This is a genomic window from Streptomyces sp. NPDC005574 (genome assembly GCF_040605435.1).
Classification (GTDB): domain Bacteria; phylum Actinomycetota; class Actinomycetes; order Streptomycetales; family Streptomycetaceae; genus Streptomyces.
In genome coordinates this window covers 1-55,123 of record NZ_JBEXCW010000055.1, presented here as the reverse complement: position 1 = coordinate 55,123, position 55,123 = coordinate 1, and the positions used below count along the sequence as shown (strand labels likewise).

The window sequence follows — 55,123 nt, the reverse complement described above, 5'->3', positions numbered from 1 at the left end:
TGTCATGGCGGCGATCGTATCCCTGCGGCACCTCTTGACGAACCCTCTCCACGCCGCGCCGCACACCGCCGCGCCGCACACCGCCGCGCCGCACACCGCCGTGGCGCAGACCGGCCGCCTCTACCAGCTCGTCCACCTGGCGGCCGCCCTCGCCGAATCGGTGACCGTGCGTGACCTCGTGGAGCTGGTCGCCGACCAGATACTGCCCGCCTACGGCGCCCAGGGTCTGGTCCTGTCCGCCGCCGACGCGGGACGCCTGAAGATCATCGGTCACCACGGCTACCCGCCCGACGTCGTGGAGCGCCTCGACGCCCTGCCGCTGGACACCCGTCTCACGCCCGCCGGCCAAGTACTGTCCGACGGCACCCCCGCCTTCTTCGGCGACCCGGCCGACCTGGCCCGCAGCTACCCGGACGCCCCGCAGATCAGCGGCAAGCGGGCCTGGGCCTTCCTCCCCCTGATCATCACCGGACGCCCGGTGGGCTGCTGCATCATGTCGTACGACCATGCTCACACCTTCACCGCCGACGAGCGTGCCGTCCTGACCTCCCTGGCCGGTCTCATGGCCCAGGCCCTCGACCGCGCCCGCCTCTACGACACCAAGCACCGCCTCGTCCACGAGCTCCAGCGGGCGCTGCTGCCGCGCACCCTGCCCACCCTGACCGGTCTCGACGTCGCCGCCCGCTACCTGCCCGCCGGCCACGGCCTGGAGGTCGGCGGCGACTTCTACGACCTGCTCCGCCTCGACGACACCACGGCCGCCGCGGTCATCGGCGACGTGGAGGGCCACTCCGTCGCCGCGGCCGCCCTCATGGGACAGGTCCGTACCGCCATCCACGCCCACGCCACCGCCGGCGCGAGCCCCGACGAGGTCCTCGCCCGCACCAACCGTCTCCTCGCCGACCTGGACTCCGACCTGCTCGTCGCCTGTCTCTACGCCCAGCTCGACCTCGCCCGCCACCGGCTCAGCCTCGCCAGCGCCGGACACATGCCGCCCCTGCTGCGGCAGGCCCCGCACCGCGCCGGCGTCCTGGACATCGACCCCGGCCCCCTCCTCGGCGTCGACACGCGGGCCCGTTACCCGGTCGTCTCCGCCTCCCTCCCGCCGGGCGCCGTGCTCGCCCTGCACACGGACGGGCTGGTCGAGCTGCCCGGCCGTGACGTCGCGCGGACCACCGCCGACCTCGTCCGGCACCTCGCGGAGGCCGACGACGAGGACACCGGACACCTCATCGACGGCCTCCTCCACCGTGCGTGGCCGGCGGGTGGGTACACCGACGACGTCACCGTGCTCATGCTGAGGGCCCATCCGCTCGGGTGACGGGTCAGTGCCTGCTCCACGGGCCCACCGGCCGGGTCACTGCCCGGTCTGCGGGCCCCACTCCTCCGGTCCCACCCCGCGCCAGTCGATCCAGACGGCCTCCGTCACCTCCGACGGGTCGATCTCCAGCCCCGCCCGGCGCAGGAACTCCGCCACGTCGACCACGTTGTGCGCCAGACCGAGGATCTCGCCGTCCACACGCACCCGCCGGCCACCCGTGGGCGACGGCGGGTGCACGATCACGCGAATCGCCGACATGCCTCAATGATCGTCCGGACCGTCCTGGCCCGCATCCGGACCGAACGGCGGCACCCGGCGCCCCGCCTGCGGTGACGCGTCAGCTGTGGGAGACGTTCAGACCGTAGAAGGCGACCCGCGCTCCCTTGGTGGTGCTGTCGGAGGACGACTGGTTGTAGGAGCCGGCCTTGAAGTACTGCTTGTAGGGGAAGAACGACGACGGGATCGGGTAGTGCGTGGTGCTGCCGTTGACGGTGAGGTCGATGGTGTCGCCCCCGGAGACGGCGATGGTGTAGCTCCACGTCTTGCCGACCGACACGTGTCCCACGGTGTGCGTGGTCTGGCCGCCGGAGGGGGAGTTCTCGGTGCCGATGACGATGTCGCCGCTGGAACGGTAGTAGAGCTCCATGAGCGGCTTCGTCGACGAGCCGCCGGAGCCCAGGTGTATCTGTCCGACGCACACGTTGGAGGTGACCGACACGACGCGCAGTGTCGCGCTCAGCTTGTGGCTGCCGCCCAGGGACCAGTCCGCCGCGCTCCCGCTGCGGTTCATCTCCCTCAACTCGGATCGGGCGTAGTTGGAGTTGGGGGTGGTGACGCCCTTCTCGGGCGCCCAGAAGGTCATCGCGCCGTCCCGGGTGTCGGTGTAGAAGTACGCGTCCTGGAAGCCGCCCGCTCCCTGGAGGCGGGCCGAGGAGATGGTCGTGGGGGAGCCGGGGGAGCCCACCGGTTCCTGCAACTGCCAGGTCGACAGGTCGAAGTTGCCGCCGGGTGCGACCTTCGGATCGGCCGCGCCCGCGCTGCCGGTGCCCAGGAGGGTGACCACGGTGACGACGCCCGCGACGGTGGTCGCGGCCAGAGCTCTGGAACGGATCATGTTCACGTCCTCGGTGATGTGGGGGAAGGGAGAGGAGCGCCGTGGATTCGCCGTCCGGGAGTTCATGAACGTGAACGATGAGCGCACCCGTGAACCCTGTTGTGGGCGGTGACGCTAAAGGTCCGGACCAATCCCGTCAAGAGGTCGCGCGCCGAAAGCGTGCTGACCCTGCTCGCGGTGCCGTCGCTGCGGACCGGCCGTGAACGAACGGGAAATCATGGACGCCTCCGGCCGGCTTGCGCACACTTCGACGAGCCGTCCGCCCTCGACCGAACGGCGTGCGCGTCCTGTGAGGATTTCGTCGCCGACTGCCGGACAGGGGTGGAGTTTAAGCATGTAGATGGTGATCTGGAAGTGTCCTTCTCGTGACGCGGTATTGCGCGGAATTCCGCCGTGCAGTAACTAGGTGAAGCGTGAATCTTTTCAGTCGTGGCACGTCAACCCGTCACCAGGCGCCCTTCGCCGCGCCGAGGACCGCTGTCGCCGACGCGCGGGACCGGGCCCGTTCCGCCGTACTCGATCCGGACCTGGCGGCACTCACCGGGGAATGGGCGATCGATCCGGCGCACAGCCGAATCGGCTTCTCCGTACGGCACGCCATGGTGACGACGGTGCGCGGAGCGTTCACGGAGTACCAGAGCCGCCTTTACTTCGACGGGCGCGACCCGGCCCGTTCCCGGGCCGAGATCGTGCTGTCCACGGCGAGCGTCGACACCGGCGTCGAGCAGCGCGACGCCCACCTGGTGGGCCGGGACTTCCTGGACGCCGCGACCTATCCGCGGATGCGGTTCGCCAGCACCGCCGTCCAGATGGCGGGAAGCGACGTCTACCGGATGACCGGGGACCTCACCATCAAGGACGTCGCCCGGCCCGTCGTCCTGGAACTCACCTACATAGGCCACGTCGACGACCCCTTCGGCTACCAGCGGGTCGGCTTCGACGGTACGACGACCATCAACCGCTCCGACTGGGGCCTGACGTACAACAGCCGGCTGGCCGAAGGCGGTGCCATGGTGAGCGAGAAGGTACGGCTCCAGTTCGACATCGCCGCCATCCGTACGGCGCCCGTGAGCTGACCGCGCCGGCCGGCCGAAGGCGGTCCGGCGCCGCGCCAGGGACCGTCAGGAGGTGCGGGCGCGGAGGCGACGCAGCATGCGCGGGTCCTCGAAGCCGACCGAGCGGGCGGCGGCGGCGACCGTCGTGCCGTGCCCGATGAGGTATTCGGCACGCTCCACCCGCAGGGTCTGCTGGTAGCGCAGCGGGGTGAGTCCGGTGGCGCCGGCGAAGAGACGGGTGAGGGTGCGCTCGCTCACGCCGACGGCCGAGGCCAGCGCGGGCAACGGCAGCGGCCGGTCGAAGCGGGCGTCGATCAGGTCCTGGGCGCGGTGCACCGTGTCGTCGAGGTGGGAACGGTGCCGGAGCATCGCGCTGGACTGCGGCTCGTCGCCGTTGCGCCGGGCGTAGACCACCATGTTGCGCGCCACCTGGGCCGCGACGGCCGGGCCGTGCCGGGCCGCGACCAGGTGCAGGGCCAGATCGATGCCGCTGGCGATGCCGGCCGAGGTGATCACCCGGTCGTCGCAGGTGAAGAGGACGTCGCGGACGACGGTCGCCGCGGGATGGCGCCGGGCCAGGGTGTCCTGCACCTCGTGATGGGTGGTGCAGCGGCGGCCGTCGAGCAGGCCGGCCTGGCCGAGCGCCTCGGCTCCGGCGCACACGCTGGCCACCGTGCCGCCCCTGCCGTGATGGTCCCGCAGGACGTCGAGGGGAGCGGCGCCGATGACCGGTACGTCGGTGCGGCCGCCCGTGCGCCAGCCCGGCACCACGATCAGGTCGTCGGCGGTGAGCTCGGGCCAGTCGGGTGCGGCGACCAACGGCAGACCCTGCGCGGTGGGGACCACCGGTCGCTCGGCGACGTAGGAGAGCGTGTAGCGGTGCCCGAAGTCGGCGGCCGTGGAGAAGACCTGCGCGGGGCCGGCCAGGTCCAGCAGATGGACTCCGGGCACCAGGAAGAAGACGACGTGGCTCACGATCCGGTCATCATGCCCGACGGTCGGCCGCGGCTTCCAGTTCGCCGACCGTGGCGATGGTCGCGAAGCGTCCGGCGAGGGCGTACTCGGTGCGCCTGATGATCTCCTCGGCGGACAGCGTGCGCGGGTCGGCCAGCAGTTCGGCGACGCTCAGTCCGGCGGGCGCGTCACGGTGCGCGACGGGGTTGGTCGCGGTGGCGTCGACGACGAACGTGACCTCGTAGCCGAGGTCCGAGGCGACGCGGGTGGTGGTCTCCACGCACTGCTCGGTGCGGATGCCGCAGACGGTGAGTTCGCGGATGCCGCGGGCGGTCAGCAGTTGCTGGAGGTTGGTGGTGGTGAAGGCGTTGTGGGAGGTCTTGTGGAGCAGGGGTTCCCCCTCCGCCCGGTGCAGCTCCTCCAGCAGCCGGACGTGTCCCAGGGCGGGGTCGAAGACGTCGCCGCTGCCGGGCTCGGAGTGCAGCACCCACACCACCAGGTCCCCGGCCTCCCGGGCGAGCCGGACGAGGCGGTCCACACGGTCGGCGATCTTCGGGTCGGAGATGGTCGCCCACAGGGGGCGGGCGCGGAAGGACTCCTGGACATCGATGACGATCAGTGCTCGGGTCATGCCTCCCAGCCTGCTGCCCGGCGGCGGCCGGCGACAGGCAGCATCGGGTCCGGCAGCGGACCGATCCGGTCAGCCGGAGGCCCCTCCGTGCGGTGCGTGGCCCGACGGTACCTCGTCCGGCAGGCTCCCGCGCAGCGCCCGCGCGGTGGTCGAGGGGTCGTAGCCCTCTGGGACACCCGCGACCAGGATGATGTCGCCCTCGATGTGCCGGGAACGCAGGGGGGCGATCTCCCGGTAGGCGGGCGAGTCCCACCACTCCCGCGCCTGCGCGAGGGCCGGGAACCCGATGACGACGACATGCCCGGGCCAGGCGCCCTCCTTCACCTCGTGCCCGGCGCCGTGCACCAGGAAGCGGCCGCCGTACGGCGCGAAGGTCGCGGTGATGCGGTCGATGTAGTCGGCGATCTCCCGGTGCGGGGTGGCTTCTCGCAGGTGGGCTATCGCGTAGGCGGTCATGGCGGTCCTTCCGGTCGGTCGGTCTCCCTGTGCCGACGACTGTGCCGCTCGCACCCACGGCCGGTCGATGACCCCGGAGGTAATGCCCCCGGCCGGCTCAGGCCAGCTTGCGGCAGTAGAGCGCGTCCGGGGTCTTCGCCGAACCGATCCGGCCGGTGTAGGCGATCCCGGCCGCGTACTCGTCGCTCGCGCACTGCCCCTTGTACCGGCCGTCGGCGAACTCGCCGCCCCTGGGTGCCGGGCCCCGGTTGTCGCCCCGGTCGAACCACACCGTACGGCTGCTCGTGCCCAGCTTCCCGGCCGGCGCCGCCGTGCACAGGGCGGTGGAGACGGCCGAGCCGCGCACGCTGTAGCCACTCAGGAACTGGCCGTCGGCGCACTGGAGTTTCGTGTACCCCGAGGCCCAGTCCTGGCCCGCGGCGACGTGCCGCTCGTCGACGACGACCTCGTGTGCGGCGGACGCGGCCCCCAGCGCGCCGGTGGTCACGTCGGAGCACAGGCCCCGGTTGCCGGTGTGGCTGAGGCCGAGCAGCCGCTGCCCGTCGGGGCAGGCGGCCTTGCGGGCACCCGGGTCCCAGTCGGGAAGGGCCCGCATGCGCCGCGACGCGACGAAGTCACCGTGGTCGGGGCTCAGCATGGACCAGTCCGGCACGGGATCGATGTGGCCGGTCCGGCTGTCGGCCTCGATGAGCCGGGTCCAGGCGGCGGCCCGCCAGTCGTCGCCGTCGTACAGGCCCATCCGGTGGCCGGCGGCGTCCCAGTGCAGCAGCGCCCAGCCGTTGCCCTTGCGGTTCTCGTGCCAGCCGACCAGCGGCCAGTACGCGAAGTCGGCGTCGGTGCGGATCAGTTGGTCGACGAAGTGCTCGAACCACGCGCGCTGCGCCACCCCGGTCTCGTCGCGGCCCCCGACACCGAACTCGCTGATCCAGACGGGGGCGGTGAAGTGCTGGTCGGGTTCCGACGCCACGAAGAACGCCTGCCGGTCGAGCACCCGGACGAGTTCGGCCGGGCTCAGGTCGCGGTAGCGGGGGTCGCTGGTCTCGCCCGTGCCGGTGGCACCGCTGTGGTTCGGTCCGGTGTAGTCGTAGAAGTGCGCGGAGTACACGAGTTTGCCGGAGTCCACCAGGGTGTGGGAGAGGCGGCGCACGGGTTCCAGTGTGGGGCGTTCGTGGGGGAGTCCGTCGACCGGGATGCCGGTCCAGTTGATGCCCTCGACGATGATCAGCAGATCGGGGTTGGCCTCGGTCAGGATGCGGTCGCCGACGTGCTGGGAGGCGGCGAACCAGTCGTGGTCGTCGCCGAGTCCCCAGTTGGGGTCGTCGAGGACGGAGCGGCGCACCTCGTTGTAGAGGTCGGCGCCGACGACCCGCTTGTTGTCGCGGTAGCGGCGGGCCATGAACAGCCAGTCGCTCTCCCAGGCCTCGGTGGTCCGGCTCGCGTTCCAGCGCTCGTTGCCGTCGACGCCGCAGCACCAACGCGTCGTGTTGGTGTGGTTGTTGAGGATGACGGCGAGACCCGCGGCGGTGAGTTCGCGTACCACGACGTCGTAGACCTGCAAGGGGGTCTTTCCGCGCAGCGCGGGGTTGGCGGCGACGGCGGCGTCCGTGACGGGGCCGCCGTCGTGGATCATCTCGTTGGAGAACGGCAGCCGGATGCTGTTGACGCCGATCTCCCGGAAGCCGGCGATGATCTCGGCCATGGGGGCGCGGTCGAGGCCCAGCGGCATGCGGTGGGAGTTCTCCCCGGCGTGGTGGTCGGCGTCGTCGTCCACGCTGCCGGAACCGTTCCAGGTGCCGCTGGCGCCGTGCCAGTTGCCGGAGCGGAGCTTGAAGCGGTTGCCGTTCGCGTCCACGATCCAGCGGCCCCGCGTGCTGAGCGGGGCGGTCCAGTCCGCCGCCGCGACCTGGGGCGGGGCGGCCGACCCGGTCGCCGGCTGTGGCCCGGCCGCCGCCTCGGGGACGGACACCGTGGGCGCCACGAGAAGGACGACGGCGGCCAGAGTGGCCCTGGCGAAGGATCCACGCACGGTCGGCCTCCCGGAACGGCTTTGTCATGACGCCGTCATCATGGGGGGTGGCGGGGTATTGGTCCAGTCCTTCGGGCGCCGGATGTCCGTAGGCGGGTGAGGTTGCCGGGTGTCCGGCATGAGCAGCTGTTACTCAGGGTAACCAGTGGACGGAATGGGTGGGGTCGCGCAGGCGTTGTACGAAGCATGAGTGACGTGCCCGACGAGAAGCCCGCGCCCGCGCGTGAGCCCTCGTCGGCCCGGGAGCGACTCGTGGCCGAGCGGGCGTCGACGTGCGAGCGGATCGCGGCCCTCCAGCGCGACTTCGACGGCATCGTCGAGGCGAACGCGCTGGTCGCCGTCGACGACGAGCACGATCCGGAGGGCTCCAGCACGGCCTTCGAGCGCGCCCATGTCGCCGCCCTGCTGTCGCGGTCCCGCGAGCAGCTCGCCGAACTGGACCGCGCGCTGGACCGGCTGACGCGGGGCGACTACGGGCGGTGCGAGGAGTGCGGCGAGGCGATTCCCGAGGCTCGGCTGGAGGCGCGGCCGGGGGCGACGAAGTGTGTGCGCTGTGCGGGGGGTCGTCGTTTGTGAAACGGCGCGCTGTCCTGGGGTGGTTCTTCGGGTGCGGGGCGTGTGGGGGTTGAGGTCGTTGCGCAGTTCCCCGCGCCCCTGATGGTTCGTTGGGTGCGGGTGGGTGGGGGTTGGGGTTGTTGCGCAGTTCCCCGCACCCCTAGGAGTTCGTGGGGGCGGGCGTCTTGCGCAGTTCCCCCCTGAAAGGTCGTTGGGGAGGGGTGGGCCTCGTTCTCCGCGTGCTCCAGGACGGCCCGCTCGAACTCCGCCAGCCGCGCGTCGAACTGCGCGCTGTCGACGTCCGTCTTCTCCAGGCCGGCGAGCACCTTGTTGGCCTCCGCCTCCTCCTCGTTGCGGGCGTCGGCCTCCCGCTTGCCCGCGGTCTCCGCGGCCACGGGACGCACGATCATCTCCTCCGTGGTCTCGTGCACCGCCAGCAGCGCCCGCAGTTCGTCGAACGCCTCCCGCTTCTCCGCCCCCCGGGAGCTCTTGACCTTGGTGAACAGCTGCCGGATACGGGCGTGCTGCTCCACCCCACCCGAAGGACACGCGCCACCACAACCGACCTGACCAGGCCCTACTAGTCACCAGCACGGGCAGGGAGAAACCCCACGGATCCCGCCGTACGGCCGGAAACAGCGGGTTCCCGGGACCGCGGGGCCGGGCATGATCGCAGCCGCGCCGGGGAACCAGGAACCGCGATCGGCACCACGGCCGCGTGCGGGGCCGGGAACCGCCGTCCCGGCAGGGCGGGCGGTGTCCGCTCCCGTCGTGGTCCGCCCCCGTCCGGCCGCCGGCAGCAGCGTCCGGGCCTTCGACGAACGCCTCCGAGGAACGGATCCGTATGGAGAGTCCGCCCAGCTTCACCCTCACCGCCACCGTCCTCGACGCCCCGGACGCGCGCGCCCTGGCCGGCTTCTACGCCGAGCTGCTCAACTGGCCGGTGCGTACGGACGAAGCGGACTGGGTGACGCTCGCGCCGCCCGGCGGCGGCGCCGGCCTGTCCTTCCAGACCGAGTCCCGGTTCGTGCCTCCGACCTGGCCGGCGGAGGGCGGGGCGCAGCAGATGATGACGCACCTGGACATCGAGGTGACCGACCTGGCCTCGGCCGTCGGGCGCGCGACCGCGCTGGGCGCGTCGGTGGCCGGCTTCCAGCCGCAGGACGACGTACGGGTCATGCTCGATCCCGTCGGCCACCCGTTCTGCCTCTGGATCCGCGACGCCACCGTGTAGCCCCGACCGGACCGGAGGGCCCGGGCGCGCGGGTGCAGGGGTGCGGCCGGGCGCCGCGCGGGGGACGGGCCGACGTCGGCCACCGGGCGCCTCACCGGGTCCCAACGCGGGCGGGCTCGCGCCGGAAGCCGCCCGCGGGACTTGTGGGGCCGAAGGACGGGCTCAGGCGCGCCGGCCGCCCTTGCCCCGGACCGGCCGGACCGGGTTTGTCAGTCCCGGTGCTCGGTGGGACCCGGGGGAGCGGGCGGTTCGCCGCCGCGCGCGATGACCTCCGCGCACAGGTCCCGCAGTCTCATGTCGCGGCTCTGCGCGGTGTGACGCAGGGTCGCGAGCGCCTCCTCGCCGGTGCAGCGCTCCCGGGCCATCACGAAGCCGATCGCCTGGTTGACGACTGCGCGGTGGTGCAGCGCCTGCTGGATGTCGCGGACGACCTGCGGCGAGGCGGGCGTGCGCCGGGCGAGCAGGATGGCTCCCGTCGCCTGGGAGGCCAGGTCGCGCAGGGCCCGGCGGTCGCAGGTGTCGAAACCGTGGGGCAGCGGGGAGTAGAGGTTGAGCGCGCCGGCGACATCGGTGCGCGGCGCGATGGGCAGCGACAGTGAGGAGCGCGCCCCGCAGGCCGCGGCGAGCGAGGGGTAGTCGCCCCAGCGCTTCTCCTCCCGCAGGTCGGTGACGTCGACCTCCAGGTTGTCGCGCAGCGCCTGCAGACAGGGGCCGTCACCGAGCCCGTACTGCTTCTCGTCGAGCGCCGACGCGCTGACGCCCGCGCTGGTCACGGTCATCGGCTGACCCTCGAACTGGAGGGTGAGGCCGCATCCGTCGGCGTTCGGGGCGTAGTTCATCGCGGCCAGGGCCAGGGAGTGCAGGAAGTCGTCGAGGGTCTCGGTGTCCAGCAGGAGATCGATGATGTGCGGAAGATGCGGCTCGTCGCCTTCGTCCATCACGGCCGTCCGTTCCGCGGGCGGGTGCCCGCCGACCAGGAGGGGTGTGCGGTCGCCGAGGCGTGCGCGTTCCTGACCGCAGGCTCCCCTCGCGGTACACGGCCGCCGAGGACGGCGTCCGCACCACCCACCCTCCACCAACCCGTCACCGCATGCAACGAGCGGCCGCGATCACCCCGCCCAGCGGCAGGTGGGGCCCTCGCGCCGTGCGCGCGCGGGGCGCCGACGTGGCCGCAGGGCCGGACAGTTGCTCATCGGGCCGCCACGGCGGATCCTCGGGCACGGATGATCCTCGTACCGGGCAAGGAGCAGGCATGACGACCGACGCCACCGAGACCAGCGTCACCGACGAGGTGGTGCGGAGCCTGCGCGGGACGGCGGACCCCCGCCTGCGCGAACTGCTCACCGGCCTGGTCCGCCACCTGCACGCCTTCGCCCGCGAGACCCGTCTGACGCCGAAGGAGTGGGAGCGGGCCGTCGCGTTCCTGACGGCGACCGGACAGACGTGCACCGGCACCCGGCAGGAGTTCATCCTGCTGTCGGACGTCCTCGGCCTGTCGATGCTGGTCGAGACGGTCCACGGCGACCGCGCGGCCGGCGCCACCGAGTCGACGGTCCTCGGCCCCTTCCACATGACCCAGTCCCCGGTCCGCGCCCTCGGCGACAGCATCGACCTGGTGGGTGGCGGCGAGCCCTGCGTCGTCAGCGGCCGGGTGCGGTCCGAGGACGGCGCCCCGCTGCCGGGCGCCGTCCTCGACGTCTGGCAGGCCGACGGCGAAGGCTTCTACGACGTGCAGCGACCGGACACCCAGCCGCCGGGCAACGGCCGCGGCCTGTTCACGGCGGACGCCGAGGGCCGCTTCCGGTTCCGCACCTGTGTGCCGAGCCCCTACCCGATCCCCACGGACGGCCCGGTCGGCACGCTGCTGCGGGCCACCGGCCGGCACCCCTACCGCCCCGCGCACATCCACTTCATCGCCACCGCCGACGGCCACACGCCGGTCACCACGCACATCTTCGTGGCGGGCAGCGACCACCTCGACTCCGACGCGGTGTTCGCGGTGAAGAAGAACCTGGTCCAGGACTTCGACGTGACCGACGACCCCGCCCTGGCACGGGAGTTCGGGGTCCCGAACCCGTTCCGCCTCGCCCGCTTCGACCTCGTGCTGGAGCGTACGGCGTGAACGACCCCGGCTTCTCCTACGAGACCCGCCCGGTGCGGGTCGTCTTCCGGCCCGGCGCCGCCCGGACCGCGCCGCCGGAGGAGGCCGACCGCCTCGGCCTGCGGCGGCTCCTCGTGGTCTGCGGCAGCCGCGGCGAGAGCACCGCCCGGACCGTCGCGCGGGCCCTCGGCGACGCCTGCGCGGGCCTGCACACCGGGGCCCGTATGCATGTGCCCGCCGACACCGCCGAACGGGCCGTGGAGGAAGCCAGGGCGGCCGGCGCCGACGGGATCGTGGCGGTCGGCGGCGGCTCCGCCATCGGCCTCGGCAAGGTGATCGCCCTGCGCACCCGACTGCCGCTGATGGCCGTGCCGTCGACCTACTCCGGCTCCGAGATGACCCCCGTCTGGGGCCTGACCGAGCACGGCGTCAAACGCACCGGCCGCGACCCGGTGGTCCAGCCCCGAAGCGTCGTCTACGACCCCGAACTCACCCTGTCCCTGCCCGTACCGCTCACCGTGACCAGCGCGGTCAACGCGCTCGCCCACGCCGTCGAGTCCCTCTACGCCCCGGACACCTCGCCCCTGGTGTCGCTGATGGCGGAGGACGGCGCCCGGGCGCTGACCGAGGCCCTGCCGGTCCTGGCGAAGCGCCCCGGCGACCTCGACGCACGAGGCCGGGCCCTGTACGGGGCCTGGTTGTGCGGGACGTGCCTGGGCTCCACCACCATGGGCCTGCACCACAAGATCTGCCATGTGCTGGGCGGCACCTTCGGGTTGCCGCACGCCGAGACGCACACCGTGGTGCTCCCGTACGTCCTCGCCCACAACGCCCCCGCCGCCCCGGGAGCGGTGGCCGCGCTGCGCCGGGCGCTGGGTGCCCGGGACGTCCCGGGCGCCCTGTGGGAGCTGGCCGGAAGCCTGGGCGCGCCGCGCTCCCTGGCCGAACTCGGCCTGCGCCCGAGCGATGTGGGGGCGGCGGCCGACCAGGTGGCGGCCCAGCCGTACGCCAATCCGCGTCCGGTGACGGCGGACGAGGTCCGGGCAGTCCTCGGGGCGGCCTACGAGGGTCGGCCGCCGTCGACGCCCGAGGTGTGAGGGCCGGCGAAAGGAGCGCGGGCGGACGCGCGAAGGCCCCGACTGGACGGGGGGACCAGCCGGGGCCGTGTGCGGTGGCGTGCGGAGGGCGGTCGCCTCGCGGCGAAAGGCTCCACAGGGCTTCAGCCGAACGATCGTCCCTGTGGGCTGTGGGTAGGCCCGGGGACACTGTCCCCTCCGCGGCCACATACAGATGAACGGTCAACCAACTCTGGTTGTTCCGGCCTTGCCCCGTACCGCGTGTGAAGTGGAGCACCCCTCCCGGACACCACGACCACCGCGGACGGCCGGGGGTGAAGTCCCCGGCCGTCAGGAGCAGTCGTAGGTGAAGCGGGTGGCTGCCGTGCCGGCGGAGGGGGTCAGGACGCGCAGCGTCGCCCGGGCGCGGTAGCGACCCTCGCCCTGGAACGTCCACAGCAGGTGCACCCGTGCCTGCTTGCGGCCCGAGGGCAGCACCTCGCGCAGGACACCGGAGGTCGTGCCGTCGCTGCGCACCCAGCGGTAGGTCACGGTGCCCGGCCGGCCGTCGGTGGTGATCACGCCCGTGACGTCCACGGTGTCGTCGCAGGCCGCGGCCGACGTGCGGGAGGTGACGGACACGCTCTCCACGGTGAGACCGGTGCCCGCGCGGTACCAGGCCAGAAGCAGGACGACCACGACCAGCACCAGCAGCGGCAGGGCGTGCCGGCGCGGGTCACGACGTGGACGCGGGGCGGGCACAGCGAGGACCGGCAGGGTCGGGTGGGAACGCTGGGCGAGGGCGGCGGTCACGCCGGGCCCGAAGCGCAGCAGCGTGCCCTCGACGCGATCGGGCGGCGTGGCCTGCCTTCCGGTGGGCTCCGCGACCAGGGTGCGGTCCGGCTCAGGGCGCTGGAACCAGTGACTGCCCAGCACCGTGGCGCTGTAGTCGTCCCCGGCGGCGGCGGCGGCGGCGGGGACGGTGACGGCGGACGGCGGTTCGCCGCCGAGCCGCCGTGTGGAGTCGTCGGGCGCGGTCATCGGAGGTCGCACCGCCTCGTCAGGAGTTGCTGCGACGCGCCGCCGTCGGCGGACGCGGGGGTCGTGGTGGCCTGTACGGCCCAGTAGCAGCCCGTGCCCTGGAAGGTGTGGTCGACGGGGAGCGTGTACTGCGTGGCGCCGCTGCGGTCGAAGGTCTGCGGTGAGCCGTCCGGTGTGCCGAGCTGCCCGCTGGTGTCGCCCGTGTACCAGGAGACGGTGACGGTGACGGGGCCGGTGCCGTCCACGGTGAGGGTGACGGTCGTCGTGCCGGTGCTCGGGCCGGTCTGCCGGAAGCCGGTGACGGTGACGGACTTGACCGCGGGCGCGGCCGGCGGGGCGGACGTCGTGGGAGGCGCGGTCGTCGGCGGGGGCGTGGTCGTGGCGCCGCCGGACGGGGTCACGTCCGCGGTGGTGTCCGGGGCGGACGCCGACGCGCTGGCGGAGGCCGCCGGGTCGGAGCCGGACGCTGAGGGGCTCAGCGACCCGGTGGGGTCGGGGGACGCGGACGGACCGGCCGTCGCGGTCGCCGTGGCGGAGGCGGTGGGACCCGAGGTCACTCCGGGCCGCGCGCTGGTCGTGGCGAGCGCCTGCGCCGCCTGCGCCGTGTCCGGGTTCCCGCCGCGGGGCAGGCCGTGGGCGAGGAGGACCAGCAGGAGCGCGGCGACGACGGCCACCAGCACCCCGGGAAGGGTGGGCCGCCACGCGCGCGCCCGTCCGGCGCCCCGGACCGGTGCCGGACGCAGGACGGTCCGCGCCAAATCCGTGGTGGACTCCGTCCTGCTGCGGGCCGACGGCAGCAGCAGCGCCAGCAGCACCATGAGGGCGGCGAGCCCGGCCCGGCCGCGTTCCTCCCAGTCGGGGCCGTAGCCGCCGACCGCGGCCGCCTCCAGTTCCGCGACGAACGCCTCGGCGTGCTCGGGCCGCTCCGCCGGGGACTTGGCCAGACCACGCAGGACCAGCGGCCGTACGGCCTCGGGCACCTCCTCGAAGGGCACCGGGGAGTCGACGTGGTGCAGGGCGAGTTCGGCGAGGTTGTCGCCCGCGTACGGTTTGTGGCCCGTCAGGCACTCGAAGAAGGTCGCCGTGGCCGCGTACACGTCGCCGGCCGGTGAGGCGGGCGCTCCCGTCCACTGCTCCGGCGCCATGTAGGAGGGTGTTCCGGCGACACCGGCGCTCTCGCCGGTGCTCACCGCGATGCCGAAGTCGACGAGCTTCGACGCGCCGTCCGGCATGACCAGGACGTTCTCCGGCTTGTAGTCGCGGTGGACCACGCCGAGGCGGTGCGCGTCGGCCAGGCCGAGCAGCGAGCCCTTGAGCAGCACGAGCGCCGCCTCGGGCTCGATCGGGGCCTGCCGGGTCAGCACGGACCGCAGGGAGGCGCCGTCCACGAGCTCCATCACGATGGCGGCGCCGTCGGGGCTCTCCACGTACTCGTACAGTCCGGCGACGTAGGGGCTGTCCAGGCCGGCGAGCAGCCGTGCCTCCGCGCGGAAGTCGTGCACGAAGCCCGGGCGGGTGTGCAGCGACTCACTGAGGTACTTCACCGCGACCGGGGTGCCGGTGTCCTCGTGCACGGCGAGCACGACCCGCCCGCTCGCACCGGAGCCCAGTTCCAGCGACTCGGTGTATCCGGGAACTGCCCATGTGCTCATCCGCATTCCCCTCGGGGCCGACGTGGTTCCGGTGCGTTCCAGGCCTCAGAAGCTTCCGGCCACGGGATGACAGACACCATTTCGGCCACTTCGGTTGCGGTCAAGCGGCCGGACGGCCCCCGGTGCGCGCGGAGCGGCCCACGGCACGGCCGAAAACGGGCCACGGCCCACCCCCCGGCAGGGGGATGGACCGTGGCGACCCTCTCCCGGAGGGTCAGACCCGGGCCGGCACGGGAACGCGGGGAAGCGCCCGCCCGGGACGTGCCGCCGTCAGGAGCAGCCCGCCGGCGTCGGCTGCGACGCGTCGCGGATGAGCGCCTCGTGGGCCGCCTTCAGCCGTGCCACGTCGGGCTTCACCACCCTGCGGTCGTAGGTGACCAGTCCGTTCAGCTCGCCCTCCACGTCGGAGATCTGGGTGTAGACGGCGCCGTTGCCGCCCGCGCAGGCGAGCCGGTGCACCTCGGCCAGCCGGGCCAGGTAGTCGTCGGTGTACGTCGCCGGGTCGACGTCCACGTAGGACTGCTGCACCGACCAGGCGTGACCGGGCACCGCGAGGCCGAGACCGCCGTACTCGCCGCTGACCAGGGCCCGTTTCCCGTCGGGGGCGGGCGGCAGCGCCGGGCTCGGGTAGCCGTGCTCGTCCATGATGTCGCCGGTGCCGCCGTCGACGCCCAGGTTGAGGCCCGACATGCTGTTGACCAGCCGTGTCGGGTCCCAGGACTTGGCCTGGTCGGCGATGCGGGCCTCGTCGTACTGGCCCCAGCCCTCGTTGAAGGTCACCCACATGACGATCGACGGGCTGCTGTAGTGCTCGTCGATCATTTGCTTCATCTCGCGCTCGTACTCGGCGCGGGACGCGGCGTCCGGATCGACCCCGGCGGTCATCGCGGGCATGTCCTGCCACACCATCAGGCCCAGCCGGTCCGCCCAGTAGAACCAGCGGTCGGGCTCCACCTTGATGTGCTTGCGCACCGCGTTGTAGCCCAGCCGCTTGTGCAGCCTCAGGTCGTACGCGAGGGCCTCGTCGGTCGGCGCGGTGTGCAGGCCGTCCGGCCAGAACCCCTGGTCGAGGGTGGCCATCATGAAGACCGGCTTGCCGTTGAGGACGGTGCGCGGGACGCCGTCGACCTTCTCCACGGCGACGGACCGCATCCCGAAGTAGCTGCCGACGCGGTCGGCGCCGACCTTGACCCGCAGGTCGTACAGGAACGGGTCGTCGGGCGACCACAGGCGCGGGTGGGCGATCCTCAGCACCAGCGGCTTCCCGGTGCGTCCCGTGACCGTGCCCACCACGCGCTTCCCGGCGTACGCGGTGGCGGTGACCGCCACTCCGTCCCGCACGCCCTGAGGTTCGACGACGAGCCGGCCGCCTGCGACGTCGGGCGTCAGCTTCAGCGAGTCGACGTGGTCGGCGGCGACCGGTTCCATCCAGACGGTCTGCCAGATGCCGGAGGACGGCGTGTACCAGATGCCGCTGGGGTCCAGGCGCTGCTTGCCCAGCGGCGGGTTCTCGCCGTCCTGCGCGTCCGTCGGGTCGTAGACGCCGACGATCAGTTCCTGGGTGCGGCCGGGCTTCAGCGCGTCGGTGACGTCGGCACCGAACTTGTCGTAGCCGCCCTTGTGCCGGGCCACCCTGGTGCCGTTGACGTACACCTCGGACTGCCAGTCGACGGCGCCGAAGTTGAGCCGCAGCCGTTTGCCGGAGCCGATCCTCCAGTCCTTAGGAACGGTGAAGGTCCGGCGGTACCACATGCGGTCCTCGTGCCGTTCGATGCCGGAGAGCTGGGACTCCACGGGGTAGGGCACGAGGATCCTCTCGCGGAGGTTCCTGCCGACCGGGGGCTGCTCCCCGGCCTCGGCGGCCGCGAACTGCCACTGCCCGTTGAGGTTGCGCCAGTCGGCGCGGGTCAGCTGGGGGCGCGGGTACTCGGGGTGGGCGTTGCCCGGGGTGACGTCGTCCGCCCACTTCGTGCGGAGTTGGTGGGTGGAGTGGTTGGGGCCGCTGCTCCAGAAGGGGTTGACAACGTTGCCATCGCTTCCGGAGAGACCGCCCCGTCCGTCGTAGCGCAGGTCGGCGGTGCCGCGGGCCGTGCCGGTCTTGTTGCCGACGACCGGTTCCGCCAGGCCGATGAGCAGGGTCCTCGGGTCGGCGGGGTCCAGCCGGGCGTCGCTCAGCGGCCACTTGGCGCCGCCGATCACGGCCTCCGTGTGGTCGGTGAAGCCGTCCGGGGGCGCGGTCAGTGCCTGGGCGAAGTCCAGGCGCAGGGTGCGTCCGTCGGCCAGGACCGTCGTCGCGACGGCTCCGTCGTAGTCGTACCCGTCGGGCAGCCGCAACGCCGACTGGGGGACGGCCGTCTTGTCTCCGCCGGGCGGGGTCCAGCGCAGGTGCAGGTTGGAGCCGCCGAAGTGCTCGAAGTACTCGACCTTGATGTCGTAGGCCCGTCCGGCGGTCAGGTCGACGGGCTGCGAGGTCTGTTCCCGGTCCCAGTCGTCGACCCAGTGGTCGATGGTGAGCCGGCCGTCGATCCACAGCCGGAAGCCGTTGTCGCCGGTGATCGAGAAGGTGTGGGCGCCGGTCCGCTCCGGCACGATCCGGCCGGTCCAGCGGACGCTGACGTCGTCGGACTGTCCGGTGGCGAAGTTCAGGCGCGGCTCCAGGTTGTCGAAGTCGAGACGGGGGTCGAAGCCGGTCGCCTTCAACTCGTGGAAGTCGAAGGCCCCGGGGGCTGACTGGGTGTAGTACTCGGCTTTCAGGCCGTGGACCTCGACGGGGTCGTCTGCCGCGGTCGCGGCCGGTACGGCGGTGACACCCGCCATGCCGAGCATCGCCGCGAGCAGGAGAGCCAGTCGAATTCTGAGGTGCCTGATGCGCACGAATCCTCCTTGCTGAGGAAGGGTGGCGGCTCGTTGCTTCAGTCTGTACAACGTTGGAAAGGACGGCGGTTGGCATCACAACACGGCTCCTGCCCTCTGTCCAGGGTCATGACAAACGCGCCGGTGGTGGCGGTGCGCGGGGATGAGGAGGAGACGCCGTGCGGGTCGGTCTGAAGGACGTCGCGGAGCGCGCCGGTGTCTCGATCAAGACGGTGTCGAACGTCGTCAACGACCGTCCGCACGTCACCCCGGCCCTCCGGGCACGGGTCCGGGTCGCGATCGAAGAGCTGGGCTACCGCCCCAATCTGGCGGCGCGTCACCTCCGCAAGGGCCGCACCGGCATCATCGCCCTGGCCGTCCCGGAACTCGGCAACCCCTACTTCGCGGAGCTGGCCGGAGCCGTCGTCGACGCCGCGGCCGCGCACGATCTCACCGTGCTCCTCGACCACACCCGGGGCGACCGCGAACAGGAGATCCTGGTCAGCCAGGGGTTCCGGGCCGACCTGATCGACGGACTGATCCTCAGCCCGCTGGAGCTGGAGACCGAGGACCTGCGCGCCCGCACCGACGACGTCCCGCTCGTCCTGCTCGGCGAGCGGGTCTTCGACCTGCCCTACGACCACATCGCGATCGACAACGTGGCGGCGGCGCGCACGGCGGTACGCCACCTCCTGGACCGGGGCCGGTCGCGGATCGCCTGCCTCGGGGCCCGCACGGATTCGGCCAACCGCCCCGCCCAACTGCGACTGGTCGGCTGGCGCGAGGAGTTGACGGCCGCCGGGGTTCCCGCGCCCGACGACCTGGTGGTGCCGGTCGGCGGCTGGGACCGGGACGAGGGAGCGCGGGCGATGGCCCGGCTGCTGGACTCGGGGGCATGCCCGGACGCGGTGTTCGCCTACAACGACCTCGTCGCCATCGGCGCGATGCGGGTGCTGCACGAGCGCGGTCTGCGGGTGCCGGACGACGTGGCGGTGGTCGGGTTCGACGATCTTCAGGAGGGCCGGTTCGGGGCGGTCACCCTGACCACCGTCTCGCCGGACAAGCAGGCCATCGCCCGCCTGGCGGTGGCCTCCCTGCTGCGCAGTCTCACGGGCGGGGCGGAGTCCGGCGGGCAGCAACTGACGCCCGGATTCCGGCTGGTGGAGCGCGAGAGCACGCTGGGCCGGGGCGACGGCGTCCGTCCCGGCTGAGCTTCGCCCACCCTGTGCCGTTGCAGGGGACGCTGTGCCGCGCCTGCGGGACAGTGGTGCCGCCCACCCGCCCGGCGACGGGGCCGCGCGGACGAGTGTGCGCGAGGTCCGCGTCGAGGACCCCGGGGCCGCCCGGCGGCCCCACGACACGATCGCCTCCGGACGGTCGGTCCAGCGCGGCGTCTTCCGCTTCAGTCGCCTTGAGTCGCTTTCAGTCGCTCTTGCGGGCCACGCCGCCGTAGAAGCCGATCTCGCCGGAGCGGGCCGGCGGCGGGGTGTCCGGGCGCCAGAACGGGACCTGGGCCAGGCCGGGTTCGATCAGGTCGAAGCCGTCGAAGAACCGCTCGATCTCCGCGTGGGGGCGCAGGTTGAGGGTGGCGGTGGCCTGCTGGTAGACGGCCTGCGCGGCGCTGCGGTCGGCGAAGTCGCCGGTGGCGTGGGAGAGCACGAGGAAGCTGCCGGCGGGGAGCGCGTCCCGGAGGGTGGCGATGATCTGCCCGGGCTTGTCCGCCTCGGTGAGGAAGTGGATGACGGCCACCAGGAGCAGGGCGACCGGCTCGTCGAAGTCGATCACGCGGCGGACGTCGGGGTGGTCCAGGACGGACCGCGGGTCGCGCAGGTCGGCGAGGACGGTGCTGGTGGCGCCGGAGCCGCTGAGCAGCGCGTTGGCGTGCGTGTTGACGATCGGGTCGTTGTCGACGTAGGCGATGCGTACGTCGGGTGCGATCTCCCGGGCGGTCTCGTGCACGTTAGGAGAGGTGGGGAGCCCGGTGCCGATGTCGAGGATCTGCCGGACCCCGCTTGCGACGACGTGGCGGACGGCGCGCTGGAGGAAGGCGCGGTTGGCGCGCACGCCGATCCGCACCTCGGGTGCGGCGGCGGCCAGTTGGTCGGCGGCCCGCTGGTCGACCTCGTAGTTGTCCTTGCCGCCGAGCAGGTAGTCGTAGATGCGCGCGGGGTGCGGCCTGCTGGTGTCGATCTCCTCGGCACGGAAGCCGTTCTCTCTCACGCTGCGCTCCTCTCGACAAAACCGCTCCGGCTCCCCGCCGTGCACGGCTGCGGACAGTTTCCCATATCAACCCCGTTGCTCTGGAACGTAGTTCATGGTGCGCGGATGCCTGTGGCGCGGGAGCTCCGGTGGGGCGAGGGGCGGTCTGCCGCGGCTTCGGTGGGCGATGTCGACCGGCACCCGGCCGCGGGTGCCGGCGTCGACGTGGTCGTGTGCCCGGGCGATCCAGCGGGAAGCGTGCGCCGAGGTCCGCGGTGAGCGCGCCGACGGCCGCCGCGGCGGTGAGATCCCGTGCGGCCTGCCTCTTCGCCGCGGCGGGGAGCCGTCGCTGCCGAGCAGGCGGACCGTGACGTTGCTGAACAGCATGGGCCAGAGGGGGAGTTCGGCGCGGGTGCCGTGGGCGGCCGCGACGGCGTCGGGCGCGGTGACCGCGTTGTCGAGGTCGGCGTTGTCGGACCGGGACACCTCGACGACACGGTGCACACGGCCGGGCGAGGACGGCCGGCCGTCCCGCGCGGCGCGCGTGACGTGCCCGTCCGCAGGTGGGCGCGCGGAGCCGTGCCGGGAGAGCGGGGCATGATCCGGGCGTTGCGGGAAACCCGGAGCGGGTCAGCGGGCCACCGACCGCCCGAACCGGAGCCGCCGGTTCGAGGTCGTCTTTCACCAGGGAATCGGTGCTCATGGACCACTCGAAGGCGCCCGTGCTGGAAGCGCTGGCCGCTTACCACGCAGAGGGACAGACACCGTTCACCCCGCCCGGACACAAGCAGGGACGCGGTGCGGACCCCCGCGTCCGCGCGGTCCTCGGCGACAGCGTGTTCCGCTCGGACGTGCTGGCCACCAGCGGCCTGGACGACCGGACCTCCTCGCACGGCGTCGTCCAGCAGGCCCAGGAACTGATGGCGGACGCCGTCGGCGCCGACCACGCCTTCTTCTCCACCTGCGGCAGCTCCCTGTCGGTGAAGGCCGCCATGCTGTCCGTGGCGGGCCCGCACGAGAAGCTGATCGTCGGCCGGGACGCCCACAAGGCCCTGGTCTCCGGCCTGGTCCTCGCCGGCATCCGGCCCGTCTGGGTGGACCCCCAGTGGGACGCCGAACGGCATCTGGCGCATCCGCCGTCGGTCGAGGCGTTCCGCGCGGCCCTCGCCGAGCACCCGGACGCCCGCGGTGTCCTGGTGACCACGCCCACGCCCTACGGAACCTGCTCGGACCTGGCCGGTATCGCCCGCATGTGTCACGAGCGCGGCGTCCCCCTGGTCGTCGACGAGGCGTGGGGCGCGCACCTGCCCTTCCACCCGGATCTGCCGGCCTGGGCGATGGACGCGGGCGCCGACGTCTGCGTCACCTCCGTGCACAAGATGGGGTCCGGACTGGAGCAGAGCTCCGTCTTCCACCTCCAGGGCGACCTGGTCCGTTCGGAGGTCCTGCAGAGCCGCGAGGACCTCCTCGGCACGACCAGCCCCTCCGTCCTGCTGTACGCGGCACTCGACGGGTGGCGCCGCCAGATGGTGCAGCACGGCCGGGGGCTGTACGACGAGACACTGGGCCTGGCCCGCCGGACCCGTGAGCGGATCGCGGCGATCGACGGACTGCACGTGCACGACCGGGAGGACTTCTGCGGCCCCGACGCCGCCTTCGACCTCGACCCGCTGCAGATCATCATCGACATCACCGCTCTCGGCACCACCGGATACCAGCTCGCCGACTGGCTGCGCGCGCACCACGCGATCAACCTGCACCTGGCGGACCACCGCCGTATCAGCGCCCAGCTCACCCACGCCGACGACGAGCGGAGCGTCGGCCTCCTGCTGCGGGCGTTGTACGACATGGTCGGGCACGCACCCCGGCTGCGGCCCGCTCCCCGCGTGGAGGTGCCCGATCCGGCGGAACTGTGCCTGGAGCAGGTCCTGCTGCCGCGCGACGCGTACTTCGGGCGCGTGGAACAGGTGCCCTGGGACAAGGCCGTCGGCCGGATCACCGCCGAGATGCTGACCCCGTACCCGCCGGGCATCCCGGCCGCGCTGCCCGGCCAACGGCTCAACGCCGCCGTCGTGCGCTACCTGCGCACCGGGGTGGAGGCGGGCATGGTCGTCCCGGACGCGGCGGACCCGGAGGTCGACTCCATCCGGGTGGCCATCGAGGACTGACCCCGACTGCCGCGCCACGGCTACCGGGTCCGCTCCCCGACGCCGCGCGCAGCACGCGTTCAGGCGACGCGGCCCGCTTCGGCCTTCCCGCTCTCCCGCAGCCGTGACCACGCCTCCTCACGCACCTCGGACGTGAGGAGGACGTCTGCCGCCGTGCAGGCCAGGGCCTGGGCCGAGGCGAGCATCACCCGGCGGGCGCGTTCCCCGGCCGCCGCCCGCGCGAACTCGGGCGTGTGGTCCGAGCCTTCGGACCCCATGATCGCGACGAACGGGTGCAGGGCGGGCACCCGGGTGCTGACGTTGCCGATGTCGGACGAGCCGAGCCACACCCCGGCGGCCGGTTCGGTCAGCTCGATGCCGGCCCGGCCGATGTGCCGGGTGAACCGTCCGGACAGGACGTCGTTGCGCCGGAAGTGCTCGTAGATCTCGCCCACTTGGGCCACCTCGGCCCGGCTGCCGGTGGCCAGCGCGATCCCCTCGGCGCACGAACGCAGCTCGGCGATCAGCTCGTGCAGCGCGCCGGTGGTGGCGCCGCGCAGCCCGAACAGGCCCTCGGCGTGGTCGGGCACGATGTTGGTGGCCTCGCCGCCGTGCGACACGATGCCCTGGACGTGGGAGCCGGACGGCAGGCGCCGGCCCAGGACGGCGAGGGTGTTGAAGAACTGGATGAGCGCGGCGAGGGCGTCGACGCCCTCGGTGGGGTTGCCCGTGGGGTGGGCGGCGCGTCCGTGGAAGGCGACCCGCAGCTGCGCCGACGCCGTCAGCGGCGCCCACGACCAGTCGTGGACACCGGGGTGGAACATCAGCGCGGCGTCCACGCCGTCGAAGACCCCGGCCGCCACCTCGTCCACCTTGCCGCCACCGCCCTCCTCCGCCGGGGTGCCCACCGCCAGCAGGGTTCCCGGCAGGTCGTCGAAGGTGTCGCGCAGTGCGAGGGCGGCGCCCAGACCGGCCGCGGCGATGAGGTTGTGGCCGCAGGCGTGCCCGAGGCCGGGGAGGGCGTCGTACTCCAGGAGAAGCGCGACGCTCGGCCCGCCACCGTGGCCCGCTCGGGCGACGAACGCGGTCGGCAGTCCCGCCACACCGTGCTCCACCTGGAATCCGGCGCCCTCCAGTTCCCCGCTCAGCAGGGCCGCCGCCCGGTGTTCGGTGTAGGAGATCTCCGGGTCACGGTGCAGGGCAGTGCTCACGTCCCACAGCCGGTCGGCCCGGACGGCGACGCTGCTCGCGACAGCGGCGTACACGGATTCCGGAGATTCCAGAGATTCCGAAGTGCCTGACACCACGATGCCTCCCGATGGCTCACCCGCCTGGCTGCCGGTCCGTCCGACCGGGTTCCACGCATGGCAGGCTCGATGCCACGGGAAGAACGAACGGAGTACCGGACGTGGCACTCATCCTGGTGACCGGCGCCTCCGCCGGACTCGGTCTGCTGACCGCGACCACTCTCGCGGACGAGGGGCACGAGGTCGTGCTCCACGTCCGCAACCCCGGGCGGGCCCCCGACCGGGCCGTCCTCGACCGTATGCGCGCGGTCGTGCACGGCGATCTGTCCGACCGCGAGGAGACCCTCCGGGTCGCCCGACAGGCGGACAGGACCGGGTCGTTCGACGCGGTCATCCACAACGCGGGGGTTCTGCGGGGCAGCGGTCCGGAGGTGTTCGCGGTGAACATCCTCGCGCCGTTCATCCTCACCGCGGCGATGGCACCGCCCGGCCGGTCGATCTTCCTCACCAGTTCCCTGCACCTGTCCGGCTCCACCGACCTCGGCGCGCTCGACTCCACCGGCCGCGGCGACGCGTACGCGGACAGCAAGCTCCACGTGACAGCGCTGGCCATGGCCCTGGCCGTACGGCGTCCTGACGTCCTGGCGCACGCCGTCGATCCCGGCTGGGTGCCGACCCGGATGGGCGGACCCGGCGCGAGCGACGATCTCGACGAGGGGCACCGCACCCAGGAGTGGCTCGCCACCGCCGACGCGTCCGGAATCGACCCGCGCTCGGGCGGTTACTGGTACCACCGGACGGCCCGCCGCCCGCACCCGGCCGCCCTCGACCCCCGCTTCCAGGAGGAACTCCTGCACGCCCTCACGGCGCGGACCGGACTCACCCTCGAACCCTGAGGACACGCGTACGGGAGGCGGCGGGCGCACGGAACGCGGCGCGCCCGCGGGCGCGGAACCGCGCAGGTCGCGGCGAGAACGTGTGCCGACCGCGCCCGTGACGGGAACCGGCGCCCGTGGATACTCCGCTCCCATGGGCGACAACAGGCCGCTGGCCCTCGTCACCGGGGCCTCCAGCGGAATCGGGTTCGAACTGGCCGGACAGTTCGCGGAACACGGATACGACCTGCTGATCAACGCGGAGGACGAGCGTCTCGACGCGGCGGCCGAACTGCTGCGCGCGGCGGGGGCCGACGTCCGTGCCGTACGCGCGGATCTGCGGGATCCCACCGGCGTCGACCGGCTGTACGAGGCGACGAGAGGCGTCACCGTCGACGTGGCCGCCCTCAGCGCGGGCGTCGGACAGGGCGGTGCCTTCGTGGACAGCGACCTCGCCGACGACCAGGCGGTGATCGATCTCAACGTCACCTCGACGGTCCGGCTCGCGAAACCGCTCCTGCGGGGCATGGTGGCGCGCGGCGACGGGCGGCTGCTGTTCACCTCCTCCATCGCCTCGACGGCGCCCGGCTCCTTCCAGCCGGTCTACAACGCCTCGAAGTCGTTCGTGCAGTCCTTCGCGCAGGCGTTGCAGGAGGAGGTCAGGGACACCGACGTCACCGTGACCTCGTTCATGCCGGGTCCGACGGACACCGGCTTCTTCCGCAGGGCCGACATGCAGGACACCAAGATCGGCGCGGGGGACAAGGACGACCCCGCGCAGGTCGCCGAGCAGGCGTTCGAAGCGGTGATGAAGGGCCGCAGGAAGCTCGTCACGGGCTCGCTGAGGACGAAGGCGCAGGGCGTCGCCAACAGGGTGCTGCCGGACAGCGTCAAGGCGTCCGCGCACCGCAGGATGGCGGAGCCGGGCACCGCGGACGACGGCGGCGGCACGGCGTAGCGCGACACGGCGTGGCAAAGCGCGCCGGGGGCCGGTCCCGTACTCGCGGGGACCGGCCCTCGGGCGCGCTGGGCTCGCGGACTGCCGGCAGGGGTGCCGGTCAGTGGGCGGCGAGGAGTTCGAGCGTGTCGATCACGCGGTTCGAGAAGCCCCACTCGTTGTCGTACCAGGCGACCACCTTGACGTGGCGGCCGTCGACGCGGGTGAGCGCCGAGTCGAAGATCGAGGACGCCGGGTTGCCGGTGATGTCGGACGACACGAGTTCGTCCTCGGAGTACTCCAGGACGCCGGCGAGCGGCCCCTCGGCGGCCGTGCGGTAGGCGGCCAGGACCTCGTCGCGGGTCACGTCGCGGGCGACGGTGGTGTTGAGTTCGACGATCGACCCCACCGGGACCGGCACGCGGATCGAGTCGCCCGACAGCTTGCCGTCGAGGCTCGGCAGCACCAGGCCGATCGCCTTGGCGGCGCCCGTCGTGGTCGGCACGATGTTGACGGCGGCGGCGCGGGCGCGCCGGGCGTCGCGGTGCGGGCCGTCCTGCAGGTTCTGCTCCTGCGTGTAGGCGTGCACCGTCGTCATGAAGCCGTGTTCGATGCCCGCGAGTTCGTGGAGCACCGCCGCGAGGGGCGCCAGCGCGTTGGTCGTGCACGAGGCGTTCGAGACGACCGTGTGCAGGGCCGGGTCGTAGGCGTCGGTGTTGACCCCGAACGCGAGGGTGACATCGGCGCCGTCGGAGGGTGCGCTGACCAGGACCTTCCGCGCGCCCGCGTCGAGGTGGGCGCGGGCGTCCTTGGCCGACGTGAAGCGGCCGGTCGCCTCCAGCACGATGTCGACGCCGAGTTCGCCCCACGGCAGCCGCGCCGGTTCGCGCTCGGCGAGCACGGCGATACGGCGGCCGTCCACGACGAGGGCGTCCTCCTCGGCGGTCACGGGGCGGCCGAGCCGGCCGGCCGTCGAGTCGTAGGCGAGCAGTCGGGCCAACGTGGCGGGCTTCGTGAGGTCGTTGACGGCGACGACCTCCAGGTCGCTGTCGCGTTCGAGCAGCGCGCGCAGCACGTTGCGTCCGATGCGGCCGAATCCGTTGATGGCGATGCGAGTCATGTGACGTGTCCCTTCGGTTCGCCTCCAGGCTCGCGCGCCGCGTCCGCGCGGGACAGCGGCCGGATCGCCATGGTTCGCAAGGATCGCGCCAGGACGCCGGCGGGCTACTCGCCCTTGGTGAAGGTGCGCCGGTACTCGCTCGGCGTGGTGCCCAGGATGCGCTGGAAGTGCAGCCGCAGGTTGGCACCGGTGCCCAGGCCGACGTCCGCGGCGATCTGCTCGACGCCGCGCTCCGACCGCTCCAGCAGTTCACGGGCCAGGTCGACGCGGGCACGCATCACCCACTGCATCGGCGTGTAGCCGGTGTCCTCGACGAAGCGCCGGGAGAACGTGCGCGGCGCCACCGCCGCGTGCCGGGCGAGGACCTCCAGGGTGAGCGGCTCGGCGAGCCGGTGCAGCGCCCACTCGCGGGTGACGGCGAACCGCTCACCGAGCGGCTCCGGCACACTGCGCGGCACGTACTGCGCCTGACCGCCGCTGCGGTACGGCGCGGCGACCAGCCGCCGGGCGGCGTGGTTCGACGCGGCCACCCCGAGCTCGCCGCGCAGGACGTGCAGGCACAGGTCGATGCCCGAGGCGGCGCCCGCCGACGTCAGGACGCTGCCCTCGTCGACGAACAGCACGTTCTCGTCGACCCGGACCAGCGGATGCTTCGCCGCGAGAGCCCGCGTGTAGTGCCAGTGCGTCGTGGCCCGCCGGCCGTCGAGCAGTCCGGTGGCGGCCAGCGCGAAGGCGCCCGTCGAGATGGCGGCGAGGCGCGCGCCCCGGTCGTGGGCGGTGACCAGGGCGTCGACGACGGCCCGCGGCGGGTCGTCGCGGTCGGGGAACCGGTAGCCGGGGATGAACACGATGTCGGCCCAGGCCAGCGCGTCGAGACCGTCGGCGACGTGGTACGACAGGCCGTCGCCGCCGGTCACCAGACCCGGTTCGGCGCCGCACACCCGTACCTCGTACGGCATGCTCGCCCGGGTCGTGAACACCTGCGCGGGGATGCCCACGTCGAGCGGCTTCGCGCCTTCGAGCACGAGGACGGCGACACGGTGCAGGGGGGAGGCTGACACGGGGACCAGGGTATGCGGGGCGCGACGCGGCGGCGGGGGCGACCTCCCGCCACCTCGCACTTCGTGGCGCGAGGTGACCGTGGCGGCCACCTCGCCAAAGCGGCGGTGCGGCCGCCGGTCGGAGGGGCGCGGCGGTCAGGCGTTCGTGGGCACCGGCCGCCGCAGCAGGTAGACGCCCGCCGCCGAGACCAGGACGGCCATGCAGGCGATGAACACCAGGCCGGCGCCCTCCAGGCCGATCGGGTCCACCAGAAGGCCCACCCCGATCACCGGCACGGAGATGCCCGTGTAGGCCACCACGAACAGGGCCGAGATGACCGCGGCGCGCCGGTCCGGGGGAGACGCCCCGGCCACCGCCGACAACGCCCCGCGGAAGGCCAGCCCCTGCCCGCCGCCGCCGACGACCGCGGCGAGCACCACCAGCACCAGCAGGTCCCAGCGCAGCGCGCCGGCGAGCAGGGCCAGCCCGGCGAGGAGCGCCGCGCAGCCCAGGGGCAGCGAGCGGCCCACCCCGACCCGGCCGACGGCCAGTTGGCCCGCGGTCGAGGCGAAGAAGGCGAGCGCGACGACCAGTCCGCTCACGGCGTGGTCGGTCACGTCCAGGGACTGTGCGAGGAAGGCGGGGCTGACCGAGGTGAACACCCCGAACAGGGCGAACCCCACGAAGGAGGCGATCGCCGCCGGCCCGAACACCGGCCGTACCCGCGAGGGGAGTTGAGGCCGCTGCGGCCGCACGGCGCGCAGTGGCCGCCGCTCGTCCACGGTCTCCGGCAGTCGCAGCAGGACGGCGGCCGAGCAGGCCACCAGGGCGAGGTGCACGGCGAACGGCAGGTACAGCGGCCAGGGGGCGTACTGCGCGAGAACTCCGGCGAGCAGCGGTCCGCAGCCCAGCCCGCCCATGTTGGCGGCCGTCGCCACGAACGTGGCCCGGGCGGCGCCGCCGGAGGGTGCCAGGTCCATCACGTACGCGGTCGCGGCCCCGGTGAACAGACCGGCGGACAGCCCCGACAGCAGCCGCCCCGCGTAGAGCCAGCCGAGCCCGGTGGCGCACAGGAAGCAGACGGCGCTGGCCGCCGCGAACCCCAGGCCCCACAGCAGCACCGGACGCCTTCCCACGGTGTCGGAGGCGTTGCCCGCCAGCAGCAGGACGCCGATGACCCCGAACGCGTACACGGCGTAGACGACGGTGACCATCAGCTCGGAGAAGCCGAACTTCTCCTGGTATAGGCCGTAGAGGGGGGTCGGCAGGGTGGTGCCGGCCATGCACACGGCGAACACCGCCCCGCTGAGCAAACACTGCTGCCATCCTCGGCGATCACCGTCCACGTCCATGCCGCAGACGGTATCCCCGCACCCCGCCCACCCCGCCCACCCCGCCCACGCCACCCGGCGAGCCGCCGCGGCAAGGGGGGCGGACCGGGTCCGGTCGTGGGCTCGGCGTCCCCGGCGAACGGGGTGCTCCGAGTGCCGGATGCCCGCGGGGAAGCGCCCGCCGTCGCACCCCCGTTGTCGGGGAGTTGGCGCGGCTGAACCACTCCTGGCGTGCGGGACCTCGGGTGCAGCGATCTTCGGGCCGCCGAAATCCTGGGCGAGCCGAAATGCTCAGGGGTGCGCTAGACGTCGCTGGCGCGGGTCCAGTGGGAGCGGGTGGCGCCGAAGCCGGTCTCGTGCGTCCAGATGTGGGTGCAGGACGGGCACTGCAGGTGGAGCAGGCTGCCGGTGTGGGACAGCAGGTAGCGCCAGTGCTCGGGGCAGGTGCGCCGCTCGGTGCAGACCGTGCAGCCGCGCGCGTCGTCGCAGCCGGGGCACGCCACCCAGGCGCGGCGCCCGATCTCCGCCTGCGGGTCAAGTGGCAGCACGGCCGCTCCCGCCGCCGGGCAGCACGCCGGCCGCCACCAGGTCGTCGTAGACGCGCTGCTGCTGCTCGTCCAGGCCCGAGTACAGCAGGCCGTACGCGGCGCTCTCGTCGCGCAGGGCGTCGAGCGGGTCCCAGTCGGGGCCGAGGGCGTCCAGGACGTGGGCGCGGCGCAGCAGCTCGTGTGCGGTGAGGTCGACGGCGAAGTCGGCCGGCCCGGCGGGGTCCGGCGGGCTCGCCGCCGGTCGGTTCGCGGCCGGTTCGTCCCGTTCGCCGGGGGTGGGGTCTTCAGGGCGCATGTGGCCGAACTTAGGTATCCCTTCCTGACCGGGGCAAGGGAACGTTAGGCACGTCACAGCAGGTCGGCGGGGCCTCGGCCCCTCCGCTCGGGCTCGTGCGCGGCGGCCGGAACCGGTGGGACCTCAGCCCGCTCCGGGGAACGGCCGTACAGCCGGGGCAGGTTGACCACGACGGCCTCGCCGGCGGGGTCGGGATCCTCCTCGCGGTGCGGCACGTACGGCGGTACGAAGACGGACTCGCCCTGGGAGGCGCACCGAGGGGCCCGCGAGCGCGCCGACCGCCACGGGGTGAGCGGGAGCGGCGGGAGGGTGGCGTGGGGTCCGGCACGCGCGCGTGGCGGGGCCCGGCTCGCACGCGTGGCGGGGGAGCCGAGGGCGACTCGCCGCCGTAGGGCTCCCGTGTCCAGGTGACGGCGAGCGGGCCAACCGGCCTGCCGGGTTTACGTGTTGCATACTGTCCGGACTCTTTCCCCGGAAGCGTGCGTTCCTGTAGCCCTGTGTGCGGAGGTGTTCGCCTCCCTCGCCTCGGCAGGTCGGGAGAGCACATGCTCCACTCCGTCCGGCACCGCGCCGCCCTGCCCCGGGCGGGCGCGGTGGTCACCGCACTCGTGCTCTCACTGTCCGCCGGGGGACCGGCCCAAGCCGCCACGGCGCTCCCGGCGCCCGCCGGCACGACGGCGACGCAACTGAGGGCCACGCACTCGACGGCCGCCGGCTCGACCGCACCCGACTCGCCGGCCGCCGACCCGACGCCGGCGACCGTCACCGTGGACGACTCCGTGCGGGGGAGCGGCCGCGACCAGTTCGACTACCGGGGCTCCGGCTGGGGGCACGCGACCGGCGAGGGCGGGCCCGCCCAGCCGTACCAGGGCACCAACAGCTGGACCGACCACAACGGCGACTCGGTCGACTTCGTCTTCACCGGCACGCGGCTCACCCTGCGCGGCATCACCGACCCGGGGCACGGCATCGGTGCCGTCTCCGTGGACGGCGCGGCCCCCGCCGACATCGACTTCTACAGCGCCACCCGCACCGGCGACGTCCCGCTGTGGACCAGCCCCACCCTGCCGGACGGCCACCACACCTTCACCCTGAGCTGGACCGGACGCAAGAACGGGGCCGCGACCGGCACCGCGGTGACCCTCGACCGCGTCGACTTCACCGGCGAGGCGCCCGTGCCCGGCACGACCGACATCACCGTGGACGGCACCGGCACCGGACGCACCTTCGACGGCATCGGCGCCATCAGCGGCGGCGGAGGCAACTCCCGCCTGCTCATCGACTACCCCGAGCCGCAGCGCAGCCGGATCCTGGACTACCTCTTCAAGCCCGGCTACGGCGCCTCCCTGCACCTGCTCAAGGTGGAGATCGGCGGCGACACCAACTCCACCGACGGGGCCGAACCCAGCATCGAACACATTCGGGGCACCGTGAGCTGCGACAGCGGCTACGAGTGGTGGCTCATGGAGCAGGCCAGGAAACGCAACCCCGACATCAAGCTCTACGGCCTCGCCTGGGGCGCCCCCGGCTGGATCGGCAACACGGACAACTCCCCGGGCGGCGGCCACTTCTGGTCCCAGGACATGCTCGACTACCTGACGGCCTGGCTGGGCTGCGCCCGCCAACACGGCCTGTCCATCGACTACCTGGGCGGCTGGAACGAACGCGGCTACGACACCGGGTGGTACGAGAAGCTGCACGCGGCGCTCGCCGCCCGGCACCTTCCGACCCAGGTCGTCGCCGCCGACTCGGGGCTCGACGTCGCCGACGCGATGGTCTCCGACCCGAAGTTCGCCGACGCCGCCGACGTCATCGGGGTGCACTACCCCTGTGAGGGCGGGGACGGCGGCAGCGCGAACACCTGCTACAGCTCCGACAACGCGCAGGCCACCGGCAAGCCGCTGTGGGCCAGCGAGAACGGCTCCCTGGACGAGAACGCCGGTGCCGGCGCGCTGATCCGCTCGATCACCCGCGGCTACCTCGACGGCAGGTACACCGCCTACCTCAACTGGCCGCTGCTGGCGGCGGTGTACCCCAACCTGCCGTACGACACGGTGGGTCTCGCGGTGGCGAACCAGCCGTGGTCCGGGGCGTACGACATCGGCACCAGCCTCTGGACCACCGCGCAGGTCACCCAAGTCACCCGACCCGGATGGAAGTTCGTCGACAAGGCCAGCGGCTACCTGGGCGGGGACCGCGCGAACGGCAGCTACGTCACGCTGAAACCGGCCGACGACTCGGCGTACAGCACCATCGTGGAGACCTCCACCGCGAACAGCGCGCAGAGGGCGGACTTCACCGTCTCCGGCGGCCTGCCGACCGGCGCCGTGCACATCTGGGCCACCGATCTCGCCCCGGGCGGCAGCGGCTTCGTGCACACCGGGGACGAGGTCCCCGTGGACGGGCACTTCTCCGTCACCCTCCAGCCCGGCCACGTCTACTCGCTGACCACCACCACCGGCCAGGGGCACGGCGCGGCCGTCAGCCCGCCCGAAAGCCACCTGGCGCTTCCCTACCGCGACTCCTTCGAGCGGCACACGTTGGGGCGGGAGGCGGCGTACCTCTCCGACATGCAGGGCTCGTTCGAGACCGCGCGCTGCGGCGGAGGCCGCGCGGGCCGCTGCGTCCGCCAGATGGCCGCGCAGCAGCCGATCGAGTGGCAGGACGACAGCGACGCGTTCGCCCTCATCGGCGACACGAACTGGCGCGACTACACGGTCAGTTCGGATGTCTACATGGAGCAGTCCGGCACCGTCGAACTTCTCGGGAGGGCGGGCGAGCAGCAGCGGCCCCAGTCCCATCAGGCGGGTTACTTCCTGCGGGTCGGCGACACCGGCAGGTGGTCCGTGGTCAGGAGCGACACCCGCGGCCGGCTGACCACCCTCGCCGACGGCACCACCCACACCCTGGGCACCCACCGCTGGCACACGCTGGAGCTGGGCTTCAGCGGCACCACGATCACGGCGAGCGTCGACGGCGGACGGGTCGGCGCGGTGGACGACTCCGCGTACCGGACCGGACAGGCCGGCGTCGGCGTGGTCGGCTACCGGACCGACGAGTTCGACAACCTGCGCATCCGCCCCGTACGGCATCCCGCCGTCTCGCCGGCCGTGCTGGGCGCCTACCTGCCCCCGACGGTCCGCCGAGGCGAGTCGGCCACCCTGGCGGCCACCTTCTCCGTGCCCGCGTCGGGCCGCGCGGCGAACGGCCTCACCCTCGGGCCCGGCGCCCCGGCCGGCTGGAAGGCCACCCCCGTCACGCCGGTCACTTTCCGGAGGGTCGCCCCCGGCCACTCGGTCACCGCGCGCTGGACCGTGACCGCTCCGACCGCGGCCGACACCCCGGTCGCCACCACCTTCACACCGCTCGGCACGTACACCCGCGACGGCGTACGGCACTGGACGTACGGCACCGCGAGCACCGAGGTGCCGATCCCGCCGCCCACCGGAAACCCGTACCTGAGCGACCTGTCCTTCGTGGCCGACAGCAATGGCTGGGGCCCGGTGGAACGGGACCGCGCCAACGGCGAGCAGGCGGCGGGCGACGGGAAACCCCTCACGATCCGCGGCACGGCTCACACGAAGGGCCTCGGCGTCCACGCCGACAGTGACGTCGCGTTCTTCCTCGGCGGCGCCTGCACCCGGTTCACCGCCACCGTCGGCGTCGACGACGAGGTCGCCCCGTACGGCTCGGTCACCTTCGCGCTCGTCGCCGACGGCCGGACACTGACCACGACCCCCGTATTGACCGGCAGCTCACCACCCCTGCCCCTGGACGCGGACGTGACCGACGTCCAGCGACTGCGCCTGGTCGCCCTAGACGCCGGCGACGGCAACGCCCACGACCACGCCGACTGGACGGACGCCCGACTCGACTGCACGCGATAGCCACCCCACCCCGACGAACGAGGGCCACCGGGACCCGCGTGGTGCCCCCGCCCGATTCGCCCCCTCGCGGCACAGTGGGGGCATGGACGACCACGGCATGAATCTGTTGGCTCAGGGGCGGGTCGCGGCGCGGTTGCCGGCACGGGATCTGGGGCGGGCTCGGCGGTTCTACGCCGAGAAGCTCGGTCTGGAGCCCGTCGACGAACGGCCCGGTGGGCTGCTGTACCGGTGTGGCGGGGTGGACTTCGCCCTGTTCCTGTCGGCGGGGGCCTCGCCCGGCACCTTCACCCAGATGGGCTGGGAGGTCGCCGACCTCGCGGCGGTCGTGAGCGAGCTCCGACGGCGTGGCGTGACCTTCGAGGAGGTCGACGCGCCCGGCCTCCGTACCCACGACGGCATCGCGGACATCGAGGGCAACTACCCGAGCAAGGGCGCGCGGGGCGAACGCGCAGTCTGGTTCCGGGACAGTGAGGGCAACCTGCTGGGGATCGGCCAGCCGGTCGTCTGAGCCGTAGCGGCGCAGGGGCCGGCCCTCGGCGACCGGACCGGTCACGAATGGAGAAGCGCGGGTCACCGGGTCGCGGATACCGTGACCCGACCGAGCCGTGACCGGTCGGAGCGCGCGGATCGAGTCGGGCGACACCGGAAAGAGGGAGACACGATGGGCATGGCCTCGAGGACGGACACGCGGTCGCCTGCGCCGCACGACGCCGACAGCCACGATCTGATCCGGGTGCACGGCGCACGGGTGAACAACCTCAAGGACGTCAGCGTCGAGATCCCCAAGCGGCGGCTGACGGTGTTCACCGGCGTGTCCGGCTCGGGCAAGAGCTCGCTCGTGTTCGGGACCATCGCCGCCGAGTCGCAGCGGATGATCAACGAGACCTACAGCGCCTTCGTGCAGGGCTTCATGCCGACGCTGGCGCGGCCCGAGGTCGACGTCCTCGATGGGCTGACGACCGCGATCATCGTCGACCAGCAGCGGCTGGGCGCCGACCCCCGCTCCACGGTCGGCACCGCCACCGACGCCAACGCGATGCTGCGCATCCTCTTCAGCCGGCTGGGCGATCCGCACATCGGCTCGCCGCAGGCGTTCTCCTTCAACGTCGCCTCCGTCCAGGCGAGCGGCGCGTACAAGGTGGACCGCGGCGCCGACAGGACCAGGACCGTCAAGCGGACCTTCACCCGCACCGGCGGCATGTGCACGCGCTGCGAGGGCCGGGGCACCGTCTCCGACATCGACCTCACACAGCTCTACGACGACTCCAAGTCGATCGCCGAGGGCGCCTTCACCATCCCCGGCTGGAAGTCGGACAGCTTCTGGACCGTCCGCGTCTACGCCGAGTCGGGCCTCCTCGACCCGGACAAGCCGATCCGCACGTTCACCAAGAAGGAGATGCACGACTTCCTCTACCGGGAGCCCACCAAGGTGAAGGTCGAGGGCGTGAACCTCACCTACGAGGGGCTGATCCCGAAGATCCAGAAGTCGTTCCTCTCCAAGGACCGGGAGGCGATGCAGCCGCACATCCGTGAGTTCGTGGACCGTGCGGTCACCTTCACCACCTGCCCCGAGTGCGACGGCACCCGGCTCAGCGAGGCCGCCCGTACGTCACGGATCGGCAAGATCAGCATCGCCGACGCGTGCGCGATGCAGATCAGCGACCTGGCCGACTGGGTCCGCGGCCTGGACGAGCCCACGGTCGCGCCGCTGCTCACCGCGCTGCGGCAGGCCCTCGACTCGTTCGTGGAGATCGGCCTCGGCTACCTCTCCCTCGACCGTCCGTCGGGCACCCTGTCGGGCGGCGAGGCGCAGCGCGTCAAGATGGTCCGCCACCTCGGTTCCTCGCTCACCGACGTCACCTACGTCTTCGACGAGCCCACCATCGGTCTGCACCCCCATGACATCGAGCGGATGAACGGCCTGCTGCTGCGCCTGCGGGACAAGGGCAACACGGTGCTCGTGGTGGAGCACAAGCCGGAGACGATCCGGATCGCCGACCACGTCGTGGACCTCGGCCCCGGCGCCGGTACGGCGGGCGGCACCGTCTGCTTCGAGGGCACCGTCGAGGCGCTGCGGACCGCGGGCACCGTCACCGGCCGCCACTTCGACGACCGGGCCTCCCTGAAGCAGACGGTGCGCACTCCCACCGGCACCCTGGAGGTCCGTGGCGCGAGGAAGCACAACCTGCGCGACGTCGACGTCGACATCCCGCTCGGGGTGATGGTCGTCGTCACCGGGGTCGCCGGTTCCGGCAAGAGCTCCCTCGTGCACGGGTCCGTCCCGGCCGGCGCGGGGGTGGTGTCGGTCGACCAGGGCGCGATCCGTGGCTCCAGGCGCAGCAACCCGGCGACGTACACCGGGCTGCTCGACCCGATCCGCAAGGCGTTCGCGAAGGCCAACGGCGTCAAGCCGGCCCTGTTCAGCGCCAACTCGGAGGGAGCCTGCCCCACCTGCAACGGCGCCGGGGTCGTCTACACCGACCTGGCGATGATGGCGGGCGTCGCCACCACCTGCGAGGAGTGCGAGGGCAAGCGGTTCGAGGCGTCGGTCCTCGACCACCACCTCGGTGGCCGTGACATCAGCGAGGTCCTCGCGATGTCCGTGACCGAGGCCAGGGACTTCTTCGCGGCCGGCGAGGCGAGCACGCCCGCCGCGCACCGCGTCCTGGACCGCCTCGCCGACGTCGGCCTCGGCTATCTCAGCCTCGGCCAGCCGCTCACCACGCTGTCCGGCGGCGAGCGGCAGCGGCTCAAGCTGGCCGGCCACATGGGCGAGAAGGGCGGCGTCTACGTCCTGGACGAGCCGACGGCGGGGCTGCACCTCGCCGACGTCGAGCAACTGCTCGGCCTGCTCGACCGGCTCGTGGATTCCGGCAAGTCGGTCATCGTGGTCGAGCACCACCAGGCGGTGATGGCGCACGCCGACTGGATCATCGACCTCGGGCCGGGCGCCGGTCACGACGGCGGCCGTGTCGTCTTCGAGGGCACCCCCGCCGACCTCGTCGCCGCCCGCTCCACCGTCACCGGCGAACACCTCGCCGCCTACGTCGGCGCCTGACGCGGCACGCTCCGGACGGCGGCGCCTTCCCGTACGACGACCCCACCTGAGCGGCCGGCTCAGGGCTCGGCGAGCGGCTCAGTGACCGCCCCAGCGTTCTGCCCGGCGCTTCGACGCAGCGCCGGGTCAGGACGCACAGGGGCAACAGGGCGGCGAGGAAGGCCACTTCGAGTACGAGGTTGTCCCGCCGCCACCGGCCGATCGTGCCGTCGGTCACCGCCAGCAGCACCGGATGCACGAGGTAGAGCGAGTAGCTGATCGCGCCGAGTCCCGTCAGCCCCCGCCAGACGCGGCGGCGGCGTGCCGCCCACCCGGCACCGAAGGTGAGCACGGCCAGCAGGAACGCGACGATCCAGCCGAGCCGGGTGGCGGAGGTCCCGTCGCCGTACCCGTACGCGCTGCCCACCGCGCAGGAGACCACCACGGCAGCCGTGGCGGCCGTCCGCCGCCGGCTGCTCTGCCCGTGGTCCGCCCGGTACACGGCGGTCCCGAGGAACATCACGGCGAGGATCACCAGGCCCTCCCAGAGCGGAACCGTGCCGTCGCACGCGACCAGGACGAGCGCGAGGGCCCCGCCGAGGAGGCCGCCGGCGACCCGCGGCACGGGCGACCCGGCGCTCGCGCCGCAGACGGCGATCACGAGCACGACCGAGACGCAGACGGTCAACGGGCCGGCACCCACCGCCGCGGCGAGAGCCGATGGCGCCACCCCGCCTTCCGTCCTCCCGCTCGCGGCGGCGAGCGCGGCTACCGCGGCGAACCCGGCCAGCGTGACGGCGGCCGTCGTCGAACGCCGGTGCAGACGGACCGTGAACAGTGCCACGACCAGCAGATAGAAGGCCATCTCGTAGGACAGCGTCCACAGGACGAGCAGGACGCCGGGCGTCCCCAACAGCTCCTGGAGCATAGTGAGATGGGCGAGCGCGACGGTGAGGGGGCGCTGCCCGGCGACGTCGGTGCGGACGGCCGCGACGCCCAGCAGGCGCAGGGCCAGGACCGAGGCGACGGCCACCGCCCACATCGGGTAGATGCGGAACACCCGGCTGATCCAGAACGTCCGGACACAGCCCCCGCGTTCGAGCGACGCCGGAATGATGTAGCCGCTCACCAGGAAGAACACCATGATGCCGTAGCGGCTGGTGCTGAAGTACGGCGTCAGCGCCTGCCGCGTCTGCGCCAGGAAGGCGTACGAGGAGTGGTCGAACACCACGACGAGTGCCGCGACGCCCCGCAGGGCGTCCAGCCAGCCGAGCCGTCCCGCAGCGGCCCGCGTGACGGACACGGGCCGCCGCGACGGCGAGTGGGCCGGCGACGGCTCCGACAACGGGGCTGCGGGCAGCGGGAGTTCCCCGCCAGTGGCGGACAACGGCGGCACGGGGAGCGGAGGTTCCACGAATTTGACAGCTCCTAGTCCGTCGGCCCGGTGTCCGTCGGCCTGCCGGCCGTCGGCCCGGTGTGCGTCGGCCTGCCGGCCGTCGGCCCGGTGTGCGTCGGCCTGCCGGCCGTCGGCCCGGTGTGCGTCGCGCCGGTGTCAGGCGTGACCGGTGTACCGTGCGCGCAGGACCCGTCCTCCCGCGACCTGACCTCGGCCAGTCTCACCGGCTCGGGGCGTTCCAGGTTCTCGAAGACGAGCACACTGCCCCGGCGCAAGGTGACCGACCAGGCGCGCAGCGGAACGGAACGCCCCTGCTTCGTCACCTCCAGGACCTTCACGGGCGGGCCGCTCCACGAGGTCCGCGGGATCCGCGAGCCGCACGGGGCCGCGGGCAGGCGCACGTGCACCCGGATGCCCCAGGGGCGCACCCGCCGGGCCAGTTCGTGCTGGGACGCGATGCCCATCCCCGGGTCCTTGATGGTGAGTGTGACGGTGCCGTCGCCGTGGCGCTCCACCGCGTACGCCGTCGAGCCGGCCGGTGAACCGGGCACGACCACGGCGGCGAGCCCGGCCAGCAGACACGCCGCCGCGCCGACCGCGATCCGGCGCCCGGTGAGTAGCCGGCGCGGCGAACGGCGCGGGTCGCCGCCCCCCGCCGTGTCCTCGGCGAGCCCCGCCTCGGGCGCCCGGGCCTCCCGGTGCTCGATCTCCCGCTTCAGCTCCGCCAGCAGCCGGTCCTCGAACGTGGTCCTGCTCATGCCTCTCCCCCCAGGACGTACAGAAGGGCCGCGTCCGGTGTCGCGGCCTGTGGGCAGCCCGGCGGCGCGGTCGCCGCGCCGGCCTCCTCCCGCAGGGCCTTGCGGGCCCGGTGCAGCCGGACCCGGGCGGTGACCTGGCGGATGCCCAGCGCGGCGGCCGCCTCCGTGACGGTCAGCTGGTCCACCGCGATCAGTTCCATGACGGCCCGTTCACCTTCGGGAAGCCTCGCCAGTGCCGCCCACACCCGCCGTCCCGGGCTCTCCGCGTCGACCTTGTCCTCGAGCCGGGAGATGTCGTCGGGCTCCAGCAACCGCCGCCCGCGGAACCGGAGATCGCGTTCCGCCTCGCGGGCGATCCGGCGCCGCTCCGACGACACGACGTTGCGTGCGATGCCGTAGAGCCAGGCGGTCTCGCTGCCGAGGCCGGGACGGTAGGAGTCGGCCGAGTCGAGGACGGCGAGGAAGATCTCGGCCGTAAGGTCGGCCGCGGTGTGCGGGTCCTCGACGCGCCGGGCCACGAAACGCAGCACCGCGTCCACGTGGCGCCGGTAGAACTCCTCGAAGAGCCGCGGATCCCGTACCGCCGCGGCCGGCCCGCCCCGTAACCGCTGCGTCCGCTGTTTTCGCTCCGCGCCACTCACAGGTGTCTCCCTCTCGTCAAAGGCTCCCCGCGGTCCGCCTCCTCCTCGCCGGAGGTCCACCGGAGGTCCGCGCACCCACTTCACCGGTTCTTGGGCCGGCGCGCGGAAAGCGTTACACCCGGCGCGAGGGTGCGTGCCCCGCCGCTCGTGGCCCGCGTCGCGATCCCGCGCGACACCCCGTGCGGGGCCGCAGGTCAGGGGGTCACAGGCGGATGACCACCAGGGCGCTGTCGTCGGTGTTCCCGGCGGGCGGGAGAAGGTCCGTCAGGAGACGGTCGGACAGGATCTCGGGATCCTCGTCCCGGTGGCGGGTGAGGGAGTCGGCGAGGCGGGCCAGGCCGACGTCGATGTCCTCCGTACGGCGTTCGATCAGTCCGTCGGTGTAGAGGACCAGGGTGGCGCCCTCGGTGAAGGCTGTGCTCGCCTGGGGGCGGGGGATGTGTTCGGGGCGGGCGCCGAGGGGCGGATCCGTGGCCTGGTCGAGGAAGACCACGCTGCCGTCGGGGTGCAGCAGCGCGGGAGGCGGATGGCCGGCGCTGCTGTAGGTGATGATGTGGCTGCCCCAGTCGATGAAGGTCTTCACGGCGGTGGTCGACTCCGCGCCCTCGACGTAGCGGGCGTACATCCCGAGGACGTCCAGCGCCTGGGCGGGGCCCTCGGCCACGCGCGCGGCCGCGCTGAGGGCGCTGCGCAGCTGTCCCATGACGCAGGCCGCTCTCAGGCCGTGTCCGACGACGTCGCCGACGGCGATCCCGACGCGGTCGCCGTCGCCGGGCAGGTCGACGAGGTCGTACCAGTCGCCGCAGACGTTCAGCGCGTCGGTGGCCGGCCGGTAGCGGACGGCCACCCCGTGGTGTCCCACGGGGCCGGGCGCGGGAAGCAGCGCCTCCTGCAGGGCGAGGGCGACCTCGCGCTCGCGGGCGTGGGCATGGCGCAGCCGCTCGTTGACCTCCTGGAGTTCACGGGAGCGGGTGTAGAGCTCCGCTTCGAGGACGCGGGCCATGCTGGTGTCGCTGCCCGGGCCGCCGCGGGCCCGGATGAGGCCGGTGACCTCCTCCACCCGGTGCACGATGAGCGTCACCCGCCCGTCGGCGTCGAGGACGGGGGCGTTGACCGGGCTCCAGTAGTGCTCCTCCCAGTGGCCGGGCCGGGCGGTGTCCTCGATGTCGTAGCGGAGCAGCGCCATCGTGTCGCGTTCGCCGGTGGCCACCGCGCGGAGCATCGACTCCCGGGTCTCGCGCATGCCGGCCGCGGCGGGGTCGTGCGGGTTCTCGGGGAAGACCTCGAAGATGTAGTGGCCCAGCAGTTGTTCGCGGGTGCGTCCGGCCAGCCGCAGGAAGTCGTCGTTGGCGTCGGCGTACACGAGGTCGGGGGTCAGCAGGGCCACCATGCCGGGCAGGGCCTGGAAGACGGCCGCGTAGTCGATCTGTGGTTCCTTCATGCAGTGCCCGCCTCGACAAGAGCCATCATGATGTGATTTGCCATGATAGGAGGGCACCTGACCGGGAGTGGATCACTCCGCGTCATGGGTCCCGGCGGCCGGCTCCGGTCTCCGGCGAGCGGTCTCGCCCACCTCGCGACGAGCCGTGTGCCGGCTCCGTGCCGCGAGGACGCCGGCCGGGAGGTGGGGTCACCGCAGCGGTCGTGCCGCGGGGCCGGGGCGGACGGTGACGTCGGAGGGCGTGAGCGCGGCACGGTCGTCCGCGCACTCCACCACCACCCGCACCGGGGCACCGCAGTCGCTGTGCCGGATGTCGAGGACCGACCCGTCCGGATCGCCGTCGTACGCCTCGCCCCACTGCCGGAGCGCCACGAGGACGGGCCACAGGTCCCAGCCCTTGCGGGTCAGCCGGTATTCGTGGCGTGCGCGGCTGCCCGGCTCCCGGTACGGCACGGCCTTCAGGATGCCGGCCGCCGTGAGCGTGCGCAGCCGGTCGCTGAGGACCGCCTCCGACAGGCCGATGTGGCGCCGGAACTCGTCGAACCGGCGGACCCCGTTGCTGGCGTCCCGCAGGATGAGCAGCGTCCACTTCTCCCCGACGACGTCGAGCGTGCGCTGGACCGGGCAGTTCTCCGTGCTTGTCTCGAGCCACGTCATGAGGTCATCGTAGGACCTGGCTTCGTCATTGACAGTCAGGTGACGCCACGGCTAGCTTCGGATCACGAAGCCAGGCCGGAGGTACAGGATCGTGGGACGTTCGCGTACGTACGAGTGGGAGGACCCCGCGATCGCGGCGGCCGCCGCCGGACGGAGTTCCGGGCTGGAGATGATGCGCGACCTGCTGGCGGGGCGCCTGCCCCGGCCCCCGGTCATGGCCACCCTGGACATCGCCCTCGACGAGGTGGAGGACGGCCGCGCGGTCTTCTCGATGATGCCGGGGGAGGAGCACTACAACCCCATCGGCAGCGTGCACGGCGGGGTCTACGCCACGCTCCTCGACTCGGCGGCCGGCTGCGCCGTCCACTCCACGCTGCCGGCGGGCACGGGCTACACCTCGCTCGACCTGACCGTGAAGTTCCTCCGGCGGATCACGGTGGACACCGGCAGGGTCCGCGCCATCGGCACGGTCCTCAACCGGGGACGCCAGACCGCGCTCGCACAGGCCCAACTGGTCGACGAAGACGGGCGTCTGCTCGCCCACGCCACCAGCAGCATCATGCTCATCCCGCTGACGGCTGACGGCTGACGGCTGACGGCTGACGGCTGGCCGCGCCCTGAGCCGCGACCGCGTGTCCGGCCTCCGGTCCGGGCCTCGGGCCCGCTCCCTGAACCCAACGGGCCCGGAAGTCAGGGCGCGTGCCTGGACGCCCAACGGGGTCAATGCTGCTCTTCACGGTCGGAGCGGGGCACGCTGACGGCCAGGAGGGCGGTGTCGTCGTCCACCCCGGTACCGAGGGTGTCGAGGAGGTCGCGGATCGCGGAGATGGTGTCCTCGGCGGTGGTGGGGGCCAGGGTGCGGCCGAGATCGAGGAGGGCGTCGTCTCCGTAGCGGTCGCCGGCGACGGCGGTGCGGGCCTCGGTGAGGCCGTCGGTGTGCAGCAGCAGGGTGTCGCCCGGGTCGAGGCGGAAGGTGGTGGTGGCGATGCGGGCATCGGGCAGCACGCCGATGAGCTGGCCGCCGGGGGTGGCCACGAAGTCGGCGCTGCCGTCGGGGCGCATCAGCAGGGCCGGCGGGTGGCCGCCACTGGCCAGGGTGATCCGGAAACCTCCGTGGTCGCCGTCCGGGGTGAGCAGGCCGTAGATGACGGTGCAGAACCGGGGGTCGTCGCCGTTGTACTCGTGGCTCAGGACGGTGTTGAGATTGCCCAGCACGGTGGCCGGGTCCCGGTCGTAGACGGCGGCGGCGCGCAGGGTGTAGCGGGCCAGGGAGGTGACGGCCGCGGCCTCGGCGCCCTTGCCGCACACGTCGCCCAGGAACATGCCCCAGGTCCCGCCGCCGAGTGGGAACAGGTCGTAGAAGTCGCCGCCGACCTCGTCGACCGAGGCGATGTGGTAGTGCGCGGCCACGTTCAGTCCGGGGACGTCTGCCAGACGGGGCGGCAGCAGCGTCTCCTGCAAGGTGGTGGCCAGTTGCTGGAGGCGTTCGCGTTCCCGCTCCGACTCCTTGCGGGCGCGCAGCAGCTCCTCTTCGTAGGCCCGGCGGTCGCGTGCGTCGAAGACGGTGGTGCGGATCAGCAACGGCTGGCCGTCGCTGCCGGTCTTGACCGTCGAGGTCACCAGGACGGGCAGCCGGCTGCCGTCGGCGGCCTTGAGTTCCAGGGCGATGCCGCTGATCTCGCCCCGCATGCGCAGCAGCGGCGCGAAGTGCGTCTCGTGGTACAGGCGCCCGCCGACGGTCAGAAGGTCGGAGAACTGCCTGCGGCCCACCAGGTCACCGCGCTCGTAGCCGAGCCAGCGCAGCAGCGTGGTGTTGACCTTGGCGATCCGCCCGTCGAGAAGAGTGGAGAGGAAACCGCACGGGGCGTACTCGTACAGGTCTTCCGCGCTGTCCTCCAGCAGGGCGGAGAACAGCGCATCGTCGCCCGCCCGGTCCTCGGAGGCGGCGCCGTCGTCCTTGTCGTCACCGGTGCGGCACATCATCGTCGTCTTCCCCCGTACGCGGCGTTGATTTGTGCGGCCTTCCGCGGGGCGCTGAGCAGGGGGCAGCACCCGGTGGCGTTCAGGGTGAGCGGCAGCCGCCGCGGAGAACCGGTGGGAAAGGTCTCGTCGTCCATCCTGGGTACTCGCATCCTTCAGCGAACCTACGTGATGCCCGGGGTGATCGTAGGGGCGACTTCTCCCCGCTCGTCGAACCCGATCGGCGGGATCGCCCACGCCAGGTTCCCGGGCGCTCTTCAGGTATGTCGGGCCAGCGCTGCGTCCAGCTGGGCTCCGACGGCTTCCTCCAGCGGCGCCCCCTGAGCGTGCTTGACGATCTGCTCCGCGATACCGGACAGCTTGGTGTTGGTGCGCTGGGACACCTCGCGCAGCACCACGAACCCGTCCTGAGGGTCCAGACGACCCATGCACACGAGGACCCCGATGGCCTGATCGACGACCGCGTGCGAACTCAGCGCACGGTGCAGCTGCTCGTTCTCCCGCCGAAGCCGCTCGTTCTCCCGCGCCAGGTCGACGGCGGGGGGTGAGGCGGGCTCCCGATCACAGGACATACGGATCACCGGGACTGCCGACGAATGGGAACATACCCATGCCCCTTCCCGGCTTTCCCTGCCTGAAATCCCGGGCACGCGAGTCCCGGAACAGGTGGCGTCCCGATGGTGGCAGCTCACCCGAACGGCCTCTTCTGCCGGGCCCTGACGTGCGGCGTCACCTGTTCGGCCGCACGCTGGGCCTACGCCACTCGCGGTACGCCACCTCTGTGATCACAGCTCCGTCGGGAGGCACCGTGATCCTGATCGCCCTGCTTGTTCCGGTCGTGCTTCTGCTGATGACGTTCGCACTCGACGCGTTCGAGACCTTTCTGTTCCCCCCGGCCGAACCCCCACCGCCGGACAGCGTCGAAGACTGAGGACGCGATCCAGCCTCGGAGACCGGGGACGCGATCGAAGGGGTTGGCCGGAGCGGTCACACGCGAGCCGCCGGAGACGCTGAAGGTCCAGGGCGGCGGCGACACGGTCAACCTGACCCCCAGTACCGGCTGACCGGTCCGGGCCTGACACGACGCTCGCCCCCGCACCCATCAGAGGCGGGCGTCCGGCACAGGATCCCACCGGCCGGGGTCCCCGAGCCGCACCGCCGAGACCCGCCCGCAGAATGTCGCCCGTCCCGGACCGCCGGTCATGAACCGTACTCGCCGTCAGCCTGCCCCGCGGCCCCTGTCAAGGCCCGACGCCGCCGGACTCCGGGACCCATCAGGGGGCGGACGGCGGGATGTTGGCCACGTCACGGCACCCGCCGCCGTACCCACCCCATGCAGTACGGTATTCAACATTCGGCCCGCGTGGTCAGGTGGCATCAAGGAGAACGCCGTGACACTGGAGGCAGCCGGGGTCACCGGTGCCGACGAACGGGCACCCGCCCGTGCTCAGCCGACCGACGTCACCGTGCCGGCGTCGGCCCGTCGCGTCCGTGTGACGACGGCTGACCGCCACGCGCCTGCGAAGGGCGCGGCAGGCGGCGCGCCGCGGGCGGGTGCGGAACCCGGTGGTCCATGTCCGGCCGCCGCTTGGCGACACGCCCCCCGCGCGGCAGGGCCTTTCGGCACTCGGCCCCCACGGGCGGGAGAATCACGGGTATGAGCATGTCGCCAGCGGCCCCCAACCTGTCCGGCCGGACCGAGTGCGGCAACGAGTTGCGCACCCCCCTGCGCGACTTCCTCAGAACCGAGACCGGCAGCGCCGTCATCCTGCTGTTCGCCGCGGTCACCGCCCTGGTCTGGGCGAACACGGGCCCCGGCACCTGCGAGGACTTCTGGCACACCCACCTGTCGGTGCACCTGGGCTCCGGCGGAGTCTCCCTCGACCTGCGGGAATGGGTGAACAGCGGGCTCATGTCACTGTTCTTCCTCGTCGTCGGCCTCGAAGCCCGCCGCGAGTTCGACATGGGCGAACTGCGCGAACGCAGCCGTGTCACCCTCCCGCTGCTGGCCGGCGTCAGCGGAATGATCGTGCCCGTCGCCATCTACCTCGCCGTCAACGCCGGGCACTCCTCCCTGCACGGCTGGGGCGTGGCGATGTCGACCGACACCGCCTTCGCCCTGGGCATGCTGGCCCTGCTCGGTGACCGTCTCCCCGGCGGGCTGCGCATCTTCATCCTGACCGTGGCCGTGGTCGACGACTTCGTGGCCCTGGTCGTCATCGCCGTCGCCTACAGCGGCCCCATCCGGTGGCCGGCCCTCCTGGTGGCGCTCGGACTGTTCGGCGTGATCCTCCTGGTGCGCGCCGGGGGGATCCGGCGCGGCGCCGTGTACGCACTGCTGGCCACGGCGACCTGGGTGGCCCTGCTGAAGTCCGGTGTCGACCCGGTGGTCGTCGGCCTGGCCATGGGACTGCTCACCTACGCCTACCCCGCCAGCCGCAGCGACCTGGAACGCGCGAGCGGCCTGTTCCGCCTCTTCCGTGAGCAGCCCACCCCGGAACTCGAACGCGAGGTACGCCTCGGGCTCGCCTCCACGCTCTCCCCGAACGAACGTCTGCAACGCATTTACCACCCCTGGACGAGCTTCGTCATCGTGCCGCTGTTCGCCCTCGCCAACGCCGGCATCACTCTCAGCGCCGGGCAGCTCGCCGACGCCTTCGCCTCGCCCGTCACCCTGGGCATCCTCCTCGGCTACGTACTGGGCAAGCCGCTGGGCGTCTTCGGCGTGTCCTGGCTGACCTCGCGACTCAGCCACGGCCGCCTGCACCCACCGGTCGGCTGGGGTGCGACCCTCGCCGGCGGGTCCATCGCCGGTGTCGGCTTCACCGTCTCCCTCCTCATCGGCACCCTCGCCTTCTCGGGGCAGCAGCTCGCCCAGGCCAAGGTGGGCATCCTGAGCGCGGTGCTCTGCTCGTTCGCCCTGACCTGGGTCGTCACCCGGGTCATCGGCTTTCTGCCGGGACGCTCACGCAGCCGCGCCCTGCTCGGAACGGGCGAGTGGATCATCGACCTGGCGGTGCCGGTCGACAACGACCGCGACCACATCCGCGGACCGCTCGACGCCCCCGTGACCGTCGTGGAGTACGGCGACTTCGAATGCCCCTACTGCGGGCTCGCGGAACCCGTCATCCGCGAACTGCTGGCCGGCTTCGGCGACGTCCGCTACGTCTGGCGGCACCTGCCCCTGGAGGACGTCCACCCGCACGCCCAACTCGCCGCCGAGGCGGCCGAGGCGGCGGGCGACCAGGGCGACTACTGGGACATGCACGACCTGTTGATCACCCACCAGGGCGACCTCAGGGCCACCGACCTGATCCGCTACGCCGGGCAGCTCGGCCTCGACACCGCCCGGTTCCGCAAGGCGCTGCGCGAGCACACCGGCGCCCCGCGCGTCGCCGAGGACGTGGAGTCCGCCGACCTGAGCCAGGTGTCCGGAACACCGACGTTCTTCGTCAACGGGCGCCGCCACCACGGCGCGTACGACATCGCCGGCCTCTCCGCGGCCGTACGAGCCGCGAAGGAACGGGCCGCGCTCACCTGACCGCACGGCCCACCGGCCTCAGCGCGTCCGGCGGATATTCGCTGGACTTCCCCCGCGCGGACGCCGACCGTGGGAGGAATGCAGCAGGAGGACATCTGGAACACCGAGGCCGCCCAGGACTACGACACACCCGGGACCGGCATGTTCGCACCCGAGGTGCTCGGGCCGACCGTGGACCGTCTGGCCGAACTCGCGGGAACCGGCGCGGCGTTGGAGTTCGCCGTCGGCACCGGCCGGGTGGCCGTCCCGCTCGCGGCCCGGGGGGTGCCCGTCACCGGCATCGAGCTGTCACGGCCGATGGTGGAACGCCTGCGCACCAAGGCGGACGAGACGACGATCCCGGTGATCATCGGAGACATGGCCACGACGACCGCCCCGGGCGCGTACACACTGGTCTACCTCGTCTTCAACACCATCTCCAACCTGCTCACCCAGGCCGAGCAGGTCGCCTGCTTCCGCAACGCAGCCCGCCACCTCGCGCCCGGCGGCCGATTCGTCGTCGAACTGTGGGTGCCCGAGCTGCGCAGACTGCCACCGGGGCAGAAGGCCACCGTCTGGCGGTCCGAACCCGGCTACATCGGCCTGGACACCTACGACGTCCTGAACCAGCGGATCGTCTCGCACCACTTCCGGTTCGGCGACACCGGACAGGCACGGCTCGCGCGCAGCCCCCACCGCTACGTCTGGCCCGCCGAACTCGACCTCATGGGCCGGCTGGCGGGACTGGAGCTGGAGACCAGGCACGCCGACTGGTCCGGCACGGAGTTCACCGCCGAATCGGGCTCCCACGTCTCCGTCTACCGCGTGCCGCCGGTGACGGACGGCGCGGACCGCGCCTGAGCACAACCGGCCCACCAGCGCGTCCCGTTGTCGCCACCGGACAATCGTCCCCGCCGGGGATATCCGGTTGTGTCGGCGGAACGATCCGCCCTACGGTGAGGTCACTTCGACGAGACGCTCCCCGGAAGTACGCCGCAGAGCGGGAGCGTCCCACCTCACCGAGGTGCCGGAGGGGCGGCAGGTGTCCTTGTCGACCCTTCCTTCCGGAGGTCTCCGCCATGAACGTCGGTATCGGTCTGCCCATCGGCGACCCCACCACCCTGCTCACCTGGGCCCAGCGCGCCGACGCCGGACCCTTCAGCACACTCGGCCTGCTCGACCGGCTCGTCTACGACAACCCGGAACCCCTCGTTGCGCTGGCCGTGCTCGCCGGCGCGACCTCCCGCGTCCGCGTCCAGACCGAGGTGCTGCTCGCCCCGCTGCGCGACACCGCCCTCCTCGCCAAGCAGGCCGCCACCCTGGACCGGATGACCGGCGGCCGTCTGGTGCTCGGCCTGGGGATCGGCGGCCGTGACGACGACCACCAGGTCACGGGCGTCGACATGCGCACGCGAGGCCGGCGCCTCGACGAGCAGATGGCGGTGCTGCGCCGCCTGTGGTCCGGAGCGCCGTACGGCGGCGGCGCCGGCCCGATCGGCCCCGCGCCCGCCCGGCCCGGCGGCCCCGAGGTGCTGTTCGGCGGCTTCAAGCCCGTCGCGCTGGAGCGCGTCGCGCGCTTCGGCGACGGCTTCCTCTCCGCCGCGGCACCGTCCTGGGCGGGCGGCCTGTTCGACACGGTCCGCGGGTTCTGGAAGGAGTACGGCCGCGACGGCGAGCCGCGTCTCGTCGCGCAGGTCAACGTCGCGCTCGGCCCGGAGCAGGTGATCGACGACGCCCGCTCCCGCATGCACGGGTACTACGCCTTCACCGGCATGGCCGACCGGATGGTCGCCGGAACACTCACCACGCCCGCCGGGATCCGCGCCGCGATCACGGCCTTCGGCGACCTCGGCGCGGACGAGGTGATGCTCTACTGCTACGGCCTCGACCCGCACCAGGTCGACCGTCTGGCGGACGCGCTGTGACCGTCTGAACCGGTGACCGCGGCCGTCCGGGGACGGACGGCGGCGGTCACCGCGGGCGTCCGGGGACGCGCGGCGGCGGTCACTGCGGGCGGCGCAGCCCCGCGATGAGGAGTTCGACCAGTCGGCGCGCGTCATAGCGGGGGTCGCTGTCCGCACCGATGCACAAGTTCCCGACGCCACGCATGAGTTCGATGGCCCTGAGGTCGGTGCGGATCTCGCCGGACTCGGTCGCCGCGTCGAGGAGGCGGGTGCAGACGGGCACCAGGCGGTCGAGGAAGTAGGCGTGCAGCGTCTCGAACCCGGCGTTGTCGGCCTGGAGGACGGCGGCCAGCCCGTGCTTGGTGACGAGGAAGTCGACGAACAGGTTGATCCACCGGCCGAGCGCGGTGTACGGGGTCGGGCTGCTCGCGAGCAGGGCGGGGCCCGCCTCGGCGCAGGCCTCGACCTGGTGCCGGTAGACGGCGACGATGAGGTCCGCCCGGGTGGGGAAGTGGCGGTAGATCGTGCCCGTCCCGACGCCCGCCTTCGCCGCGATGTCGCGTACCGGCGCCTCCACGCCGGCCGTCACGAACACGGCGGCGGCCGCGTCCAGCAGTGACTCCTTGTTGCGCTGGGCGTCCTTGCGCTGGGACCGGGCCGTGGCCTCCGCGCCCGCGTCGCTGTCGCTCACCGTTCCGCTCCTTCCGCCCCGGGGTTGATAAACGGAACGTTGTTCCGTATCGTTAACGGAACGAGGTTCCGTTTGCTCATGATGTCAGAACGGAAGCCCGACAACCAAGCCATGCACCGCCCATGATTCACCCTTGCTGGAGGAACACGGTCATGCAGTACCGCACTTTGGGCCGCACCGGTGTGCAGGTCAGCTCCCTCGCGCTCGGCGCGATGAACTTCGGCGCGATCGGGCGCACCACCCAGGACGAGGCCACCGCCATCGTCGACGCCGCGCTGGAGGGCGGCGTCAACCTCATCGACACCGCCGACATGTACGGCGCGGGCGAGTCGGAGGAGATGGTCGGCAAGGCCATCGCCGGCCGCCGCGACGACATCGTGCTGGCCACGAAGGCGACCATGCCCATGGGGGAGGAGCGCAACCACCGGGGCAGCTCGCGCCGCTGGCTGGTCACCGAACTGGACAACAGCCTCCGCCGCCTCGGCGTCGACCACGTCGACCTCTACCAGATCCACCGCTGGGACCCCACCACCAGCGACGAGGAGACCCTGTCGGCGCTGACCGACCTCCAACGCGCCGGAAAGATCCGCTACTTCGGCTCCTCGACCTTCCCCGCGTACCGCATCGTGCAGGCACAGTGGGCCGCCCGCGAGCACCACCTGAGCCGCTACGTCACCGAACAGCCCAGTTACTCGATCCTGCAGCGCGGCATCGAGACCCATGTCCTGCCCGTCACCGAGGAGTACCGGCTCGGCGTGCTGGCCTGGAGCCCGCTGGCCTCCGGCTGGCTGTCTGGCGCGATCCGCGCGGGCCGGGACATCACCACCAGCCGCTCGGCGTTCATGCCCCAGCGCTTCGACACCACCCTCCCCGCCAACAGGGCCCGGCTCGACGCCGTCGAACGGCTCGCCGTGGTCGCGGACGAGGCCGGCCTGACGATGATCCAGCTCGCGCTCGGCTTCGTCACCGCGCACCCGGCCGTCACCAGCGCGCTCATCGGCCCGCGCACCCTCGACCACCTCCACTCCCAACTCGCCGCTGCCGAAACAGTGTTGTCCGCCGACGTACTCGACGCGATCGACGCGATCGTCGCGCCCGGAACCGACCTTGCGGCCGACGAGAAGTTCGACACCCCGCCCGCGCTGCTGGACCCGTCCCTACGCCGCCGCTGACCCACCGGCCCCCGCATCTCCTTCGTAGCCAGCGGGCCGCTCTTCTGCTTCGCCGGCCGACGCGGGCCGTGCTGCCGTTCACACGCCGACGCGGGCCGTGCTTCTCCTCCGCACCCCCACGCGCTTGCGCATACCGTTCACGCACCGCTTCGAGCCGTGCTTCTCCTCCGTACCCCGACGCGACCGCGCTCGCCGTGCACACGCCGCTGCGAGCCGCGCTTCCCCTTCCCACGCCGACGCGCCCGCGCGCCCGGAACACGCTGGACTCGCCGTCCGCGTCGACCGGATGGACCGGTCGGCGCCGCCGGTGACGAAAGGACTGACGACACCATGCCCCACACCTCCCGGCCCCGGTTCGGGATCATGACCGCCCCCATGCAGGTCGACTACCAGGACATCCTGCGGGTCTGGCGCGAGGCGGACGACATCCCCGCGATCGAGCACGCGTGGCTGTTCGACCACCTCCTGCCGATCGGCGGCGATCCGGACGGCCCGATCCACGAGGGCTGGACGCTGCTCTCGGCGCTCGCCGCCCAGACCCGCCGACTCCGGCTCGGCCTGCTGGTGACCAGCAACCGGTTCCGGCCACCCGCGATGCTGGCCAAGATCGCCACCACCGTCGACGTCGTCTCCGGCGGACGGCTCGACTTCGGCATCGGCGTCGGCTCACGGCCCAGCCCTCCGCAGGCCCGGCGGGAGTACCCGGCGTACGGCCTGCCCTTCCACGACACCGCGCACGCCGTGGGGAGCCTCGCCGAGGCCTGCACGGTGATCCGGCGGCTGTGGACCGAGGACAAACCGTTCGACTTCGACGGCACCTACGTCCAGCTCACCGGCGCGTTCGGCAACCCCAAACCCGTGCAGCGCCCCCACCCGCCCGTCCTCATCGGCGGACGCTCCGCCGCGACCCTGCGCGTGGTCGCCGAGCACGCCGACCTGTGGAACATCCCGGGCGGAGACATGGACGACGTCGTCCGCCGCAGCGCACTGCTGGACCGGTACTGCGCCGACATCGGCCGCGACCCCGCCTCGATCACCCGCTCGATCCACCTGGCCGTCTCCTACGACCGGCCTGACGTCACCCGGGAAGCGATCGGGGCCGCGATCGGTGCCGGCTTCGGCCACATCGTCCTCGGGCTGCCCTCGCCGTACCCGGTCGGTGTCGCCCGGTGGGTCGCCGAGGAGCTGATCGACACGTCGGCGTGAACACCCGGGCCGTAGTGGCCGGGAGCGCGGTGCCGCGAGGGCGGCCGGTCCGGCCGGGAGAGGCGACTGCGACAATCCGATCATGGACACAGGGGGCACGGGGAGTAAGGGCGACACGGTGACCGGGACCCGGGCGGAGGCGGCGGCGTTCGCGCGGGGCAGGCCGGCCCTCGGCCCGGGGTGGGAGCTGCGTGCCGCGGCGGTGGCCGACGTCGAGGAGATCGCGGAGTTGCGGGCCACCGTCCTGCGCGCCGATCTGGAACGCCTCGGACGCTACGACGCACACCGGGTGCGGCAGCGGCTGCGCGACTCCTTCTCCCCGCGGCACACGTCCGTCGTGCTGGTCGGCGGTGAACTGGCGGGGTGCGTCGCCGTACGGCCCGCCGAGGACCGGCAGTGGCTGGAGCACTTCTACCTGGCTCCACGCCACCAGGGCCGGGGGCTCGGCTCCGCCGTACTGCGCGCCGTGCTGGAGCGGACCGACGCGCAGGGCCTGACCGTCGGGCTGAACGTCCTGCGGGGCAGCGCGGCCCGCCGGCTCTACGAGCGCCACGGCTTCGTAGTGGAATCCCAGGACCCGGTCGACGTCTTCATGGTGCGCCGGCCGACGTGCCCTTGAAAGGCCCCGACCGGGAGATCACAAAGGTGACACCAGGGGCGGCCCGATGGGGCGGGCCAGGGGCCCCGTCACTACCATCGGAGCCCAAGACAACCATTTCGACCGGCTCATGGGAGAGCCGGTCGGGGTCGCCGATGCCGGGGTCCGCTCCCCGGGCTGCGGTGATCTTCCTGCCCAGGAGGACCCCCCGCATGTTTCGACGTATCGGGAACACTGTCGTCCGACATCCCGTCTGGACGATCGTGGCATGGCTCATCGCGGCGCTGGCGATCGTCGCCACCGCCCCGAGCCTGCCTTCGAACAGCGATGAGAGCAGTTTCCTGCCCAAGAGCTACGAGTCCATCAAAGCGGCGGCTCTCCAGGAGAGGGCGTTCCCCAGCGCCTTCACCCCGTCCGCGATCGCGCTGTACCAGCGTTCCGACGGCGGCAAGCTCACCGCCGCCGACAAGAAGGACGTCGCCCGGATCACCACCGAGCTGGGCGAGAAGAACATCGACCAGGTGCAGAAGGTCGTCCCAGGCCAACCGTCCGAGGACGGCAGATACGCGCTCACCCTGGTCCAGATGGACAGCAAGAACGCCGGTCAGCCCAAACAGGCGGACGCGGCCAAGGTGTTGCGGGAGGACGTCAAGCAACTCACCAAGGGCACGGACCTCGACGTCAAGCTCGGCGGCTCCGCCGCACAGGCCCTTGACCAACAGGACTCGTCCAAACGCGGTCAGGCACTGATCGGGATCGGCACCTTCCTGATCATCCTGGTGACCATGCTGATCATTTTCCGGGCGCCGATCCTGGCCGTACTGCCGCTGATCCTCATCGGTGTGGTGGCCGCCATCGCCAACGGGCTGATCGCCTACGCCACCAAGCTGTTCGACCTCCAGGCCAACAGCTCGGTCTCCTCGATCCTCATCGTCGTGCTCTTCGGCGTGGGCACCGACTACTTCCTGTTCCTGATGTTCCGCTACCGCGAACGCCTGCGAGCCGGGGACGAGTCGAAGCAGGCGATGATCAACGCGGTGGGCCGGGTCGGTGAGGCCATCGCCTCGGCGGCCGGAGCCGTCATCATCGCCTTCCTGGCGCTCATCCTGTCCACGCTGGGCTTCCTGAAGCAGATGGGTCCGGCCCTGGCCATCGCGGTCGGCGTCACCCTGGTGGCAGGTCTGACCCTGGTCCCGGCCGTGGTCTCGCTCATCGGGCCGAAGGTGTTCTGGCCCTCGAAGTCCTGGCAGCGCGAGCCGGAGAACGCCCGGTTCGCCGCCCTCGGCCGCGGAGTGCAGCGCCGCCCGGCCCTGACCACCGCGGTCTCCGGCCTGGTCCTGGTCGCGCTGTCGCTCGGCGTGTTCGGCTACAACGCCACCTTCGACCTGGCCTCGGGCTCCATGCCGAAGACCAAGGAGTCGATGGTCGTCCAGGACGACATGCAGAAGGCGTACTCGGCGGGGGCCGCCGCACCCACCGACGTCTACCTGTCGAGCACCGACGCCAGCCCCCTGGACAAGGCCGCCTTCGCCGCGTACGCCAAGAGCCTCGGCGCCGTCGACGGTGTCGCGAGTGCCCGCATGACGCAGGTCAACAAGGACGGCACCACCGCGGACTTCACGGTCACCCTCAAGTACGAGGCGTCCACGGACCAGGCGATCGACACCGTGGGCAGGGTGCGGGACGTCGCGCACTCCGACGCCCCCAGGGGCACCGAGGCCCTCGTCGGCGGCATGTCCTCGATCTACAAGGACATCGACACGGCGGTCAACCACGACTACCGGACGGTCTTCCCCGTCGCCGCGATCCTGATCATGGTCATCCTGGGGCTTCTGCTGCGCAGTGTGGTCGCCCCGCTGTACCTGATGGCCTCGGTGGGGCTCGGCTTCGGCGCGACCCTCGGTGCCACCGTGTGGATCTTCCAGGACGGGCAGGGACACTCGGGCCTGATGTTCATGCTGCCCGTGATCATGTATCTGTTCGTGGTCGCGATCGGCACCGACTACAACATCCTCATGATCGCCCGGCTCCGTGAAGAGGCCCGCGAGGGCCGGAGTCCGCGCGAGGCCGCCGGCATGGCGTTGCGGCACGCGGGGCCCACCGTGGCCGCGGCGGGCTTCATCCTCGCGGCGACCTTCGCCACGATGATGCTGGCGGGCAACGCGCTGCTCACGGAGATGGGTTTCGCCGTCTCCTTCGGTATCGCCGTCGCCGCCTTCGTGATGGCGATGTTCTTCACCCCGAGCCTCACCGCGCTGATCGGCCACGCGGCGTGGTGGCCGGGGCACGCGGACCGGGCCCGGAACGCGCCGGCCGGCACGGAGGCCGAACCCGTCGGTCCCGGACCGGTCACCGGTGAGGACCGGGACGCACTCGCGCACGATCCCTCGGGACGGCGCGGCTAGCCGCCCGGGCTCTGCCCGCAGCCGTGTGCCGTCACCGTCCGG

The 55,123-nt window shown here is 72.5% G+C and carries 50 protein-coding genes; 22 read left to right on the top strand and 28 right to left on the bottom strand.

The features are described from left to right. Positions 1-1,321: GAF domain-containing SpoIIE family protein phosphatase (locus ABZT03_RS28710; protein ID WP_356044479.1), on the top strand; the 1,321-nt coding region annotated here is incomplete at its 5' end. Positions 1,322-1,357: 36 nt separating this feature from the next. Here the strand turns inward: ABZT03_RS28710 and ABZT03_RS28705 are convergent. After that, positions 1,358-1,579, bottom strand: a complete 222-nt coding sequence (locus tag ABZT03_RS28705; RefSeq protein ID WP_356044477.1) for a hypothetical protein — start codon at positions 1,577-1,579, stop codon at positions 1,358-1,360. Positions 1,580-1,658: 79 nt separating this feature from the next. Continuing rightward, complete coding sequence (locus ABZT03_RS28700) at positions 1,659-2,435, bottom strand: polysaccharide lyase family 7 protein (RefSeq protein WP_356044474.1); 777 nt, start codon at positions 2,433-2,435, stop codon at positions 1,659-1,661. Positions 2,436-2,848: 413 nt separating this feature from the next. On the opposite strand from ABZT03_RS28700, the gene ABZT03_RS28695 reads away from it, so the two are divergent. Next, the gene (locus ABZT03_RS28695; RefSeq protein ID WP_356044472.1) at positions 2,849-3,511 is read left to right on the top strand and encodes a YceI family protein; all 663 of its coding nucleotides are present in this window, start codon (positions 2,849-2,851) and stop codon (positions 3,509-3,511) included. Positions 3,512-3,556: 45 nt separating this feature from the next. On the opposite strand, the gene ABZT03_RS28690 is transcribed toward ABZT03_RS28695, so the two are convergent. The 4 genes from ABZT03_RS28690 to ABZT03_RS28675 form a co-directional block, all read right to left on the bottom strand. Beyond that, positions 3,557-4,465, bottom strand: coding sequence for a DJ-1/PfpI family protein (locus ABZT03_RS28690; protein WP_356044469.1), 909 nt, complete (start codon positions 4,463-4,465; stop codon positions 3,557-3,559). 10 nt (positions 4,466-4,475) lie between these two features. Beyond that, the gene (locus tag ABZT03_RS28685) at positions 4,476-5,075 is read right to left on the bottom strand and encodes an isochorismatase family protein (RefSeq protein WP_356044466.1); all 600 of its coding nucleotides are present in this window, start codon (positions 5,073-5,075) and stop codon (positions 4,476-4,478) included. Between the two features lie 69 nt (positions 5,076-5,144). After that, positions 5,145-5,531, bottom strand: a complete 387-nt coding sequence (locus ABZT03_RS28680; protein WP_356044463.1) for a DUF1330 domain-containing protein — start codon at positions 5,529-5,531, stop codon at positions 5,145-5,147. A gap of 97 nt (positions 5,532-5,628) precedes the next feature. Then, the gene (locus tag ABZT03_RS28675; protein ID WP_356044461.1) at positions 5,629-7,557 is read right to left on the bottom strand and encodes a cellulase family glycosylhydrolase; all 1,929 of its coding nucleotides are present in this window, start codon (positions 7,555-7,557) and stop codon (positions 5,629-5,631) included. Positions 7,558-7,743: 186 nt separating this feature from the next. On the opposite strand from ABZT03_RS28675, the gene ABZT03_RS28670 reads away from it, so the two are divergent. Further along, positions 7,744-8,133 (top strand): TraR/DksA C4-type zinc finger protein, encoded by a 390-nt coding sequence (locus tag ABZT03_RS28670; RefSeq protein ID WP_356044458.1) that lies wholly within the window; start codon positions 7,744-7,746, stop codon positions 8,131-8,133. Here ABZT03_RS28670 and ABZT03_RS28665 read toward each other — a convergent pair. Beyond that, on the bottom strand, positions 8,028-8,645 hold the full coding sequence (locus ABZT03_RS28665; RefSeq protein ID WP_356044456.1) for a hemerythrin domain-containing protein: 618 nt from the start codon (positions 8,643-8,645) through the stop codon (positions 8,028-8,030). The two genes, ABZT03_RS28670 and ABZT03_RS28665, sit on opposite strands and share 106 nt — an antisense overlap. A 311-nt stretch (positions 8,646-8,956) precedes the next feature. Here ABZT03_RS28665 and ABZT03_RS28660 point away from each other — a divergent pair, with 311 nt between their 5' ends. After that, a complete protein-coding gene (locus ABZT03_RS28660) occupies positions 8,957-9,346 on the top strand; it encodes a VOC family protein (RefSeq protein WP_356044453.1) in 390 nt (129 codons plus the stop codon). Positions 9,347-9,555: 209 nt separating this feature from the next. Here the strand turns inward: ABZT03_RS28660 and ABZT03_RS28655 are convergent, their stop codons facing one another. Further along, entirely contained in the window at positions 9,556-10,284 is a 729-nt protein-coding gene (locus tag ABZT03_RS28655) for a GAF and ANTAR domain-containing protein (protein ID WP_356044450.1), read from the bottom strand. Positions 10,285-10,598: 314 nt separating this feature from the next. Between ABZT03_RS28655 and ABZT03_RS28650 the strand changes: the two genes are divergently transcribed. Both ABZT03_RS28650 and ABZT03_RS28645 read left to right on the top strand, forming a co-directional pair. Beyond that, on the top strand, positions 10,599-11,468 hold the full coding sequence (locus ABZT03_RS28650; RefSeq protein WP_356044447.1) for a dioxygenase: 870 nt from the start codon (positions 10,599-10,601) through the stop codon (positions 11,466-11,468). Further along, on the top strand, positions 11,465-12,544 hold the full coding sequence (locus ABZT03_RS28645) for a maleylacetate reductase (RefSeq protein ID WP_356044444.1): 1,080 nt from the start codon (positions 11,465-11,467) through the stop codon (positions 12,542-12,544). Before ABZT03_RS28650 ends, ABZT03_RS28645 begins: the two co-directional genes overlap by 4 nt. Before the next feature lie 309 nt (positions 12,545-12,853). Here the strand turns inward: ABZT03_RS28645 and ABZT03_RS28640 are convergent, their stop codons facing one another. From ABZT03_RS28640 to ABZT03_RS28630, 3 genes are all read right to left on the bottom strand, one after another. After that, positions 12,854-13,543 (bottom strand): hypothetical protein, encoded by a 690-nt coding sequence (locus ABZT03_RS28640; RefSeq protein ID WP_356044442.1) that lies wholly within the window; start codon positions 13,541-13,543, stop codon positions 12,854-12,856. Continuing rightward, the gene (locus tag ABZT03_RS28635) at positions 13,540-15,195 is read right to left on the bottom strand and encodes a serine/threonine-protein kinase (RefSeq protein ID WP_356044439.1); all 1,656 of its coding nucleotides are present in this window, start codon (positions 15,193-15,195) and stop codon (positions 13,540-13,542) included. Before ABZT03_RS28635 ends, ABZT03_RS28640 begins: the two co-directional genes overlap by 4 nt. A gap of 270 nt (positions 15,196-15,465) precedes the next feature. Continuing rightward, positions 15,466-18,069 (bottom strand): PA14 domain-containing protein, encoded by a 2,604-nt coding sequence (locus ABZT03_RS28630; RefSeq protein ID WP_356044436.1) that lies wholly within the window; start codon positions 18,067-18,069, stop codon positions 15,466-15,468. A gap of 158 nt (positions 18,070-18,227) precedes the next feature. Here ABZT03_RS28630 and ABZT03_RS28625 point away from each other — a divergent pair, with 158 nt between their 5' ends. Then, complete coding sequence (locus ABZT03_RS28625; RefSeq protein ID WP_356044434.1) at positions 18,228-19,259, top strand: LacI family DNA-binding transcriptional regulator; 1,032 nt, start codon at positions 18,228-18,230, stop codon at positions 19,257-19,259. Positions 19,260-19,470: 211 nt separating this feature from the next. On the opposite strand, the gene ABZT03_RS28620 is transcribed toward ABZT03_RS28625, so the two are convergent. Beyond that, positions 19,471-20,268: an SAM-dependent methyltransferase gene (locus ABZT03_RS28620; protein ID WP_356044432.1), complete on the bottom strand. Its 798-nt coding sequence runs from the start codon at positions 20,266-20,268 to the stop codon at positions 19,471-19,473. Positions 20,269-20,334: 66 nt separating this feature from the next. Further along, positions 20,335-20,733, bottom strand: coding sequence for a hypothetical protein (locus tag ABZT03_RS28615; protein WP_356044429.1), 399 nt, complete (start codon positions 20,731-20,733; stop codon positions 20,335-20,337). 215 nt (positions 20,734-20,948) lie between these two features. Between ABZT03_RS28615 and ABZT03_RS28610 the strand changes: the two genes are divergently transcribed. Further along, on the top strand, positions 20,949-22,415 hold the full coding sequence (locus tag ABZT03_RS28610) for an ornithine decarboxylase (RefSeq protein WP_356044426.1): 1,467 nt from the start codon (positions 20,949-20,951) through the stop codon (positions 22,413-22,415). Positions 22,416-22,474: 59 nt separating this feature from the next. Here ABZT03_RS28610 and ABZT03_RS28605 read toward each other — a convergent pair whose 3' ends face one another. Beyond that, a complete protein-coding gene (locus tag ABZT03_RS28605) occupies positions 22,475-23,659 on the bottom strand; it encodes an amidohydrolase (protein ID WP_356044423.1) in 1,185 nt (394 codons plus the stop codon). A 143-nt stretch (positions 23,660-23,802) separates the two neighbouring features. Here ABZT03_RS28605 and ABZT03_RS28600 point away from each other — a divergent pair, with 143 nt between their 5' ends. Continuing rightward, complete coding sequence (locus ABZT03_RS28600) at positions 23,803-24,537, top strand: SDR family NAD(P)-dependent oxidoreductase (protein ID WP_356044420.1); 735 nt, start codon at positions 23,803-23,805, stop codon at positions 24,535-24,537. Positions 24,538-24,670: 133 nt separating this feature from the next. Then, positions 24,671-25,474, top strand: coding sequence for an SDR family NAD(P)-dependent oxidoreductase (locus ABZT03_RS28595; RefSeq protein ID WP_356044417.1), 804 nt, complete (start codon positions 24,671-24,673; stop codon positions 25,472-25,474). 100 nt (positions 25,475-25,574) lie between these two features. Here ABZT03_RS28595 and gap read toward each other — a convergent pair whose 3' ends face one another. The 6 genes from gap to ABZT03_RS28565 all read right to left on the bottom strand — a co-directional run bounded on the left by gap (position 25,575) and on the right by ABZT03_RS28565 (position 30,003). Next, positions 25,575-26,573 carry a type I glyceraldehyde-3-phosphate dehydrogenase gene (gene gap, locus ABZT03_RS28590; RefSeq protein WP_356044414.1) on the bottom strand — a complete coding sequence of 333 codons (999 nt, stop codon included), beginning with the start codon at positions 26,571-26,573 and terminating at the stop codon, positions 25,575-25,577. Between the two features lie 104 nt (positions 26,574-26,677). Continuing rightward, positions 26,678-27,634 carry a helix-turn-helix domain-containing protein gene (locus tag ABZT03_RS28585; protein WP_356044411.1) on the bottom strand — a complete coding sequence of 319 codons (957 nt, stop codon included), beginning with the start codon at positions 27,632-27,634 and terminating at the stop codon, positions 26,678-26,680. Between the two features lie 135 nt (positions 27,635-27,769). Next, positions 27,770-28,960, bottom strand: coding sequence for an MFS transporter (locus tag ABZT03_RS28580; RefSeq protein WP_356044489.1), 1,191 nt, complete (start codon positions 28,958-28,960; stop codon positions 27,770-27,772). Positions 28,961-29,247: 287 nt separating this feature from the next. Beyond that, a complete protein-coding gene (locus ABZT03_RS28575; RefSeq protein ID WP_356044407.1) occupies positions 29,248-29,493 on the bottom strand; it encodes a hypothetical protein in 246 nt (81 codons plus the stop codon). After that, positions 29,480-29,788: a DUF6400 family protein gene (locus tag ABZT03_RS28570; RefSeq protein ID WP_356044404.1), complete on the bottom strand. Its 309-nt coding sequence runs from the start codon at positions 29,786-29,788 to the stop codon at positions 29,480-29,482. The genes ABZT03_RS28575 and ABZT03_RS28570 overlap by 14 nt, the downstream gene beginning before the upstream one ends. A gap of 53 nt (positions 29,789-29,841) precedes the next feature. After that, a complete protein-coding gene (locus tag ABZT03_RS28565) occupies positions 29,842-30,003 on the bottom strand; it encodes a hypothetical protein (protein ID WP_356044401.1) in 162 nt (53 codons plus the stop codon). Positions 30,004-30,333: 330 nt separating this feature from the next. On the opposite strand from ABZT03_RS28565, the gene ABZT03_RS28560 reads away from it, so the two are divergent. From ABZT03_RS28560 to ABZT03_RS28550, 3 genes are all read left to right on the top strand, one after another. After that, the gene (locus ABZT03_RS28560; protein WP_356044398.1) at positions 30,334-33,675 is read left to right on the top strand and encodes an NPCBM/NEW2 domain-containing protein; all 3,342 of its coding nucleotides are present in this window, start codon (positions 30,334-30,336) and stop codon (positions 33,673-33,675) included. 82 nt (positions 33,676-33,757) lie between these two features. Beyond that, a complete protein-coding gene (locus ABZT03_RS28555) occupies positions 33,758-34,183 on the top strand; it encodes a VOC family protein (RefSeq protein WP_356044395.1) in 426 nt (141 codons plus the stop codon). A gap of 153 nt (positions 34,184-34,336) precedes the next feature. Further along, complete coding sequence (locus ABZT03_RS28550; protein WP_356044393.1) at positions 34,337-36,733, top strand: excinuclease ABC subunit UvrA; 2,397 nt, start codon at positions 34,337-34,339, stop codon at positions 36,731-36,733. Here the strand turns inward: ABZT03_RS28550 and ABZT03_RS28545 are convergent. The 5 genes from ABZT03_RS28545 to ABZT03_RS28525 form a co-directional block, all read right to left on the bottom strand. Beyond that, complete coding sequence (locus ABZT03_RS28545; RefSeq protein WP_356044487.1) at positions 36,696-38,015, bottom strand: acyltransferase; 1,320 nt, start codon at positions 38,013-38,015, stop codon at positions 36,696-36,698. The genes ABZT03_RS28550 and ABZT03_RS28545 overlap by 38 nt on opposite strands. A 125-nt stretch (positions 38,016-38,140) precedes the next feature. Next, entirely contained in the window at positions 38,141-38,866 is a 726-nt protein-coding gene (locus ABZT03_RS28540) for a hypothetical protein (RefSeq protein WP_356044390.1), read from the bottom strand. Further along, positions 38,863-39,507, bottom strand: a complete 645-nt coding sequence (locus tag ABZT03_RS28535; RefSeq protein WP_356044387.1) for a sigma-70 family RNA polymerase sigma factor — start codon at positions 39,505-39,507, stop codon at positions 38,863-38,865. The genes ABZT03_RS28540 and ABZT03_RS28535 overlap by 4 nt, the downstream gene beginning before the upstream one ends. 202 nt (positions 39,508-39,709) lie before the next feature. Beyond that, positions 39,710-40,948: a SpoIIE family protein phosphatase gene (locus tag ABZT03_RS28530; protein WP_356044384.1), complete on the bottom strand. Its 1,239-nt coding sequence runs from the start codon at positions 40,946-40,948 to the stop codon at positions 39,710-39,712. Between the two features lie 189 nt (positions 40,949-41,137). Further along, positions 41,138-41,605 (bottom strand): helix-turn-helix domain-containing protein, encoded by a 468-nt coding sequence (locus tag ABZT03_RS28525; RefSeq protein WP_356044381.1) that lies wholly within the window; start codon positions 41,603-41,605, stop codon positions 41,138-41,140. Between the two features lie 91 nt (positions 41,606-41,696). Between ABZT03_RS28525 and ABZT03_RS28520 the strand changes: the two genes are divergently transcribed. Next, positions 41,697-42,194: a PaaI family thioesterase gene (locus ABZT03_RS28520; RefSeq protein ID WP_356044378.1), complete on the top strand. Its 498-nt coding sequence runs from the start codon at positions 41,697-41,699 to the stop codon at positions 42,192-42,194. 131 nt (positions 42,195-42,325) lie between these two features. Here ABZT03_RS28520 and ABZT03_RS28515 read toward each other — a convergent pair whose 3' ends face one another. After that, the gene (locus ABZT03_RS28515; protein WP_356044484.1) at positions 42,326-43,585 is read right to left on the bottom strand and encodes a SpoIIE family protein phosphatase; all 1,260 of its coding nucleotides are present in this window, start codon (positions 43,583-43,585) and stop codon (positions 42,326-42,328) included. Between the two features lie 257 nt (positions 43,586-43,842). Next, on the bottom strand, positions 43,843-44,157 hold the full coding sequence (locus ABZT03_RS28510) for an ANTAR domain-containing protein (RefSeq protein ID WP_356044375.1): 315 nt from the start codon (positions 44,155-44,157) through the stop codon (positions 43,843-43,845). A 236-nt stretch (positions 44,158-44,393) separates the two neighbouring features. Here ABZT03_RS28510 and ABZT03_RS28505 point away from each other — a divergent pair, with 236 nt between their 5' ends. The 4 genes from ABZT03_RS28505 (at position 44,394) to ABZT03_RS28490 (ending at position 49,030) form a co-directional block, all read left to right on the top strand. After that, positions 44,394-44,516 (top strand): hypothetical protein, encoded by a 123-nt coding sequence (locus ABZT03_RS28505; RefSeq protein WP_356044373.1) that lies wholly within the window; start codon positions 44,394-44,396, stop codon positions 44,514-44,516. A 732-nt stretch (positions 44,517-45,248) separates the two neighbouring features. After that, the gene (nhaA, locus tag ABZT03_RS28500) at positions 45,249-47,126 is read left to right on the top strand and encodes a Na+/H+ antiporter NhaA (protein WP_356044481.1); all 1,878 of its coding nucleotides are present in this window, start codon (positions 45,249-45,251) and stop codon (positions 47,124-47,126) included. Positions 47,127-47,204: 78 nt separating this feature from the next. Further along, positions 47,205-47,966 carry a class I SAM-dependent methyltransferase gene (locus ABZT03_RS28495; RefSeq protein ID WP_356044372.1) on the top strand — a complete coding sequence of 254 codons (762 nt, stop codon included), beginning with the start codon at positions 47,205-47,207 and terminating at the stop codon, positions 47,964-47,966. Positions 47,967-48,184: 218 nt separating this feature from the next. Further along, positions 48,185-49,030, top strand: a complete 846-nt coding sequence (locus ABZT03_RS28490) for an LLM class flavin-dependent oxidoreductase (protein WP_356044370.1) — start codon at positions 48,185-48,187, stop codon at positions 49,028-49,030. Positions 49,031-49,109: 79 nt separating this feature from the next. Here the strand turns inward: ABZT03_RS28490 and ABZT03_RS28485 are convergent, their stop codons facing one another. Further along, positions 49,110-49,700, bottom strand: coding sequence for a TetR/AcrR family transcriptional regulator (locus tag ABZT03_RS28485; protein ID WP_356044367.1), 591 nt, complete (start codon positions 49,698-49,700; stop codon positions 49,110-49,112). Positions 49,701-49,852: 152 nt separating this feature from the next. On the opposite strand from ABZT03_RS28485, the gene ABZT03_RS28480 reads away from it, so the two are divergent. The 4 genes from ABZT03_RS28480 to ABZT03_RS28465 all read left to right on the top strand — a co-directional run bounded on the left by ABZT03_RS28480 (position 49,853) and on the right by ABZT03_RS28465 (position 55,081). After that, positions 49,853-50,872, top strand: a complete 1,020-nt coding sequence (locus tag ABZT03_RS28480) for an aldo/keto reductase (protein ID WP_356044364.1) — start codon at positions 49,853-49,855, stop codon at positions 50,870-50,872. 330 nt (positions 50,873-51,202) lie between these two features. Then, positions 51,203-52,078 (top strand): LLM class flavin-dependent oxidoreductase, encoded by an 876-nt coding sequence (locus ABZT03_RS28475; protein ID WP_356044362.1) that lies wholly within the window; start codon positions 51,203-51,205, stop codon positions 52,076-52,078. Positions 52,079-52,160: 82 nt separating this feature from the next. After that, a complete protein-coding gene (locus ABZT03_RS28470; RefSeq protein WP_356044359.1) occupies positions 52,161-52,697 on the top strand; it encodes a GNAT family N-acetyltransferase in 537 nt (178 codons plus the stop codon). A 191-nt stretch (positions 52,698-52,888) separates the two neighbouring features. Next, positions 52,889-55,081 carry an MMPL family transporter gene (locus tag ABZT03_RS28465; protein WP_356044357.1) on the top strand — a complete coding sequence of 731 codons (2,193 nt, stop codon included), beginning with the start codon at positions 52,889-52,891 and terminating at the stop codon, positions 55,079-55,081. The last annotated feature ends 42 nt before the right edge of the window (positions 55,082-55,123 follow it).

Bases quoted from the DNA above. Each gene is read 5' to 3' on its own strand.
- ABZT03_RS28680 (WP_356044463.1), bottom strand. From the start codon at position 5,531: ATGACCGCCTACGCGATAGCCCACCTGCGAGAAGCCACCCCGCACCGG.
- ABZT03_RS28530 (WP_356044384.1), bottom strand. From the start codon at position 40,948: ATGAAGGAACCACAGATCGACTACGCGGCCGTCTTCCAGGCCCTGCCC.
- ABZT03_RS28525 (WP_356044381.1), bottom strand. From the start codon at position 41,605: ATGACGTGGCTCGAGACAAGCACGGAGAACTGCCCGGTCCAGCGCACG.
- ABZT03_RS28655 (WP_356044450.1), bottom strand. From the start codon at position 10,284: ATGGACGAAGGCGACGAGCCGCATCTTCCGCACATCATCGATCTCCTG.
- ABZT03_RS28555 (WP_356044395.1), top strand. From the start codon at position 33,758: ATGGACGACCACGGCATGAATCTGTTGGCTCAGGGGCGGGTCGCGGCG.
- ABZT03_RS28550 (WP_356044393.1), top strand. From the start codon at position 34,337: ATGGGCATGGCCTCGAGGACGGACACGCGGTCGCCTGCGCCGCACGAC.
- ABZT03_RS28480 (WP_356044364.1), top strand. From the start codon at position 49,853: ATGCAGTACCGCACTTTGGGCCGCACCGGTGTGCAGGTCAGCTCCCTC.
- ABZT03_RS28670 (WP_356044458.1), top strand. From the start codon at position 7,744: ATGAGTGACGTGCCCGACGAGAAGCCCGCGCCCGCGCGTGAGCCCTCG.
- ABZT03_RS28465 (WP_356044357.1), top strand. From the start codon at position 52,889: ATGTTTCGACGTATCGGGAACACTGTCGTCCGACATCCCGTCTGGACG.
- ABZT03_RS28635 (WP_356044439.1), bottom strand. From the start codon at position 15,195: ATGAGCACATGGGCAGTTCCCGGATACACCGAGTCGCTGGAACTGGGC.
- ABZT03_RS28660 (WP_356044453.1), top strand. From the start codon at position 8,957: ATGGAGAGTCCGCCCAGCTTCACCCTCACCGCCACCGTCCTCGACGCC.
- ABZT03_RS28470 (WP_356044359.1), top strand. From the start codon at position 52,161: ATGGACACAGGGGGCACGGGGAGTAAGGGCGACACGGTGACCGGGACC.
- ABZT03_RS28540 (WP_356044390.1), bottom strand. From the start codon at position 38,866: ATGAGCAGGACCACGTTCGAGGACCGGCTGCTGGCGGAGCTGAAGCGG.
- ABZT03_RS28705 (WP_356044477.1), bottom strand. From the start codon at position 1,579: ATGTCGGCGATTCGCGTGATCGTGCACCCGCCGTCGCCCACGGGTGGC.
- ABZT03_RS28495 (WP_356044372.1), top strand. From the start codon at position 47,205: ATGCAGCAGGAGGACATCTGGAACACCGAGGCCGCCCAGGACTACGAC.
- ABZT03_RS28560 (WP_356044398.1), top strand. From the start codon at position 30,334: ATGCTCCACTCCGTCCGGCACCGCGCCGCCCTGCCCCGGGCGGGCGCG.
- ABZT03_RS28685 (WP_356044466.1), bottom strand. From the start codon at position 5,075: ATGACCCGAGCACTGATCGTCATCGATGTCCAGGAGTCCTTCCGCGCC.
- ABZT03_RS28515 (WP_356044484.1), bottom strand. From the start codon at position 43,585: ATGTGCCGCACCGGTGACGACAAGGACGACGGCGCCGCCTCCGAGGAC.
- ABZT03_RS28510 (WP_356044375.1), bottom strand. From the start codon at position 44,157: ATGTCCTGTGATCGGGAGCCCGCCTCACCCCCCGCCGTCGACCTGGCG.
- ABZT03_RS28490 (WP_356044370.1), top strand. From the start codon at position 48,185: ATGAACGTCGGTATCGGTCTGCCCATCGGCGACCCCACCACCCTGCTC.
- ABZT03_RS28570 (WP_356044404.1), bottom strand. From the start codon at position 29,788: ATGCGCCCTGAAGACCCCACCCCCGGCGAACGGGACGAACCGGCCGCG.
- gap (WP_356044414.1), bottom strand. From the start codon at position 26,573: ATGACTCGCATCGCCATCAACGGATTCGGCCGCATCGGACGCAACGTG.
- ABZT03_RS28640 (WP_356044442.1), bottom strand. From the start codon at position 13,543: ATGACCGCGCCCGACGACTCCACACGGCGGCTCGGCGGCGAACCGCCG.
- ABZT03_RS28595 (WP_356044417.1), top strand. From the start codon at position 24,671: ATGGGCGACAACAGGCCGCTGGCCCTCGTCACCGGGGCCTCCAGCGGA.
- ABZT03_RS28700 (WP_356044474.1), bottom strand. From the start codon at position 2,435: ATGATCCGTTCCAGAGCTCTGGCCGCGACCACCGTCGCGGGCGTCGTC.
- nhaA (WP_356044481.1), top strand. From the start codon at position 45,249: ATGTCGCCAGCGGCCCCCAACCTGTCCGGCCGGACCGAGTGCGGCAAC.
- ABZT03_RS28475 (WP_356044362.1), top strand. From the start codon at position 51,203: ATGCCCCACACCTCCCGGCCCCGGTTCGGGATCATGACCGCCCCCATG.
- ABZT03_RS28650 (WP_356044447.1), top strand. From the start codon at position 10,599: ATGACGACCGACGCCACCGAGACCAGCGTCACCGACGAGGTGGTGCGG.
- ABZT03_RS28610 (WP_356044426.1), top strand. From the start codon at position 20,949: ATGGACCACTCGAAGGCGCCCGTGCTGGAAGCGCTGGCCGCTTACCAC.